Raw genomic sequence first — 56,716 nt, 5'->3', positions numbered from 1 at the left:
CGCCAATCTCAGCATGAGCGCATCCCGCCTGCCGGGGCCGTTCCAGCGCATGGTCAGCGCCGCGGTCAGCGACCTTGAAGGCGATGCCGCCGGCTCGAGCCTCGCCCAGCTCAATGACAAGCTGGCCGGCACGGTCACCCGCCTTTGCGAGCAACTGACCTCCAATCTCTACCCCTTTGCCAGCGGCAGCGAACGCGATCTGCCCATGGCCGATTTTGCCCGCCTGTTTGCCCCCAACGGGGTCATGGACCGGTTCTTCGCCGAAAATCTGCTGCCGCTGGCCGATATGAGCGGCGAGGTCTGGACGTGGAAGGAGGATACCGCGCTGGGCCGCGAACTCTCTAATTCTGCCTTGCGCGAATTCCAGCGCGCCGCGCAGATCCGCGATGCCTTCTTCCCACCCGGAGCCTCGGCGCCGCAGGTGACGCTGACCATCAGCCATGCCTCGCTGCATGCGGCCGCGCAGATGGCGCTGCTCGATATCAATGGCCAGGTTATTCAGACCCAGCAGACCGGCAATGTTCCCGTCACCGTCCAATGGCCCGGAAGCACTGGCGGCGGCAGCGTAACGCTGAGCATCCAGCCGGAATTGCAGGGGCGGAGTTCCACCTATTCGGACAGCCGGCCCTGGGCACTGATGCGGTTGATTTCGCAGGGCGCGGTGACACGGAGCGGCGATAGCCTGCAGGTGCGGTTCCTGCTCGGCGGGCGGGATGTGTCCTACAACATCCAGGTCGGCACGATCTTCAACCCGTTCTTCCTGCCGGCGCTTTCGGAATTCTCCTGCCCCACGGGTCTCTAGAGCAAGGTGCGAAAAAGTGGGAACCGGTTTTTCGCAAGCAGCCTTGCGACAAGATAGGCCCTAGCAGATGGGCTTCGGCTTTTTTGGCAAGGTGCCGCAAAAGGGCGACTACCTCGCCCTCAACCTGCCGCCGGCCGTGCTTGGCCCGGTGGAAACCTGGCTGGCCGCGGCGTTGGCGGCATCGAGGGCCGAGCTTGGTCCTGCCTGGCAGGATCATTATCTGGTGGCGCCGATCTGGCGTTTCTGGCTGCCGCCATCCGCCCTCGGCCTCGGCTGCGCTGGCAGCATCATGTCGTCGGTCGATATCGGCGGCCGCTACTTTCCCGCGACCATTATCTATGTCGCCAGCAAGGCGCGGGCGCTGGCCCCGCCCCAGGAATGGGACAGTGCTGGCTGGTACCACGCCATCGACCAGCGCCTGCTGACCATCCTGGCGGCGCAGGACGACACCTATCTGCCCAACCTGCTGCAAGGCCTGCCACCCCCGGCCGCCTTCGACTCCAGCGAGACCCGCAGTCACTGGTGGCGCGGCACGCCGGACACGGAAGGCTTCGCCACGTTCCAGGCCGATGGCCTGCCCCCTCCCGCCCGCTATGCGCGTATGCTGGCCGGACCCTAGGCCTCCAGCATGCGGTGGCGGGCGAAATAGGTCAGGGCCTCGTCGATTTTGGCGCGGTCGATCGGCATGTCGAACAGTTCCGCCATGGCCATGGCCAGCTCATCACGGCTGCGCGTGCCGTCGCAGAGCGCCATCAGGGTGCGGCTGACGATGTTTTCCTCCACGAGCCGTCTGTGCCGGAGCGAGATGGCGACCTCGCCATTCATCAGCATGGAACGGATCAACGCGCCGGCCCGCGGATAGTCGCCCGCCGCGGTGACGAAACGCTGCGGCGTGGCATGCACGTCGATCAGGGCCATCGTGCCCAGCTTCAGCAGGATTGCGCCCAGCATATCGGGGGGCAGCCCGGTCGCGTCGGCGAGCTGGTCGAACATGCGTTCGTCGGGCGCGGCGTCGAGCAGTTCATCGATCACGCCGATCGTGGCCGCATCGCGCACGATGACGAAATTGGACGGGCCGAACGTGTAGCGGAAGCCGGCACCGGCCTCGTCCTCGACCGGCTCGCGTGTGCCCGAATAGCCGAAGGACAAGCTGCGGACGGCTTCGCTCCATTCCAGCCGTGGCGGTGGCGCATCCGCCCGCACCAGCATTTCGCGACGGAAGACATGGGCGCCCCGCAAGGCAAAGACCAGCTCGCTGCGCCGGACGATATCGTCGCCGCAGGCTTCGACGGTGGCGCGGGCCTCGTCGTCCAGGTCGCCGACGAACATGTCGTACATCGCCGCATCGCCCGCCCGCACCAGGCCGTGTTCGGCTGCCGCGGCGCCGAAGGCATCGAGTGAAACCGGCGCATAGAATTCCGCCAGCCAGTCGTGGAAGAAATAGCCCGGCTCGAAATCGGGCAGGTCATTGATCAACTGGTCCAACTGCCCGGCCAGCCGCGATTCGGGCCGCTGGTTGCGCTTGAGCATGGCGAGCAGCCGCACCGCCTTCTCGCTCCTGGCTTCGAGCCCCTCCACGCCGGCCAGTTCGCGCATCAGGAAGTCGTGGATATAGGCCTTGGGCGCCGCCGCGGGCAGGGCGTCGAAACTGACATAGGCGACCCCACCGGGCGCCAGCCGCCTGCCGATGAGTTCGAGCAGGGCAGGACGGACATGCTGCGGTATCCAGGTATAGACGCCGTGGGACACGATGTAGTCGAACTTTTCGCCCTCGCGCGGATAGTCGAGAATGTCGCCGGCCTGGATGTCGACATTGGCAAGGCCGGCGGCGGCGGCGATGGTCGCGCCGCGCGCCGCGGCCGCGCTCGACAGGTCGAACCCGACATGCCGGCCCTCCGGCGTCACGGCGCCGATGCCGATCAGGTTGTAGCCATCGCCACAGCCGATTTCGAGATAAGAAGCGGTTTGGGGTCGCGGGGCGCGCCAGCCATGCATCGCCCCGGCCGCTCCCAGCCGATCAGGCGTCAGCATCGACAGGATCGGCGCGGGATAGGCCACTTCGTCATAGGCAAATGCCGCCGGCTTTCCATCGCCCATTCCGCACCCCCAATCCAATGATCCCGATCATGCCCGGCTCCGTCCGCCGCGGCAATCGGGCTTTATTGCGGCGTTGAATCGGTGAGAAACAGCGTCCATCGCGCCACCTGCTGGGTGTCGACTTCGAGAAAATCGGCCTCGATATGCCCGCGCTGCCAGCAGGTTCGGCTGCCATCGATGACGAAGCGCTTGGGATCGATGCACATCGGCGTCGATCCTTCCAGGATGGGCTGGCCGAACACGTCGTTGGCATAGACGTAGACGTAGCGATATTGCAGGTCGCCGCGGATCGTGGTGGCGCATTGGTTCGATCCGATGGTCCACCAGCCCTCGGTGCGAAACTGGGTGTCCCCCTGCTGCCCGATGGCCACGTTGACCACGTCGAGCGTCTGGTTGCAGACCATGAACTCGGCGCGCGCCGGCCCGGCCCACAGCAGCGACAATATCGCTGCGGCGAGCAGCAGTCCGGGCGATAATCTGGTCCGGTTGGCAGGCAAGGCAGGAGGCCTTTCATTGGGCGAACAGTGGCGCGCCGCCAAGTGTTACCGCGAAACTGTCGCCTTGCGCCATGCAACGGCACTTTTCTTCGAGCGGGAAGACTGTAGAGTATCGGGCGAGCGTGGATGTCGGAGGAACAACATGCACAGACTTGCCTATGCCGCGACAATCGCCCTGGCCAGCCTCATGCCGGCAGCCGCGCAGGACACGGCGGCCGGCAAGCTGCATATCGAGCTCAACAATGCCCAGACCATTGACGGCGCCTGCCAGCTGACCTTCGTCATGCTCAACAAGACCGGTACGACCATCGAAAAGAGCGCCTACAACATGGCGGTGGTCAATACGGACCAGCAGGTCGCGACCCTGATAACCTTCGAGTTTCGTCCGTTGGTGCCCGGCCAGACCAAGGTGCAGCAATTCGCCCTGCCGGGTCTTGCCTGCGAGGCGATCGCGGGCCTGCTGATCAACGATTTCACCACCTGCGACACGGCCGAAGGCCCCAGCCCGCTGTGTGAGACGGCCATCGAGCAATCGACCGCCACCCCCATCGCTTTCCCGTGGAATCTGGCGATCGATTAAATCGATCGCATACGCGCATAGGACGGGCGAACCGAAGTGTTGGACATCATTCTCTCCCAGTTGGGCACTATCGGCGGTCCGGTCCTGATCGCGCTCCTGGCGGTGTCGGTCGCCGCGATGGCAACCACGATCTTCAAGCTCGTCGAATTCGCCATGCTCGGCCTCGGTCGGCACGGGCCGGCGCAGTCGGCCATGGCCCTTTGGCTGGCTGGCGACGCCGCGGGCGCCATCGAGCGGCTGGCACAGGACAATGCTGCCCTGTCCCGCGTGGTGCGCGTCGCCATGACCGCCTATGCCCAGCAACCGGGCGCGCCCGAGCGAGCGCAGCAGATGGCGGTTATCGAGGCGCAGACGACGCTGGCGCAGGCCGGGCGCTTCCTGCGCCTCGTCGAGGCGGTGGTCCAGGCCGCGCCCATGCTTGGGCTGCTGGGCACGGTGCTCGGCATGATCGAGGCCTTTGGCAAGGTGGCCCAGGGCAGCGGCGCGGCCGATCCATCGGCGCTGGCCAACGGCATCTGGATTGCGCTGACCACGACCGCGCTGGGGCTGGCGATTGCCATTCCATTCTACTTCATCTCGGTGTGGCTCGAAGGCTGGGTGGATGCCGAGCGTGCCGCCATGGATTTGGCCATTGCCCGGGTGACATTGGCCGGCTGACAGCGAGGAGGAGCGACGTGACCATCCTGCTGCCCGCGCCGCGCCGCCGCCGCTCCTACTTCATGCTGACGCCGCTGGTTGACGTCATGTTTCTACTGCTGATCTTCTTCATGCTGTCGTCCGAAACCGCGCTCTATACGTTGCTCCGCCTGACGGCGCAGACCGTGGTTGCTGATGAGAGTGCCGCCCCCGCTGCGGCGCCGGGCCCCGAACTGCTCGTCTCGATCGGCCGCAGCAGCACGCGCGTCAACGGCGTTGCCACGCCGATCTCCGACCTTGCCGAAACGCTGGCCCGCTACAAGGCGAGCGGCATCGCCACGGCGGCCCTGGTTGCCGGCAACGGCGCGGAAGCCCAGGACATTGTCGCCGTGATCGAGCTGTTCGAGGCCGCCGAATTTGGCCAGGTCCGCCTGATCGCCAACGCGGCCGCGGCGCCATGAGCGGCGCGCGGCCCGCCATGTTCCTGCTCAATGGCCGTCGCCCGCGCCAGCGCATGGAATTTGCGCTGCCCACCATCAACGTCATCTTCCTGCTCATCCTGTATTTCCTCTCGGCCGGAACCCTCGCCGAACAGGCCGAACTGAGCGTGCCCCCGCCCCAGACCGTGCAGGTGCCCGATGAACGCCTGCCACGCCCCCTTCTGGTGGTCGACGCGGATCAGGTGATGGCCCTGGACGGGGTAGTTGTCGCAGACGCCGATATTGCTGACGCGAGCCTGGCGGCGATCGAGGCCACAGGGGCGGGCGAACTCAACCTGCTGGTTCCGCGCAATATGGCCGCAGCGCCGTTCCTTGCGCTTCTCGCCAGGCTCGACGCGGCCGGTGTGCCGGTCCGGCTGGTGACCGTGGAGCGTCCGGCGGAGGTGGCGCCGTGACCCGCGCCGCGCTTTGGCTCTGGCCCGTCTCCATCGTTTCCGCTTTGGCTTTTCACGCCGGTCTCGCAGTGCTCCTCTCGGGCGGCCACGCCGAGGCTGCAGTGGCGGCGCCCGAACTCCGCATCACTATCTCCGCCGCGCCCCAGGCGGGCGTGGCCGCCGTCCCCACGACCAGTGCAGTCGCCGTGGCCGTTCCGGCCGCCAGCGCCGTTGCCGGCACGGAAAACACCGCCCGGCCGGTCGAGGCGGCGCGTGCCGAGCCCGTCGCGCCGCTGGCCGCTCCGGTGGCGCCTGCAACGGCTCAGTCGGTAGCGGCTCCCGTGGCGGCCGCTTCGGGCCAGCAGGCGGTGCTGGCAGCGGAAATTGCTGCGCCGGTCGCAAGCGCTCCGGCCCCCGGCAATGCTGCGTCCGTTTTGGCGCCGCTGGCTGCCGTTTCCGTGGCGACGCCGTTCACGCCTGCCGCGCCGATTGCGGCGTCGGCCGTGTCCTTGCCGGTGACGCCGGTGGGTGTTGCTGCACCGGACATCGTCGCGACCACAGGGCCGGCAGTGGCCGTGGCGGTTCCTACCGCACCAGCCGTCACCGCCATGACGGCCGGCACCGTCCCGACAATTGCAGCCAGCATTGCCCCGGCCGGCGCGCCGGCCCCTGCTTCAGCGCCCAGCGTGGCATCCTCCGGCACCGGCATCGCCCCGACCGTGGCGCCGACGGCTGCGGCGCCCGTCGCCCCGGCTCAATTGGTAGCCGCGACGGATAGCGTGGCCGAGCCCGTAACCGTCGTCGCCAGCCTGCCCGATGACGTCGTGGTCCTGCCACCTGAGCCGGATGGCATCCCGACAGCGAATGCGCTGGACCGGTTCGTGGCCGGATATGATGGCGGCACCTGCTTTGCCGCCAGCGTGGTGCGCGGCGAAACCCCCATGCTCGCTGCCTTCGCTCGTGACATGGTCGACAGCGTCGCCCTGCAACTCGCCCTCGGCGAGGCCTTCACCGAGACCGTCGATATCGATGGCTATCGTGTCGACAGCCGGCAATGCGGCGCGCTGGCCTTTGTCAGCAGGCTGCAGCAGGCGGCGGCTACCCCGATGGCGCTGGCGCTGGCCTCGCAGTCGATGGCCGATGGCGCTCATGTAACCGGCACGCTCGCCGCTCCCCCCGGCCAGCGGGTCTATCTCTTCGTCGTCGACGACGAAGGCCTGGTCTCCGATTCCGGCGCCTATCTGGCGGGGCAGGGCCCCGGCACGACTTTCTCTGTACCGGTCCATCTGACCGGCGACAGCCAGGCTCGCATCCAGTTGCTCATTGCGGTTTCGACCGATGCGGTGCTCGAGTCCGCGCCCGGCACGGCCAGCGTCGATGCCGGCACGTTTTTCGCCGACCTTGCCCCCCGGCTGGCGGGCCGCCCGGCCAGCGTGGCGATCGACGCCTTCATCGTGCGCTGATCTCTTCAGGGGCTCAGTTGCAGATACTGCGCATTGACCGAGACCTGGTTGGGTATTTTCGCCACGTCGAGCGCCAGTTGCGGCAGATAGGTCAGGGCATCGCTGCCCTCCAGTGGCGTCACCGCGCGGCCGGCGGGGAAGGCCACGGCCAGCAGGATGCCCGGAACAACCTGCTGCGTGCCGCTCAGGTTCAGTTCGAGCGTGAATTCGCCGGCGCCGCTCGCCGGCAGGGTACGGCTGATGTCATAGATGCCGCCCTCCTCATCGACCAGGAAAAGCCGGGTGTCCCGGCCCTGGCTGTTGGTCAGCGTTACGGGGAGCGCCACACCGTCACGCGCCATGCGGCTCGATAGGTCCAGCGACGGCCCCGGAATGGTGATCGGGTCGATGGCGCGCAAAAAGTCCGCCACCGCGCATTGGGCGGGCGTAATCGGTTGCAGCACGATATTGGGGGCTTTGCCGTTGAGCGCCGCAAATTCGGCGTCGAGCGGCTCGAAGACCGCGGCATTGGTCGCATAGCCTTCGACGGCCACCGTGTCTCCGGCCGGCGATACCGTTGCCATATGCTGGCAGGCCTGCATCGGGTAGTTGCCGACCCAGGCCATGCGTTGCGTCATCAGTTCTAGCGGCGAGAGGGTTGGGGGATCGAAAGTCGGTTCCTTCGGCCCCTCCGGTTGCGTTGGTTCCTCTGGCTGCGTCGGCTGCGTCACCTGCTCCGGCTGCGTTGGCTCCTCCGGTTGTGCCGGTTCCTCCGTCTGGTCAGGTTCGTCCGGTTGTGCCGGTGCCTCTGGCGGCGTCGGCTCAGCCGGCGGCGGCCCGAACCAGCCTTGCGTATAGGCCCAGCCCGCGGCGCCACCGGCCAGCAGCACCAGAATCAGCGCGGTGACCAGCGCTGGTGATTGCTGTCGCTCGGCCTGGGGCGGTGGCGGCGGTGGCGCAGTCTTGGGCGCGTCACCCGAGGGGGTGTAGCTGCCGAAGGGGCTTTCGCCCGCGCCGGCGGTTGGCCTGGTCGGGTCGAACAATGGCGGCTTGGCCGATGGCGGCGGCACGGCCGTTCGCGCCGTCACCGTCCGCGCCGTGGCGGCGCCGATCGCCGGTCCGGCCCAGGCATGGGTGTCGTCCTTGCGGCGGATCACGGTTTTCGTTTCGGCGGCGGGAGGGCGCTGCAACAGGTCGATCAAGGCGCCCATCCCGTTGGGCCGGGCCGTCGGCTCCGGTTGCAACATGGCCTCCAGCACGGCCTTGACCCCCGGATCGATAGCGCCGAGCTCGGGCACCGAGCGGCGCTTTTCCAGCACCTGGGCGTGCGAGCCGCTCATTTCGAGGGGGTGGCCGAGCACGGCCGCTGCCCCCACCAGGCCCAGGCTGTAAATGTCGGACTGCTGGGTGACCTCCCCGCCATAAAGGCCGAGCTGCTCGGGCGACACATAATTGTATTTGCCGGCAAAATTGCCCCCGAGCACCGTGCCCTCGCCGATTGTCGCCGCCTTGGCGATGCCGAAATCGATGATCCTGGCCAGCCGCACCTCGCCATTGGGCAGGATGATGTTGTCCGGCGACAGATCCCGATGCACCACGCCGAAGCTATGCGCCAGTTCCAGCCCGCCTGCCACGCGCAGCAGCATCTGCCGCACCGCTTGCGGCTCGATCGGCCCTTGCGCCAGCTTGTCGCTGAGCGGCATGCCATCGACGAAATCCATCACCAGATAGGGGCGGTCCATTTCCCGTTCGACGGTGAACAGGTGATAATGGACGATCGCGTCGTGCCGGAGGCGGCTGAGCACCGTCGCCTCCTTCTTGAACAGGGCCAGGATGGTTTCATCCCGCGCGAATTCGGGCAGCACCAGCTTGATGGCCACGGGTTCGCCCGTATGCACGTTGCGCGCCCGATAAACCTCGGCCATGCCGCCGAGCCCGATGTCGCCCTCGATCTCGTAGGTGTCGCTGAGCCGCGTTCCAGCCGGCAGGGACAGCGCGGGGTGGGCGGTATTTTCATCGGACATCAGGCAAACCCGTCACGCTAGCAATGCACCCATCGGCACGGTCAGTCCGCCGGCGCGGCAATTGATCACGATGACCGAAACATTATCGGTGGCGCCACGCTCGAGCGTGTGCTCGATGAGCAGGTCGCAGGCCGATTGCGACATGCGACCGGTAACGGCATTGAGGATATCCGCATCGGTGCAATGCGCCGTCAGGCCATCGCTGCACAATATGTAGCAATCGCCGAGTTCCACAACGCCATAGACAATGTCGATGTCGAGGTCCGGCTGCACGCCGACCGCGCGCGTGATCACGTTGCGGCCGGCAAAGTTCAGCGCTTCTTCGGCCGTCAGGACCCCGCTGTCGATCAGTTCCTGAACCTGCGAATGGTCCCGCGAGAGCTGTTCCATTCTGTGCTGCCGCACCCGATAGATGCGGCTGTCGCCGAGCCAGAGGCAGCGATACTGCTCCCCGTGGATCAATATGGCGGCAACCGTGGAGCCAACTGTCCCGCCCTGGTGGTCCTGCGCATAGGTCAGCAGGGCCTGGTTCGCCCGGTTCAGCCGGTCGACGAAGCGGGCATGCAGATCGGAGGCGGAGCTCGAAACCCCGATCGTCTCCATCTGCGACACGATCTCCCCGCTGGCCACCTCGCCGCCATTGTGGCCGCCCATCCCGTCGGCGACAAGCCACAGGCCGGCAGCGGGTTCCGCCAGGATCCGGTCTTCATTCAGCGCCCGGACGCGGCCCTGATGTGTCGCCGATCCGGAATCGAACACAAACGTCGAGCCAATCATGCTGCCTCGCAATGGACGCCGACAAACCCAGCAAGCCAGCCTAGCACACCTGCTGGCGGAGGCTACAGCATGTCTCCCGAAAGTGGGTGCCGGTTTCGGGACAAGGATAATCTGAAAGATCGCGAGGCGCTTTAGTCCGCGCCCACGGCCTATTGTGTGGCGTCTGCACGATAGCTGGGCTACTCGTTGCGGATCGCGTGGCTTACTTGAATAGACGGCGTCCGGGCAAGACGAGCGGCATCGATGCACGAACTCGACGGCAGCTTCAAACAGGCAAAACTTCTGCGCGCGGCCCGCCGCCGGCGGCGCATCCTGAGGCGGGTTCTGCTGGCGGCCGGCCTTGTCGTGATCGCCGCCGGCATCGGCTTGGGCATCGCGCTGTGGCCATGGCTCTCGACCCGGTTCGGCGAGCCGCCCGGCGAGGAGCCGGTCGATGTGGCCGCCGGGGAACCGGTCTACATCCCCGCCATCGTCGATCTGGCCGGCGATCCGATGACGATCAGCCTGGGGCTCGACACTGGGCAGGAACCGCCATTGCGGCTGCTGCCGCGCCCGCCCGACCTGCCGGCCGACCGCGTTGCCAACCAGGTCGCCGTGCTGACCGATGTCATGATCACCTCCAGCCAGCGCTTCATGACCACCTTGCCCTCCAGCCCCAGCGACTTCGCCTTCTACCAGGCGCAGCGGCAGGTTGCCGCCATCCCCGTCGAGGCGCCGCCGCCCGAGGCCACCGACATGTCCGAGCCGGTCGACCTGCAATCCGAGATCGTGGCCGGTGGCGCCGGCTGGGGCGACGAGCTGGGCGCGGAAGCCGGTGCCGTCGACAGCGTGCAGCGGACCAGCGTGGAAAACACCACCAGCATCGCCACGACCCGCAGCGAGGACCGCCGCTACAAGCCCGACAATGACATCATCGTCCGCATTCTGTCGCCCAAGACCATCGCGGCCTTCTTTGCGGAAAATCAGCTTCCCGCCGATGCTGCTGCCGTCTATGGCGCGGCGCTGACCAGCCTGCTCGATCGCGGCGACCTGCTGGCCGGCGATATCGTCGCCGTCCGCAGCATGCGCGCGAACGCGGCCAGCCAGCCCAAGGTCGTGCAGATGTCCCTCTACACCAGTCAGGGCTATGTCGGCACGCTGGCGCTCGATGATGCGGGCATTGTCGGGCTGGGCGCCGACCCCTGGGTGCCCGAGGAATTGTTCAACTATCGCGGCGAGGACAGTGTCGCCGATCCCGGCCGCCAATACCGCCTGCTGGATGCGATCTACAGCACGGCCGCTCGCAACCGGGTCCCCACCGGCATCCTGGGTGAGGCGATCATGCTGCTGTCGCGCCGCTATGACCTCAACGCCTTCACCTCCCCGGACGACCGCCTGGTTCTCGCCTACGCCCAGGGCACGGCCGATGAGGGGGGCGTCGGGCGGGTGCTCTACGCCGCCATTTCCGGCCCCGATCGCGATCTGCGCTGTTACGTGTTCCGGCCCGGCCCGGGCGATGAGTTCTCCTGTTTCTCCAATGACGCCACGGCGTCCGCCGGCGCGGGCTTCACGGCGCCGGTTCAGGGTGTGCTGACCTCCAAGTTCGGGCCGCGCATGCACCCCATTTTCCATGAGGTACGCGTGCATACCGGTGTCGATTGGGCCGCGCCGAGCGGCTCGCCGGTCAGCGCCGCCTTTGCCGGCACCATCGCCTATGCGGGCGATGGCGGCGGCTATGGCAACCTGCTCAAGATTGCCCATGGCGACGGCCGCGAGACCTGGTATGCCCATCTGATGCGCTTTGCCGATGGCGTGGTCGCCGGCAAGCCGGTCGCTGCGGGCGAACTGGTCGGCTATGTCGGCACCACCGGCAATTCCACCGGCCCGCACCTGCATTTCGAACTGCGCATTGCCGGCGCGCCATCGGACCCGCTGCAGGCCGGGACGGTGATCGTCGCCAGCGCCACCGGTGACGCGGCCGTCGACGCCCTGACCGAGCAGATCGTGCAGGTCGAGAGCGGCGGCAACGCCACGGCGCAAAACCCGCTTTCCACCGCGACCGGAGCGGGGCAGTTCATCCAGTCCACCTGGCTGCGGATGATGCGGACCTACCGGCCCGACCTGGCGCGCTCGATGTCGGAAACCGAATTGCTGGCGCTGCGGAACGACCCCACCATTTCCCGCGAAATGGTGCAGAACCTGGCGCGCGAAGGCGAGGCCTATCTCAAGGCGCGTGGTCACGGCATCACCGCGGGGCGGCTTTACCTGGCCCATTTCCTGGGCATGGAGGATGCCCATCGCGTACTCTCGACCCAGACGACCTTGCCCCTCGATCAACTGCTGTCCGCTTCAGTCATGGACGCCAATCCCTTTCTCAAGGGACATGACGTGGCCTATGTCATCGCCTGGGCGGAGCGGAAGATGTCGGCTACCCCATCGGCGACCGGCGCGCCCGTGCAGGTCGCCCGGCCACCCAACCCGCAGTTCGAGCTTTACCGCACCGCGATCAACCAGATGCTGGCCGGCGCAGTGGCCGATTCGCTCCCGGTTGCCGTGACCGCGGGGTCTTGATACGGCGAATTGTGGCCGCCGCTGCCGGATGTAGTGCGCGGCCGCGCAATCTGCACACTGATATACAAGGAAAATTCGATTTGTTCCCCATAAGGTGATGCAAACCAGTCGCACTCGTCTGTTGTTTTGAAGTCAAGGTGGATGGCCGAACCCGGATGTGTTAGCAATGTGATGGGTGCTTTGTCTTGGGAGGCATGATGCGGGGTCGGCAACTTGCGGTATCCCTGGTTGCGGTTGTCCTGACGGCGACTGCAACGACGTTGGCGCTTGCGCAAAGCGCAAGCCAGGTCACACCCGATGTGACGCCCGCCGTTTCGGAAGGGACCAGTCAGGTTCTGGTATTCTCCGGCGAACCGGGATTGGGGGCGCCGGCTGGCGCGGAAGGCCTCTCCGTCGCCCTGTCGGGAGTGTCCATCGAAGGTGGCAAGCCCGAGCTTGCAGCGGCGACGGCCGAACTCCAGGCGGCGCTCACCGGGCGCGTCTCCGTGGCCGACATTTTTGCCCGTGCTCGTGATCTCGAAGCGGCCTATGCCGATGCCGGCTATTTCCTGGTGCGTGTCGTCGTGCCGGCGCAGCAACTGGTCGACGGCGGGCGGTTGCACCTGAGCGTCGTCGACGGTTTCCTCGAACGCGTGGATGCCGACGACCTGCCCGACCCGATCCGGAGCCGGGTACTGGCGCTGGTCGAACCGCTGCTCGACCGCCCCGGCGTGACCATGCGCGAGATCGAGCGCCGCCTGTTGCTGGCTGGCGATATTCCGGGCACAGGCCTTAAAACCGCGCTGGCGACCGGTGTGCAGCCGGGCGGCACCGTGCTGGTCGTCGATGCCGAATTCGATGCCATCGTTCCCTTTCTGGGCGTGGACAACACGCTGCCCCCCTCGCTCGGCACCTGGGTCGTCTCTGGCGGAGTGGACTTCAACGGCCTGCTCGGGGCGGGCGAGAGCATCTATTTCCGCGCCGCCGGCCATCCCAGCGGCAATGGTCCGGGTGACAAGTTCGGCCTGTTCGACGATGATCCGCGCTATCGGTCGCTGACCGCCGGCGCCATCATGCCGATCGGCCTGGATGGCCTGACCCTCAATATCGAGGGCACCGTTACCCAGACCACGCCGACCCCGGTGGGCGGGTTGCAATTGTCGAGCCTGTTCCAGCGCCTGTCGAGCGAGTTGCGCTACCCGTTCATCCGGTCGCGCGAATTCTCACTCAACGGCGCCCTGTCCTTCGATATCCAGAACGAATACCAGAACATCATCACTGGCGTCGGTGACATCGCCCTGTCGGAAGACCGGGTGCGGGTGTTCCGCGCCAGCACCGACGGTATCTGGAATGCGCCCGCCGGCACGGTGACCGGCTCGGCCACCTTTTCGCTCGGGATCGATGGTCTGGGCGCCCGCAATGCAGCCGGCGCCGGCCCGGTGCCGCTCTCGCGCCAGGGGGCCGATGCGAGCTTTGCCAAGCTCGAAGCCAGCCTGGGCTATGCACAGACGCTGTCGCAGCACCTCGCCTTCAGCCTCGACGCGCGCGCCCAGACCTCGTTCGGCGTGCCGCTGGTGCGCAGCGAGCAGATCGGCATTGCCGGTTTCGCCGATCTTTCCGGCTTTGACGCCGGCGCCCTGACCGGGGACAGCGGCTGGGTAGTGCGAGCGGAAATGTCGGCGCCCTTCGAAATGCCGGTGGGCGACATCGGCCTCGCAGCGGCGCCCTATGTCTTCGGCGCGGTCGGCGCCGTCTATCTGGCCCAGCCCACTATTCTCGAATCGGCGACGATAACCGCGCAATCCATCGGCGTGGGCCTGCGGCTGGGCGGTTCGATCGGCGATACGTCGCCGACCTTGACTCTGGAATATGCGCGCGCCTTCCGCAGCGATGCCCCGGCCAGCGACCGGCTGACCGTGGTGAGTTCGGTGCGCTTCTAGAAAGCTCGGGCTTTCAAGGCCGCGCATGGTTTGTAGGTGTTTTGCCCGGTCTCCACGGGGCGACCGGCTGCCTTGATAGGACAGTTAAATGCGCTTGCCACGGACCAGCCTCAAGCTCTTCTTCCTCGCCGGCACGGCGCTGTCGTCGGCGGCAATGGCCCAGGAATTGCCCAGCGGCGCCTCCGTTGCTGCCGGCTCGGTGAGTGTCGCCACGCCGGCCGCCGGCAGCATGACGATCAATCAGTCCACGCCGACCGCCATCGTCAACTGGCAGAGCTTTTCGATCGGCGCGGGTGGCTCGGTCACCTTCGCCCAGCCCGATGGCCGGTCGGCCATCCTCAACCGCGTGACCGGTTCGGCCGGTACCAGCATTGCCGGCCACCTGGGGGCCAACGGCCAGGTATTCATCGTCAATCCCAACGGCATCGGCATTACCCAGTCGGGCACGGTCAGCGTCGGCGGCTTCGTTGGCTCCACCCTCGGTATCACCGACCAGGACTTCCTGGCCGGTCGCAATGTCTTTGCCGGCGACGGCAGCTCGGCCGGTGTCTCCAATGCGGGGCGCATCGACATCTTGCCCGGTGGCTATGCCGCGCTGATCGGCGGGCGCGTCGACAATAGCGGCACCATTGCCGCGCCGCTCGGCAAGATCGGGCTCGGTGCGGCCGAGCGGGTCACGCTGGATTTCAGCAGCGATGGCTTCCTGCAGGTGGCCTTGCCCTCCGACGATGGCGGCAGCGACGCGCTGATCAGCAATAGCGGCACCATCAGCGCCAATGGCGGTGCGGTGGCGATCAGCGCCGCGGCTGCGCAGGATGCGGCGCGGCGCGTGGTCAATCTCGGCGGCCTGGTCGAAGCGCGCACCGTCAGTGGTGTCTCCGGCAATATCACCCTGGGTGGCGGCGGGGGCAGGGTTACCGTCACCGGCCGCCTGGATGTCAGTGCTGCCGATCCGGTCCCACCGCCAGTTCCGCAGCCGCGTCCGGCCGCGCTCGGCGGCAATGTCACCGTCACCGGTGGTACCATCGAATTGCTCGGGGCCAGCATCGATGCCAGCGGCGCCGATGGCGGCGGCTCGATCCGCATTGGCGGCGATTTCCAGGGCGGCGGCGTGCTTCCCCATGCCGGCCTGCTCTTCGTGGATGACGCCAGTGCCATCACCGCCGACGCGATAGGCGATGGCGATGGCGGAACCGTGGTGTTGTGGTCCGATGTCTTCACCGGCTTTGAGGGATCCATCAGCGCCCGCGGCGCCGGTCAGGGCGGCGGCGGCATGGCCGAAGTGTCGAGCAGTGGGGTGCTGAGCTATCGCGGACTGGCCGATCTTGGGGCCGAGAGCGGCCGATATGGCGAATTGCTGCTCGATCCCTCCGACATCACCATAGCGGACGTCGATACCACCACGACCACGACCTATGACCCGCTCACGGGCACCTATACGGCGCCAACCGGCACGTCCGATATCTATGTCGGCGATCTGCTCGATCAACTGGCGCTGAGCAACGTCACCATAACCACCCTGGGCAGCACCGGGTCCGACAATGGCGACATCTTCGTACAGACCCCGATCGAGTGGTTGCAGGCAACGACCCTCACGCTCGACGCCGTGCGCGACATTGTCCTCGATGGGGACGCCGGCCCCGGCATTGCCAGCGTCGACATTGCTGGTGGTGGGCTTGTGCTGCAGGCCGGCCGCGATCTCAGAATCGCCATCGGTAATCCCACCGTCATCTCCGGCGGTGCCGGCGGCCTGACCGTGACGGTTGGCAACCAGATCATCGGCGACAGCGTCGGGCCCACGGCGCGCCTGCGTGTCGTCTCGGGAAGCGAACTTGAGGTGACCGCGCCCGGCGGGATTTCCGATGGCGCCCTTGTCCCGGCCCCGCTCGATTTTGCCGTCGAGGCGTCATCGGCCGGCAATATGCGGCTCACCGTCGGGGGCGCGCTTGTGCTGGGTCCGGGTACGAGCATCCAGAGCGGCGGCGATCTCTATCTGGCGACCCCGGCATTCGTCAACGCGTCCGGGTCGACCACGGCCCTCGACGCAGCCGGCCGGCTGCTGATCTACACCGACAACTGGACCGACACGATAAAGGGCGGCATCGGCGGTACCAACCTTTACGGCCGCACCTTTGCCGACGATCCCCCGCCGACCATTCCCGGCACGGGCGATGTATGGATTTACGCCCAACGCCCGACCCTGACCATTACCAGCCCCAACGGGACCAACATCTACGGCGATCCCCTTTATCTGGAGGGCTTGCTGACGACGACCTATACCGGCGCGGTCAACGGCGACACGCTGGAGCAGATCGTGGGCAATCTCAGCGGACCTTATGCCCTCTATACCGTATTCCCCGATGTCGGGGTCTATGTGGATGCGCTTCGCCCCCATGCGGCGACCTCGCTGATCGGCTACGACTTCGTCTACAACGATGGCGACTTCACCGTGCTGCCCGCCCCGCTGACCATTGCGGCGAGCAACCTCAACAAGCCCTTCGGAACCACCTACACCTTCAACGGAACCGAATATGTCGCGACGGGCCTGGTCGGCAGCGACACGATCGACTCGCTGCTTCTCGCCAGTGCGGGCGCCCCGTCCGGGGCCGATTTGGGCACCTATGCCATCACGCCAAGCGGCGCCGCGGGCCCGCGCCTGGGCAATTACACCGTTACCTATGTGAACGGCGTTTTCACCGTGGCGCCCGCGACCCAGGCCGTCATTCCGCCCCCGCCGCCACCCCCCGTCGTGGACTCTTCGGATGACGACATCGGCGGCCTTGCCAATGCCGAAGTCACCCAGGATAGCGCCCAGCTTTCGCTGCAGGTCTTGCAGCAGCGCGCCGATGCCTTCGAGAACGAGCTCGAGCAGTGCCAGCTTCAACTCAGCCAGGGCGGCGATTCGGGCGCCTATATCAGTTGCGCCAGCAATGCGCTGGAAAGCTTCGGCAATGCGATCGATGACCCGCTGATCCAGTTGCCACCCGAGTTGCAGGCGACTGTTTCGGTCATTCGCCAGACGGTGCAGCGCATGCGCAGCGCCAACACGGTTGCCGAGGCCCGCGCCGCTGTTGGCGATCTGGTCGACTTCGTCCGCGCCCAGACCGAACTGGTCCGCGCCGTCGAGCCGGAGACCGAGGCGCTGCTGGTTCAGCACGGAACTGTGATGGCCAATGCGCTCGAAACGCTCGACCTCGCGCTGGTCGGGGCGGTGGAGATATGATCGACTGACCCGCATGATGAGGCGGCTTGTTGTCCTGTTGGTCATGGCGCTGGCCTGCGTCCAGCTCGCCTGGGCACAAGACCCGGTCGAGAAGCGTATTGCGCTGGTCATCGGCAATTCGCAGTACCAGAGCGACCGCATTCCCGATCTCGCCAATCCGGTGAACGATGCCGAGGATGTCGCGCGCGCCCTGCGCGGCTTCGGTTTCGAGGTGACGCTGCATCTCGACATGGACCGGGCGGGAATGGCTGCGGCGATGGAGACCTTCGGCGAGGATGCCCACGCTGCCGATGTGGCGCTGTTCTACTATGCCGGCCACGGCATGCAGGTGGAATTGCGCAACTACCTGTCGCCGGTGGACGCCGTCTACACCTCCCATGAGGATGTGATCAACAACAGCGTCCCGCTCGATGCCCTGACGACGTCGACCTCGGACATCGAGGGAGCCCTGCTGATCTTCATCGATGCCTGTCAGGAGAACCCCACCGGCGGCGCCGATGGCCTGGCCCGCATTCCCGTCTCCCGCAATCAGTTCGTCGCCCTGGCGGCACTGCCCGACAACCTCGCCGCCGATGGGGCAGGGCGCAACAGTCCGTTCAGTGGAGCCTTTCTGGCCAATGCGGGTGTTCCCGGGCGCAATATTTCCGACGTCATGCTGGCCGTGCGCCAGGACGTAATCGCTGCGACCGGCAGCCAGGTGCCGTGGGACAATTCATCGCTGACGCGCGAGATCGTGCTTGTGCCGGGCGAACAATCGGCGCTCACCCCCGAAACCCAGATGTGGCGCCTGGCCTCCAGCCTCAACGACCCGAGCCTGGTCCGCACCTATCTGGACCGCTTCCCCGATGGTGTGCATGTCGCCGAGGCCGACCAGCTTCTCGCCGCCCTCTCGGTGGGCCTGCCGGTGCGTGACGCGGTCGATGTGCGATCGCTCGAGGTAGAGGACAATCTCTGGCAATTGGCCAGTACCAGCCGCTGGCGGCCCTTGCTCGAAAGCTACCTGGAACGCTATCCGAACGGCAATCACGCCGAGGAGGCCCGTGAACTCGTCGATATCCTGGCCGACCCCACCGATGCCAGCCAGTCCGCCGCATTCGACTGCGAGCGGCTGACCACGCATCCCAATGACGCGACCCCGGCCTTCGGCGGAGTGCCATCCGGTCGCCTGCAAGCCAATGCGGCAGAGGCCATCGCCTCCTGCCGCGAGGCGCATGAAGACTTTCCCGATCTGCACAAATATACCGCCATGCTCGGCCGGGCGCTGGTGCTTGGCAATCGGCCCGAGGAAGGTCTGGAGCTGTTCCGGCAGGCGGCGGATGCCGGCAATGTCCGTGCGCTCACCACCCTTGGCGCTCTGTATGAAACCGGTGGCGCCGGCCTGCAGCAGGACAGCGCCCGGGCGATTGGCTATTACGAACAGGCCGCGGCGGCGGGGGCGGCCGACGCCGCCGTCAATCTGGCCCGAATGCTGATGTCGCAGGCGTCGCCCGACGTGGACAGGGCAATCCAATTGCTGACGACGGCGTCGGAGGCCGGCTCGCGGCAGGCGGCCTTCAACCTCGGCGTATTGGCGGTCAATGGCATCGGCCTGCCGGTGGAAGATGCCCAGCTCTATTTCGCCCTGGCCAGCGATCGCGGCTACGCCGAGGGCCACTTCAATGCCGCGCTCTTCTTCGAGACGGATCGGTTTGGTCAGCGCGACCCGGCGCGCGCCGCCGAATACCTGCTTCGCGCCATCGCGGCGGATTCCGGCAAGGCGCTGACGGCGCTTGAGGGTGGCGACGTTCTGTTTGGCTCCGACACGATCGGCCTTGTGCAGGAACGGCTGCAAAACCTGCGGCTGTTTGCCGGACGGATCGACGGTCAGCTTGGCCCGCAGACGTTCCGCGCCCTGCAAGCCTACCGTTCGGGCGGTCTGGGGGCGGTTGCCTCGCTGGATTGACCGGCCGTGCCTCAACCGCTGCCCTCAATCGGCGCGGTCGAGCACCTGCAGCAGTTCCACCAGGCTGGGTGCCAACTGCTGCAATTCGCGCAGATGGACCAGGGTCATGGAATTGAGCAGGGCCTCGGCCTTTGCCGAAAGCGCCAGGGCGTGGCGCCGGCGGTCGTGGGGATCGGCTACGCGCTCGGCGAGGCCAGCCTCGGCCAGCCGGTTGACCAGTTCGGTTGCGGTTTGCGGAGCGATAAGCAGCCGTTCGGCCAGCACGCCGATGGTCATCGCTTCCGCTTCGGCATGGCCCTTGATCGCCAAGAGCGCCTGATGTTGCTGGGGCGGCAGGCCGGCCGCCTGCGCGGCGCGGGTGCTGAAGGCGGTAAACTGCCGCAGCGCAAATCTGAAATTGGCCAGAACCTCATAATCGGCCTGGCTCAGTCGCTCGGGCTGGTTCTCACTCAAACTGGGCTGCTCCTCCTGAGCGGGATTGTATTATATCGTAATACGATATAATCGGCACGCATCATTTCCGCCCCTTTGGGCCGCCGCAGCAAGGACGTTACATGCAGGACCGCGCCACAGCCACCCGAACCGGCGCATCCGGGCATGGTGCAGCCGCACCTCGCGGGCTGGCCGATTTCACGACCGACAAGCGGGTTCTGCTGTTGATCGGCATGGCGGTGGTCATCGGCACCGCGGCGGCCGTGGCGGCGTGGCTGCTGGTGGATCTGATCGCTCTGGTGTCCAACCTGATCTGGTTGGGCAGGTTCAGCCTGGTGCCGCTCGATATGGGAACTGTGGCGCGCTCGCCCTGGATGGTGCTTGCGCCGGTCTGCGGCGGGCTGGTGATCGGGCTGATGGCGCGGTTCGGCTCCGAGAAAATCCGGGGCCACGGCATTCCCGAAGCTATCGAGGCGATCCTGATCGGGGGCAGCCTGATGTCGCCCAAGGTGGCGGTGCTCAAGCCGCTGTCTTCCGCCATTTCGATCGGCAGCGGCGGTCCGTTCGGCGCCGAAGGCCCCATCATCATGACCGGCGGCGCCATAGGGTCGCTATTTGCGCAACTGTTCCATCTGAGCGCGGCCGAACGCAAGACGCTGCTGGTCGCCGGCGCCGCAGCCGGCATGACCGCGATTTTCGGCACGCCCATGGCGGCGGTGCTGCTGGCGGTGGAGCTGCTGCTGTTCGAATGGAAGCCCCGCAGCTTCATTCCGGTGGCCGTGGCCGCCATGGTCTCGATGAGCTGGCGTCCCCTGATGTTCGATGCGGCTCCGCTGTTTCCCAGCCAGATCGGCTTTGATCTGCCCTGGTGGGGGCTGCTGCTCTGTGCCGGCATGGGAATTCTGTCGGGCCTGCAATCGGGGCTGCTGACCAATCTGCTCTACAAGCTCGAGGACGCCTTCGAGCGGCTGCCGATCCACTGGATGTGGTGGCCGGCCATCGGCGGGCTTGCAGTGGGGCTTGGCGGGCTGATCGAGCCGCGGGCGCTGGGTGTCGGTTACGATGTCATTGCCGGCCTCGTCTCGGGCCAGATGATGGTCCAGGCCGTCGTTGCGATCCTCCTGGTCAAGGGCGTGATCTGGCTGGTGGCCCTGGCCTCGGGCACCTCGGGCGGCGTGCTGGCGCCGCTGCTGATCCTCGGCGGCACGCTGGGCTATCTCGTGGGGCTGGTGCTGCCGGGCGATCCGGCGCTATGGGCGCTGTTGGGCATGGGCGGCATGATGGGCGGCACCATGCGCGCGCCGCTGACCAGCACCCTGTTCATCATCGAACTAACCGGCAATGTGCATCTGCTGATCCCGCTATTCACCACCACGGTCGCCGCCTACGCCTTCACCGTGCTGGCCTTGCGCCGCTCGATCCTGACCGAAAAGATCGCCCGGCGGGGTCGGCACATCACCCGCGAATACGGCACCGATCCCTTCGAACTGACGCGGGCCTTCGAGATCATGGTCAAGGCCGTCGACACCTTGCCGGCCGAGATGCCGATCAACGAGGCCACCGCCTTTTTCGGCCAGCCCGAACACGCCCACCGCTCCTATCCGGTGGTGCTGCCCGGCGGGGTGCCGGTCGGCATGGTGTCGCGCGCCGATGCCCTGCGTTGGCGCACGGAAGCCGATCATGCCGGTCAGACGCTCTACGATCTGGTCTCGGATGCCTCGGTCACCGTCGCCCATCCCGACGATCTGGTGGGACGGGTCACCGACCTGATGATAGCCGCCGATCTTGGCCGCATCCCTGTGGTCGATCCGGTGACCCATGTGCTGGTCGGGCTGATCGCCCGCAAGGATATCCTGCGCCTGCGCAGCGCCAACCTGACCGAGGAAAGCGAGCGGCAGGCATTTCTGGGGCGCTCCATGCGCAACATGTCAAAGGCGATCCGCAAGCGGAAACCGCCTGCGGGCGCTTAGCGCCAATCGTCATTCGATTCCCCTGCCGCAGTCAGGTCATTCCCGCCTGCGCGGGAATGACGCGGTGGAAATTGAAGCGGCTCTGGCGGGAATGATCCGGTGCGGCACGCATGCGCGAAGCGAATGCCCGATGCGCAAAAGAAAACGCTATATATTGTAAGCCTGCTTATTATATGTAGACGGTCTTTTGGAGCTGCGTGCCCATGAATCTGTCGAATTCTCCTGAAACTTCGGTAGGTTACCTGATCTATGAGGTGGCCCGAACCTTTCGCCGCCGCTTCGAGGAAGAGGCGCGCCGCCACGATCTCACCTTGCCGCAATGGCGGGCGCTGGCCGAGCTTGCCCGCAGGGGCGGCATATCGCAGGTCGCGCTGGCAGCCGCCATCGACGCCGACCCCATGACCGTCAGCGGCATTCTCGACCGTCTCGAAAAACGCGGTCTGGTCCGGCGGGAACAGGATCCCGCCGATAGCCGCGCCAAGGTCGTCCAATTGAGCGGCGATGGCCGCGCCCTGTTCGACACGGCCAAGGCCGTCGGGGTCGAACTCTACGCCTCCGCCGTCCAGGGCATGAGCGCCACCGAGCTGGCGGCGCTGGTCCATGGTCTCACAGCCATTCGCAACAATCTCAACGGCCTGCCTGCCGAGCAGAAGGATCCCGCCTGATGAATACCCATGTTTCCGAACCCAAGCCCGGCTCGACTGTCCCCGCTCCGGCAGAGGTTGCGATCGACGTGGTTGCGCCCGCCGAACCGGCGGCGCCGCCCCGCAAGCGTCGCAGCCGCCGGGTCCTGCTGATGGTGGCGATTCCGCTGCTGCTGGCTGCGGGCGGGGGCTATTTCTACCTGACGGGCGGTCGCTACGAGGAAACCGACAACGCCTATCTGCAGCAGGTCAAGGTCTCGATTTCATCCGATATTGCCGGCCGCATCGCCACCGTCAATGCTGCCGAGAACCAGATGGTGCATGCCGGCGACGTGCTGTTCGCCATCGATGCCGAGCCCTATCGCATCGCCCTCGACCAGGCCAATGCGGCGCTCGGATCGGCCCGCGTCAATGTCGAGCAGCTCAAGGTGAGCTACGCCACCGCCCAGACCGCGCTGTCCTCCGCCAGCAGCACCCTCGAAATCCAACAGGCCACCTTTGATCGCCAGAATAGCCTGGTGACCCAGGGCATTGCCTCCACCGCCACGCTCGACCAGCCCAAGCTGTCCTTGCAGACGGCGCAGAACGCCGTTGCCACCGCCGGCCAGCAGGTCGCGGCCGCCGCCGCGGCGCTGGGTGGCGATCCCCTCATTGCCACCGACGACCACCCGGCGGTGCAGGCTGCGTTGGCGCAGGTGGCTTTGGCTGAACGCAATCTCGGCAAGACCGAAGTCGCCGCTCCCGCCGATGGCGTGCTCAGCCAGGTCGCCAGCCTCAATGTCGGTCAGTTCGTCGCCACCGGCACCACCATTGCCAGCCTGGTCGAAACCAGCGACACCTGGGTCGAGGCCAATTTCAAGGAAACCCAGCTCGGCGCCATCCGCATCGGCATGCCGGCCGAGGTCACCATCGACGCCATGCCGGGCATCGCCATCGCGGGCACCGTGTCGAGCATCGGCGCCGCCACCGGCTCGGAATTCTCGTTGATCCCGGCGCAGAATGCCACCGGCAACTGGGTCAAGGTCGTGCAGCGCATTCCCGTGCGCATCGATTTTGCGGCCTCCGAGGCCCCGTTGCGGTCGGGCATGAGCGCGCTGGTCAGCGTCGATACCGGCCGGTCCACGCTCGACAAGCTCCAGGGCAAGTAACCATCATGGCCGAAGCCGTTTCCCAGCCAGCCCTCATCGTCAGGAACAAGGGCCTGCTCACCCTGGCGCTGATGCTGGGCACCATCATGCAGGTGCTCGACACCACGATTGCCAATGTGGCCCTGCCGCATATGGCCTCGTCGCTGGGTGCGGCGCAGGACGAGATCAACTGGGTCCTGACCTTCTATATCGTCGCCGCCGCCATTGCGACGCCGCTGACCGGCTGGATGAGCGACCGGCTCGGCCAGCGGCGGCTGTTCATCTTTGCGGTCATCGGCTTCACCATCGCCTCGGCCCTGTGCGGCATTGCCACCAGCCTGCCCGAAATGGTGCTGTTTCGCGTGCTGCAGGGCCTGTGCGGCGCCATGATCGCGCCGCTGGCGCAGACGGTTCTGCTGTCGATCAATCCCAAGGAGAAGATCGGCCAGGCCATGGCGATCTACGGCATGGGCATCATGGTGGCGCCGATCATCGGGCCGACCCTGGGCGGCTGGCTGACCGAGAGCTTCGACTGGCGCTGGGTGTTCCTGGTCAATGTCCCCGTCGGCATCCTGGCCGTGACCATGCTGGTGCTCTATATGCCGGCCACCCCGATCAAGCGCCGGCGCTTCGATTTCTTCGGCTTCGGCATGCTGGCGCTGGGCATTGGCGCGCTGCAGATGATGCTCGACCGCGGCGCCGGCAATGGCTGGTTCGATTCCCCCGAGACCTGGATCGAGCTTGGCCTGGTCATCGCCGGCATCTGGGTGTTCCTGGTCCACAGCCTGACCGGCGATGCGCCATTCATCGACCTGCGCATATTCAAGGATTTCAACTTCAACCTGGCATCCCTGTTCATGCTGGTCGTCGGCATCACCCTGTTCTCCGGCCTGGCGCTGCTGCCGCCGCTGCTGCAGAACCTCATGGGCTATTCGGTGATCTTCACCGGCCTGCTGATGGCGCCGCGCGGCGTGGCCACCATGCTCTCGATGATGGTGGTCGGTCGGCTCAGCGGCAAGGTGGATGCGCGCATCATGATGCTGTTCGGCGCAGTGCTGATGACCTGGTCGCTGTGGATGATGACAGGGTTCAATCTGCAGATGGACTATATGCCCATCATCGTCACCGGTGCCTTGCAGGGCTTCGGCATGGGCTTCATCTTCGTGCCGCTGTCCAGCATGGCCTTTGCCACCATCGCGCCGCATCTGCGGGCCGATGCCACATCGGTTTTCAGCCTGGTCCGCAATCTCGGCCAGGGCATCGGCATCTCGCTGGTCGTGGCCGTGCTGTCGAGCATGATGCAGGTCAATCACGCCGAACTGGCCGAGCGGCTGACCGCGACGTCGGCCAGTGTAGCCACGCAGATGCCCGGCCTGCTCACCGGCAGCCCCCAGGTTATCTCGATGGTCAACGGGCTGGTGACGCAGCAATCGGCCATCCTGGCCTATCTCGATGACTTCCGGCTGATGATGCTGCTCAGCCTCGGCTCCATTCCGCTGATCCTGCTGCTGCGCGGCCCCAGGAAGGAAAAGAACGCGCCCGCCAAGACCAGGGAACAACTGGCCATCGAACGCGCCCACGCCATGGCGGAATAGCCGTCAGGCGCGGAACGTGTTCTCGCGGATCGACTCCGGCTTCATCTGGATGGAGAAGCCCGGCAGCTTGGGCGGCATATAGGCGGCATTGCGAATGTCGCAGGGCTCCACGAAATGCTCGTGCAGGTGATCGACATATTCGATCACCCGGCCTTCCTTGGTCCCCGACACCACCAGGTAGTCGATCATCGAGAGATGCTGCACATATTCGCAGAGGCCTACGCCCCCGGCATGCGGCCACACCGGCAGGCCATACTTGGCCGCCATCAGCAGCACGCTCAACACCTCGTTCAGGCCCCCGATCCGGCAGGCGTCGATCTGCACGATGTCGATCGCCCCATCCTTGATGAACTGCTTGAACAGGATGCGGTTCTGGCACATCTCGCCGGTCGCCACTTTGATCGGCGCGATGGCCGCGCGGATCGCCCTGTGCCCCGAAACATCGTCCGGGCTGGTCGGCTCCTCGATGAAATAGGGGTTGAACCGCGACAGCGCCTTGACCCAGTCGATCGCCTGATCGACCTCCCACACCTGGTTGGCGTCGATCATCAGCAGGCGATCCGATCCCATGATCTCGCGCACGATTTCGAGCCGGCGGATATCGTCGTCGAGATCGCGCCCCACCTTCATCTTGATATGCCGGAAGCCCTGTTCCACCGCCTCCTGGGCCAGCCGCGTCAGCTTCTCGTTGGAATAGCCCAACCACCCCGCTGAGGTGGTGTAGCATTGATAGCCCTCGGCCTTGAGCGTCGCGATACGATCCGCCTTGCCGGCCTCGGCCTTGCGGAAAATAGCCAGCGCTTCCTCCGGCGTGATGGCATCGGTGAGATAGCGGAAATCGACGATGGAAACGAGCTGCTCGGGTGTCATATCCGCCACCAGCTGCCACACCGGCTTGCCCGCCTCCTTGCCCAGCAGGTCCCACACCGCATTGACCACCGCCCCGGTCGCCAGGTGCATCGCCCCTTTGTCCGGCCCGATCCAGCGCAACTGGCTATCGCCCGTTACATGCCGCCAGAACCGGCCGGGGTCGGCCGCGATCCAGTCCAGCTCCAGCCCCACCACGCGGCTTTCCAGTGCCTTGATCGCCGCCACGACCACTTCATTGCCGCGGCCGATGGTGAAGGTCAGCCCATGCCCTTCATGCGCCCCGTCAGTGCCGAGGATCACATAGGCCGCCGAGTAGTCGGGATCGGGATTCATCGCGTCCGAACCATCCAGCGAAGCCGAGGTCGGGAAGCGGAGATCGTGGGTCTTGAGGGAGGTGATCCTGGTCATGGCAAACTCGGCTGAACTGAAAAATGCGAGGGGGGATGCGTTAAGCATTCCGGTTAACGGTACAGAGCCCTGGCTATGGCAATATGGGCCGAACCGGAGTGGACGACGGGGACGGAACGTGACGGACAAGATTATCGACCAGACCTATCGGCGCTATTATTCTTGGTTGCTGAGGATGGGCCTCGTGCGCTCGCTGACCCTGAGCACCATGATCGCGACCACGGTCTCGGTGCTCTGTACCGCCGCGGTTATGCTGTTGATGCCCGATTCCCGGGCCTATTTCTGGTACAACATGATTGTTGCCGTGGCCTCGCCGCTGGTCAGCGCGCCGGGCCTGTCGCTGGTGGCGATTTCGATGGTCTACAAGCTCAACGCGGCCCAGACCGCGCTGACGCTGGCCGCCGAAACTGATGCGCTGACGGGCGTCTCCAATCGTCGCTCCTTCATGGCCCAGGCCGAATTGGCCTTTGCCAGCACCAGGGCGGGCGATGCGCCCTTTGCCGTGGTCATGATCGATATCGATCACTTCAAGACCATCAACGACAACCACGGCCATATCGTCGGCGACGATGTGCTCTGCGATGTGGCGCAGGCTTGCAAGGCCGCCCTGAGAAGCAGCGATTGCTTCGCGCGGTTCGGCGGCGAGGAATTCGTGGCCCTGCTGCGCGGCACTGAAGGCGCCGACGCTGTAGCAACCGCCGAAGTCCTGCGCAGGACCGTCGCGGCCCTGGCATTCGAACACCGCACGCCGCCGGCCGTCACCGTCAGCCTTGGGGTCGCCAGCTATCTCGCGAGCAGCGAAAGCCTGCATGATATCCTCAATGAAGCCGATCGGCAGCTCTATGCCGCCAAGGCCGCCGGCCGGAATCGGGTGATGGCGGCAGCCAATGCCATGCGCCTTGCGTCCTGAAATCAGGCCGTCCAGCCCCCGTCGATGATGTGCACCTGCCCCGTCGTATAGGTCGCGCCGGCGAGATAGACCGCCAGGTCCGCCACCTCCTCCGGCCGCGCGATGCGCCCGATGGGCTGGCGCGCGATAAAGGCCTTTTTCGCCCCCTCGAAATCCCCCGTGGCATGCCAGCGCTCATGCAGGCTCGGCGAATCCACCGTGCCCGGCGCAATGGCATTCACGCGAATGCCCTGCGTCGTAAAGTCGGCCGCTATGGACTTGGTCAGCCCGATCACCGCTGCCTTGGAAATCGTATAGGCCGCCCGGTTGGGCACACCCTTCACCGACGACGCCACCGTCGCCATGTTGATGATGCAGCCATCCTTGCGCTCGAGCATCTGCGGCAGCACCGCCTGGATAGTGCGGATTTGCGCCCGCACATTGAGGTCGAGCGCGAAGTCCATGTCCGTGTCGCTCATCTCCAGTACCGTGCCCGAATGCACCACCCCGGCGCAGTTGAACAACACGTCGATATGACCGATCTCGGCCACGGCCGCGTTCACCGCCTCGGCCGACAGCACGTCGAGAATGCGCGTCGTGACGCCTGCCACGCCATCGAGTTCAGCCAGCTTGGCCGCATTGATATCGGTGGCGATCACCGTCGCGCCCGCCGTGACAAAGGCCTCCACCGAAGCCCGGCCTATGCCCTGCGCGGCGGCGGTGATAAGGACGATTTTGCTGGTGAGGTCGGCCATACTGAATAATCCTGAAGTTCGCAGTCGTCTCCCTCCCCCTTGCGGGGAGGGATCAAGGGTGGGGGGTGTTGGCCCGGATATCGGGGCTCTCAACACCCCCTCCCAACCTCCCCCGTCAAGGGGGAGGAGCCGTTCGGTGGGCGTGGCAATCTCCTGCCACGCCCATATTGGTCTCAATCGTACAGCACGGCCGCGATTTCCGGGTCGTTCATGTTGCTGGCATCGTAGTAATAGAACCCGGTATCGATGATCGGGGGCAGGCTCTCGCCCTTGAGCGCGCTCACGGCGGCCTGCACGGTCTGGTAGCCGATGCCGACCGGGTTCTGGGTGATGGCGCCGGCCATCACGCCGCTCTCGACCATGCCCTTCTGCGCCGCGCCCGAATCGAAGCCGATGACCACGACATCGCTGCCCAATTCGGTCTTGCCATTGGCAACACCGATGGCCGAGCCTTCATTGGCGCCGAAAATGCCCTTGAGGTCTGGATTGGCCAGCAGGATCGACTTGGTGATTTCGGTCGACTGCAACTGGTCGCCGCCGCCATACTGCACGGTCACCACTTCGATGTTGGGATAGGCTTCCTTGATGCGGTTGACGAAGCCGTCGACCCGGTCGATGCCGGTGCGGCTGGTCTGGTCATGGGCCACCACGGCGACCTTGCCTTCGCCGCCGATCAGCTCGGCCATCACGTCGGCCGCCAGCGCGGCAGCAGCCACGTTGTCGGTGGTCGCCGTGGTCAGCGGAATGTCGCTGTCGACGCCGGAGTCGAAGGCGATGACCGGAATGCCGGCATCCTTGGCCTGCTGCAGCAGCGGGGTTGCAGCCTGGCTGTCGAGCGCCGCGAAGCCGATGGCGTCGGGGCCGCGCGACAGGGCGGCAGCCAGCATGTCCATCTGGCGGTCGACCTGGGTCTCGCTTTCCGGACCTTCGAAGGTCACGGTCACGCCGAGATCGGCGGCAGCCTGGTCGGCACCGGCCTTCACGGCCTGCCAGAACTGGTGCTGGAAGCCCTTGGAGATCAGGGCAATGTCATAGGCCTCCTGGGCCGAGGCAGCGCCGCCGGCGGTCAGGAGAGCGATGGCGCTGATGGCGCCGAGCAGGGTACGTCTGGTGAGCATGGAAATCCTCCCGTTGAGTTGAATTCGTGTCGCATGGGCCTTGCCGGCCTCTTGTTGGTGCCGTGAGGGCACAGGGATCGTCGGCGCCTAAAGTGTGCGGCGCCGCAGGATATCGGCATAGACGGCCAGGATGATGATCGAGCCGGTCACGACCGTCTGCCATTCCTGGGCCACCGAAAGGATGCGCAGGCCATTGGCCAGCACGGAAATGATGAGCGCGCCAATCAGCGTGCCGAGCACGGTGCCGCGCCCGCCCGAAAGCGACGTGCCGCCGATGACCACCGCCGCGATGGCGTCGAGCTCGTAGCCCTGTCCGAGCGCCGGCTGCGCCGAATTGAGGCGGCTGGCGATGAGCAGGCCGGCGACGCCGCAGATGGAGCCGGCCAGCGCATAGACCGCGATCTTCCAGCGATCGACATTGACGCCAGACAGGCGCACCGCTTCCTCATTGCTGCCCAGCGCGAAGGTGTAGCGGCCCAAAGCCGTCTTGCTCAGCACGAAGGCGGCGAAGATGGCGACGGCAAACAGGATCAGCACGCCATTGGGCAGCGGCACGGCGGGTAGGATCGCCTCCACCAGCGAACCGCGGGCGATCTGGTCGAAGCCGGGCGTGTCGTTGAAATAGATCGGCTTGGTGCCCGAAATGACCAGCGACAGACCCTTGAGGATCAGCATCATGCCCAGCGTGGCGATGAAGGGCGGCACCTTGAGCTTGGCAATGATGACGCCCGAGATCAGCCCGCAAAAGGAGCCAGCCAGGATCGAGGCCAGGATGCCCAGCGGCAGCGGCATGCACAGATTGGTCAGCACCACGCCGGTTATCACCGCGCAGAAGGTCATCAGCGTACCCACGCTGAGATCGATGCCGCCGGTAATGATAACCAGCGTCGCGGCAATGGCCAGCACGCCGTTGACCGAGGTCGCCTGCAGGATGGCCAGCACATTCTGCGTCTGCATGAAGTTCGGCGAGGCGAGGGAAAACACCACCACCAGCGCAATCAGCCCGGAAAAGGCGAGCAGCCGATGGAAAGCGCCGGAAATACGAATGCCGGACTTGGCAGGAGTTGCTGTTGTGTCAGTCATGAGTGTCCTCCGGCGCATCAGTCGGCCTCCCCTCCCCCTTGAGGGGAGGGGTCGGGGGTGGGGGTCCATCGGTGACCCACCGAACCACCCCCTCCCCAGCCCTCCCCTCAAGGGGGAGGGTGCGCAAGAGCGCAAAATCATGTGAGCAACGGCTACCCAGCATGCCGCACCGCCATCGCCGCCTCGCGCAACGTCGCCAGCCGCATGATCTCTTCCTGGCTCGTTCCGCCCGGCAGCGTCCCGGTCAGCCTGCCTTCGCACATCACCGCGATGCGATGGCTGAGCCGCAAGATCTCCGGCAGTTCCGACGAAATCACGATGATCGCCCGCCCTTGCTCGGCCAGTGCATTGAGCAGCTTGTAGATTTCCGCCTTGGCCCCGACATCGATGCCGCGTGTCGGCTCGTCGAAAATCAGGATATCGCAGTCGCGCAGCAGCCATTTGGCGATGACCACCTTCTGCTGGTTGCCACCGGAGAGCAGCCTCGCTTCCTGCGTATCGCTGGGGGTCTTGATGGTTAGCTGGCGGATATATTTCTCCGCCGTCTCATGCATGGCCCCGTCATTGATGACGCCGCCAGGCCCGACAAAACGTTCGAGGCTGGCCAGCGCGATATTGTTGCGCACGTCGAGCCCGGTCGCGAGCCCGAAATGCTTTCGGTCTTCGCTGAGATAGCCGATCCCCGCCCGCACCGCGTCCGTGGGCGAGGATATGCCGACCCTGCTGCCATTGACCCAGATGTCGCCGCTGTCGCGCGGATCGGCGCCGAAAATGGCGCGGGCCACTTCCGTCCGTCCGGCGCCCATCAGCCCGGCCAGACCGAGGATTTCGCCCTTGCGCACAGAAAAGCTCACATCGCGGATCTCGCGGCCGCGATTAAGCCCGCGCACGTCGAGCGCCACCGGATTGGCGGCCGTATTGGGAATATCGAGCGCTTCATTGGTCAGCGTGCGCCCCACCATCATCGAGATGATGGTTTCGATCGGCGTATCGGCGGCCGGCACGGTGCCGACATATTCGCCGTCCCGCATCACCGTGACTCGGTCCGAGATACGCTTGATCTCGTCCATCTTGTGGGAGATGTAGACAATGCCAACGCCCTCGGCCTTCAGCCGGTTAATGATGGTGAACAACTCGGCGATCTCGGCATCGTTCAGCGCCGCCGTCGGCTCGTCCATGATCAGCACGCGCGAGCGATAGGAGAGCGCCTTGGCGATCTCGACCATCTGCTGCTTGGCAATGGTCAGGCTCTCCACCAGCACGGTGGGGCTCAGCCGCAAATTCATCGAGTCGAAAATGGCCTGCGCCGCGCGGTTCAGCGCACCTTCATCGAGCAGGCCGAAACGGCGCGGCTCGCGGCCGATGAAGATGTTCTGCGCCGCCGTCAGGTCGCGCATCAGCGCTAGTTCCTGATGGATGATGCCGATGCCCATATCCTGCGCCTGGCGCGGCGATACGATATCCACGGGCTGGCCGTTGAGCCTTATACTGCCGGCATCGCGGGAATAGACCCCCGACAGGATTTTCATCAGCGTCGACTTGCCGGCGCCGTTTTCGCCCATCAGGGCGTGGACTTCACCGGCCTTGAGTTCGAACCGGGCCTGCGACAGCGCGCGGACGCCGGGAAAGGACTTGTCGATACCCACCATGTCGACAAGCGGAATCGAGGCCGCATCGGCGCTCGACGACACTGCTGTCGGGGCTGGGGTCAGCATGCTGGATTGTCCTCCTGCGCATTCTTGCGATGCGCCTGCAAACAATCTATTCATAAATGAAGCGACGTGGCAAGGGCTAACATGTCAGTTGCGGCGGAGACAAAACCCGCGATTGGTGACACTCGATGCTAACAGTCTGTTAGCAATAGGGCACTTGAGGAGGCGCATGACAGAGGACCCCAACGACCGCTATCGCGCCCCGGCGCTGGACAAGGGTCTCGACATTCTCGAGCTGCTGGCCCGCACCGCCGATGGCCTGAGTCAGGCCGAAATCGCCAAGGCGCTGGAGCGGTCCCCCAACGAGATTTACCGCATGCTCGACCGGCTGGTGCGCCGCGACTATGTCCGCCGCACCCCCGAAGACCGCTATGAAATCACGCTAAAGCTGTTCGAACTGGGCCATGCCAGGCCGCCTCTGCACCGCATGGTCAGCCAGGCCATGCCGGTGCTGCGCCACTTCGCCTTGCGCGCCGAACAGGCCGTGCACATGGTGGTGCAGGATCGCAATATCCTGGTCGTCATCGCCCAGGTCGATGGCCCCGGCTACTGGAATGTCTCGATCCGCGTCGGCAGCCGCATTGGCCTGGTCAATACCGGCTCAGGCCATGTTTTCCTGGCCTTTTCCACCCCCGAGGAACGCGTGCTGATGCTTGAAGAGCAGGATATGGGCAGCCCTGAAAAAATGCCCAAGGGTCTGGAGGCAAGGCTCGAAAGCGTGCGCGAACAGGGCTATGAAATGATGCCCAGCGCCCAGGTTGCCGGGGTTTCCAACCTCACCGTGCCGATCTTCGGCCCGCTCGGCACCGTCATCGCCGTCCTCACCTGCCCCTATACCCAGCGCCTCGACAAGCTCGACGCCCCCGACATGCCCACCGTGCTGAAACTGCTGCAACAGGCGGGCAAAGAGGTCACGCAAAGGTCGACAGACTAGGTGCCACGCCCTCGTGGTTCGAGGGTCGCTACGCCCCCGCCTCACCATGAGGGCTACTGAAGGAATTGAGTTTACAGTAGCCCTCATGGTGAGGTGCGAGTTCTTCACGAGCCTCGAACCACGAGGGCGTGGCACGGAGCCCAGAGAACCTATGCGCATCCTCGATACCCACCTGCACCTGATCTACCCCGACCGCTTCCGCTATCCCTGGCTGGGCAACGCTCCGAAAATCAACAGACCCTGGAGCCTCGAATCCTACTTCGCCGAGGCCGTGCCGCTGGGCATCGAATCCGCGCTCCACATGGAAGTCGATGTCGCCGAACCCGACATTTTGGGCGAGACCGAATTCGTGCTCGGCCTGCCGCGCATTGCCGGCGCCATCGCCGCCTGCCGGCCCGAGCACATGAATTTCGTCGACCAGATCGAACAGTTGAGCGAACACCCCCACGTCAAGGGCGTCCGCCGCATCCTCCACGAATCCCCCGACGACCTCAGCCAGTCCGACCTGTTCATCGAGAACATCCGCCACCTGCCGGACTATGACCTGAGCTTCGATCTCTGCCTGCGCGCCGACCAGCTCCACCTCGGCGTGGCGTTGGCGCAGCGGGCGCCTGATGTCACCTTCATCCTCGACCATTGCGGCAATCCCGATATCAACGGGCAGGGGGTCGATCCCTGGCGTGCCTCGATCACCGAAATCGCCCGCAATCCCAATGTGGTCGGCAAGGTTTCGGGCCTGGTCAACCACTGCGACCCCGGCTGGACGGCCGCAACGCTGCGCCCCTATGTCGAGCATATGATCGAAAGTTTCGGCTGGGATCGCGTCGTCTGGGGTAGCGATCACCCGGTCGCCACCACCACAGGCGGCACCCTCACCGATTGGGTTGCCGCAACGCGCGAGATCATCGGGGGCGCCAGCCCGGACGAGCAGGCCAGCCTGCTGCACCGCAATGCCGAGCGCATCTACAAGGTCTAGAACAAGCGGCCGCGACGACGATGCGCCGCGACCGCCGGGATTTCGGCCCTTAGTGGACGCGGTCGACCAGGTCGGCCGGCAGCTCGCGTCCGTGGAAGCTCTCGAACAGCTTGGGCAGCGTGCCGTCGGCGAAGTTTTTCTTCACCCAGTCATTGAGCCAGGCCAGCAGTTCCGGCTGGCCCTTGGGCAGGGCAATGCCCAGGTCGAGCGACTGCTGCACGAAGCTGACCTCCAGCGGATCGTCGGCCCGCCGCTCGTTGATAGCGGCAAGCACCGCGCCCTGGGTGGAGACGATGTCGAGCTGCTTGGAAGCGAGCGCCGTGATCAGCGTGGCATCGTCCTCGAAGCGAACCTGCTCGGCATTCGGGGAATGTTCGGTGATGAGCGTATCGTTGACCGTGGCGCGGGTCACCCCGACGCGCTGGCCTTCCAGCGATTCATAGCCGGTAATGCCATAGCGTTCCGGCGCGCCGACGATGATGTCGAGCGTCGAATAGGGCACCGTGAAGTCGATCACTTCCTGGCGTTGCGGCGTGATGGCAAGGTTCCCCACCAGGATATCGGCCGTTCCGGCCTGGATGGTCGGCACGCGTGCCGCATTGGCGATTTCGACGAATTCGATCTCGACGCCCAGATCCTTGGCGATCAGGCGCGAAATCTCGACATCCGAGCCGGTGAGATTGAGATTGGCGTCGACAAAGGCGAAGAGCGGCACGCCCGGCACCACGGCGATGCGGATTTTTCCAGCCGCCTGGATTTCGGCGAGTGACGCGGCCGAAGCCGGCGCCGCCGCCACGATGATTGCCGCGGCCGCCAAGCCGAGCAGGGTTCTGCGTTTCATTTGAGTCCTCCTCCGTAAATGCCGCCCTTCGGGGCGGTTCTCTGCTTTCAGAGCTCGTTCGCCAGAAAGTCCTGCAGTTCCGGCGTTTGTGGGTTGGTGAGGATGTCGGCCGAGCCGCTTTCCCAGACCGTCCCCATATGCATGTAGATGACGCGGTCGGCGGCGCGGCGGGCGAAGCCCATCTCGTGGGTAACCACGATCATGGTCATGCCGCCCTTGGCCAAGGTCTCCATCACCCGCAGCACTTCGCCGGTGAGATGGGGGTCGAGCGCCGAGGTGACCTCGTCGAACAGCATGACCCGCGGCGACATGGCCAGCGAGCGGGCGATGGCGACACGCTGCTGCTGTCCACCTGAAAGCTGCTCGGGATAGGCGTCGATCTTTTCTTCCAGCCCCACCTGAGCCAGCTTTTCGAGCGCCAGCGCCCGACCGGCGGCGCGGGTGATATGCTTCACCCGGCGCGGTGCCAGCATGATGTTTTCCGCGATGGTGAGGTGGGGGAACAGGTTGTAGCTCTGGAACACGATGCCCACGTCCTGGCGCAGGGCACGCAGGTCGAGCTTGGCATCGTTGACCTGCCGCTCACAGACCTCGATCACACCGGACTGGACCTTTTCCAGCCGGTTGATGCAGCGCAGCGCGGTGCTCTTGCCCGAGCCGGAGCGGCCGATAATGGCCACCACTTCCCCCGGCGCGACCTCGAAGGAAACGCCCTTCAGCACCTCGACGGCACCAAAGCTTTTGTGGACGTCTTCGAGCTTAACGGCGACCGACATTCAACTTCCTCTCGAGGATGCGGCTCCACAGCGACAGCGGGTAGCAGAGCGCGAAATACATGACCCCGGCGATGCCGAAGATCGCGAAGGGCTGAAAGATGGTGTTGTTGATGACCTGGGCGGCCCGCGTCAGCTCGACAAAGCCGATCACCGAAACCAGCGACGTGCTCTTGAGCACCTGCACCAGGAACCCGACCGTAGGCGGCGTGGCGATGCGGATGGCTTGCGGCAGCACCACGTCGCGCAGCACCTGCCAGCGGGTGAGCGCCAGGCATTCGGCCGCTTCGGTCTGCGTGCGCGGCACCGCCTCGACCGAGCCGCGCCAGATTTCGCCGAGGAAGGCGCTGCAATAGATCATCAGCGCCAGGCCGGCAGCCACTAGCGGGGGCATGCTGACCCCGAGAATGCCAAGGCCGAAATAGACGATGAACAGGATGATGAGCAGGGGAACGCCCTGCACCACCTGGATATAGACATTGGCGATGCGGCGGACCGCTTCGATGCGCGAGATGCGCGCCAGCATGACGAGGAACCCGCCCAGGCCGCCGAACACGAAGGCCAGCAGCGACAGCAGTACCGTCCAGCCCATGCCCTGGAACAGGTAGATCAGGTAGTTGAGGTTGAATCCGGTTGGCATGCTCGTTCCTCACAAAACCGTGCCGAGGCGCCGGCGGCGCGGGAACAGGACCTGGCCCAGCCCCCAGAATCCGGCTTTGAGCAGCAGAGTCAGCAGCAGGTAGAGCAGCCCGACGATCAGGTAGGTCTCCATCGAGCGGAAGGTGACCGACTGGATGTTATTGGCCGCGCCGGTCAGCTCCTCGGCCGAGACCTGCGAGGTCACCGAACTCATCAGCATCATCAGCGTGAACTGGCTGGTGAGCGATGGATAGACGCGCTCCAGCGCCGGTTTGAGGATGATGTCGCGGTAGATTTGGAAGCGCGACAGCCCCAGCGACTCGGCCGCCTCGATCTGGCTCGGATGCACCGACTCGATGCCCGCGCGCACGATTTCGGTGGAATAGGCGCCCACATTGATCACCATGGCCAGCACCGCCGCCACGAAGATCGGCATGCGCAGGCCCAGCGAGGCGAGCCCGAAGAACAGGAAGAAGATCTGGATGAGGAAGGGCGTGTTGCGCACCACTTCGACATAGATCCCGGCGACGAGACGGAGCCAGCCGACGTGGCTGCCGCGAGCAATGGCGCCGACAATGCCGATCACCAGCCCCAGCGCGGTGGCGTAGAGGGTGAATTGGAGTGTCGTCAGCGCTCCAGCCAGGAATTGCGGCCAATAGGCGCCGAGGCTCGTGAAATCGAGCTGGTACGTCATGGCCGCATCCCCATCCCCATGAGGAGTTGTGCGGGCCGCCGGTCAGTCGCCATGGCCGCCTCCCGCGAAATAGTCGGGATTGACGTGGCGGATATCCTCGACGCTGGCGATCAGCGCGCCCAGATGCCCGTTCATATGCAGCGCGGCGCGATCGGGATCATGTGCCGCCACGGCATCGAGGATCGCCTGATGCTCTTCGATGACGCGCTGCATGCGGCCTTCCTGCGGCAGCGTCAGCCGGCGATAGCGGTCGACCTGGATTTTGACCTGCTGCACCAGCGCCCAGATGCCGGGATATCCGGCCATTTCGGCCAGCGTGGCGTGGAAATGTTCGTCGGCGGCGTGAAAGGCGGCCTGGTCGCCGGCGGCCTGGCTTTCGCGGAGCTGTTCGACAATGGCCTGCACCACCATGACCTGGCTGCGCGTCGCCCGCTCGGCCGCCAGCCGCGCCGACTTTTCCTCCAGCGCCATGCGGATCACCACGGCCTCGGACAGGCCGTGCTGGGGGATGCGGGCGACGAAGGTGCCCGAGCGCGGGAAGATATCCACCAGTCCCTCGTCGGCCAGCCGCAGGATGGCTTCGCGGACCGGCGTGCGGCTGACGCCATAGGCCTCGGTGATGGCCTTTTCGGCGAGCGGTTCGCCCGGCTTGCGCGCCAGCGAAACGATCTCGCTGCGCAGCCTTGCATGGATGGTCGAAGCCACGCTGGGTGCCCGGTTCGGCGCTGCGGGATTGCCCGAATTCGGCGCCAGCCGCCGGTTCAACGGGCGGCGTTCCGCACTGTCCTCTTCCGCGCTGCCCATCGTTCCGCCTTAACTGATATATCAAATATATGAGGCGGTGATATATCAAATATATGAGGGAGTCGAGTCCGGTGGGCGGCCGGTTTTTAAGCGCAGAAAAGCCTGTCGCTCCGGTGGCCAGAGGCCCCGGATTTCGGTGGGAGGGCGAAAAGCCCATTTATTTGAAATGCTTAGGTTGGCAGGCCGGTATAGTTTTCGGCGAGGCTTTGCTGCGCGGCGACCGAGCCGGCCAGATAGTCGAACTCGGCCCGCTGGATACGGCGGCCGAAGGCGCCGGTCTCGGGGAAAGTGTGGAGCAGGCTGGTCATCCACCAACTGAACCGCTCGGCTTTCCATATGCGCGACAAGACTTTAGCTGAATAGGCATCGATGCCGGCGACCGAATGCTCGCCAAAAAAATCGATGAGCGCATCGGCCAGGGCGGCGACGTCGCTCATGGCGAGGTTGAGGCCCTTGGCCCCGGTCGGCGGCACGATATGGGCCGCGTCGCCGGCCAAAAACAGGCGGCCGAAGCGCAGCGGTTCGGCGACAAAGCTGCGCAGGGGGGCGATGGATTTTTCGATGGAAGCCCCGGTTTGCAAGGCTTCTGCGGTGGCGGGGTTGAGCCGGATGCGGAGTTCGTCCCAGAAACGGCTGTCGGACCAGGCCTCCACCTTTTCGTCCGCCGGCACCTGCACGTAGTAGCGGCTGCGGGTGGGCGAGCGCTGCGAGCAGAGGGCAAAACCGCGCGCGTGATGGGCATAGATCAGCTCGTGGGCGACCGGTGGCCGATCGACCAGAACGCCAAGCCAGCCAAAGGGATAAACCCGCTCGAACGTGGTCAGCGCCGCGGCGGGAACGCTGCGCCGAGCCACCCCGTGATAGCCGTCGCAACCGGCAATAAAGGTACAGTCGATGCGATGCGTTAACCCGCCTTGACGATAGGTGACGAAGGGGTTGCCGTCGAAATCGTGCAATTCGACATCCTCGGCCTCGTAGATGGTGGTGGCCTGCCGCGCCACCATCAGGTCGCGCGTCACTTCGGTCTGGCCATAGACCATGACATGGCGGCCGATCAGCGCCGCGAAATCGATGCGCTGGCCGTCGCCATCGAAGCTGAGCTCAACCCCTTGATGAATAAGGCCTTCCTGGTGCATGCGCTGGCCCGCCTGCGCCCGGTCCATCAGGTCCATACTGCCCTGTTCGAGCACGCCGGCCCGGATGCGGCCCAGCACATAATCGGCACTTTTGCGCTCGAGAATGACGGCGTCGACACCCGCCAGTTCGAGCAGGCGGCCCAGCATCAGCCCGGCCGGACCGGCTCCCACAATGACAACCTGACTGCGCAATTGGTTCCCCTAACGTTAGCAGTAGCATGCGCAATAACGGCTTCGCGTGAATGGACAGGGGGTGCAATCTCTTGCACTATCCGAACATGAATGGCGTTCCGACATATGCGCTTTACGGGGAGGCGGACAGTACCCGCCCCTATGATTGGCTGCACTGGGAAACCATCCAGTCGCGCAGTCGCCTGCATGGCTATCGCATCGTTCCGCATCGGCATGAGCACTTCTTCCAAATCCTGAGCCTGACTGGCGGCTGGGCCTTCGTGACGCTGGATGGCGAACAGTTCGATCTCAAGCCTCCGGCCATCGTCGTGGTGCCGGCGCTGGCCGTGCATGGTTATGTGTTCAGCGACGATGTCGAGGGCGTGGTGGTGACGCTGATGGAGCGCGACGTGGCCGAGGGGCTCGAAGCGCCGCCGGCCGGCGTCATCACCAGCGGCACGGCCGAGGTCAACAGCGTGCTGGATGTGCTGCTGGCCGAAGCCGACCGGCCGGGCGGCTGGCATGATCTGGCGATGCGCGCCCATATCACCCTGCTGCAGGTGGCGCTGCATCGCGGCCGCAACCAGCCGGCGCCGCGCAACCCCAGCGCCGCCCGCGCCCGCTTCCATGCCACGGCCTTCCGCTGGCTGGTGGACCAGCGGTTCCGCGAGACGCGGCGCATTGCCGATTATGCCAAGGGTCTGGGGATCAGCCCGACCCACCTCAACCGCGTCTGCCGGCAGGAGCTGGGCATTTCGGCGCTGACCGTGATCGAGCGCCGCATCGCGCTGGAGGCGCGGCGGCAATTGCTGTTCTCCACGCTCACCATCAAGCAGATCGGCGCCGGGCTGGGCTACGAGGACCCGGCCTACTTTACCCGAGTGCTGAAGCGGGTGCTGGGGGTGACGCCGGCGGCGTTTCGGCGGCGGGAGTAGGGTGGTGCCCCTAAACTGGATCGTCACCCTCGGGCTTGACCCGAGGGCTCTGTACTTGCGGAGCGCTGGGTAAGTGAAGTGTCCTCGGGTCAAGCCCGAGGATGACGTTCAGTGGTGCGTGGCAAGATCACCCCACCCCGGCCGCCACGTCGCGGACCGACTGGATCAGGCTGCTGGCGGCCAGGCTTGGCGCGGTGTCGGTGCGGGTGGTGAAGCCGACCGGGCCGGTGGTTTCGCTGGTATCGACGGGCAGCAGGGCCAACTGGCCCTCGGCGACATCATTGGCCACCACGCCTTCCGAGATGATCCACACCGCGTCGGTCTGACTTATATAGGCGCGGCCGAAAGCGTCGGAAACGGTTTCCACCTCGTCGCGCAGATCGGTGATGCCATGGGTCAGCAGCATGCGATCGACCAGCCGGCGGATCAGCGAACTGGGCGTCGGCATCAGCGTCTGGTGGCGCTCGATCATGGTGAGGTTGAAATGGCGCTCGCCCAGCAGCGGGTGCCCTGGCCGGACGGCCATCACCACACGCTCGGAATAGAGATGTTCGAAGGAAAGGCCCGCCATGGCGTCGGGCTCGGCCATGCGGCCGATGACGAAATCGACGTCCCCGGTGCGCAGCAGGGTCAGGAGGTAATCGTTGGGGCCGGTGGTGATGCGGGTATGGATGCCGGGGCTGCGGGCGGTGAAACCCGCGACCGCGCCGGGCAGGATGCGCGCCGAAACGGTGGGCAGGGCGCCGACCCGGATGGTGACCGCCTCATGGGCGCCCCGCGCCACGTCGAGCCCCTGCCGCAGGGCGGCCAGGCTGGTCGAGGCATAGCGATGGAAGGTTTCGCCAAAGGGGGTGAGAAAGAGGTTGCGCTTGCTGCGATCGAACAGGCTGCCGCCAAGCAGATGTTCGAGTTCCTGAATGGTCTTGGACACCGCGGGCTGGCTGACATGCAGCGCCTCGGCGGCATTGACCACACTGTTGAGCCGCGCCACTTCGAGAAAGCAGGTGAGGTGCCGCAGCTTGATGCGGGGATCGATGCGCTGGGGCAATTTGGGGGCTCCGGTTATGTTTCGTTGTCGTCGGCACCGACCCGGACGCATGAGGCCGGGCTGACCCTCTCCCCTCGTGGGAGAGGGTGGAAATCCGCGTTCAGCGGATTTCCGGGTGAGGGGACAGCGCTATCCCATGCGTCAATGCTTATGGAAAACGCAGTGCCCCCTCATCCGCCCTTCGGGCACCTTCTCCCACAAGGGGAGAAGGGGAAACGCGAAAATCCAAGGTTAACAGGCCTTTCGCAAGGAAGTGAGATATCGAAGCCGATCAGTTTCCATATGCTATCGTTCACTTGTATCATAATCTACAGGTTATAATTCTCCCCGCACTCGTCATTTTACTTGCCCGCCGCCGGCGTCTTATATCGGCCGGGGAGGCGAAATGGATTTCACTCGCATCAATGGCGTGCTGCTGCATTACCGGCTGGCGGGGCCTGATGGGGCGCCGGTATTGGCGCTGGCCAATTCGCTCGGCACCGATGCCCGCATCTGGGGTGGTGTCATCGCGCGCCTGTCCACCCATTACCGCGTCCTGTCCTACGACAAGCGCGGCCACGGCTTGAGCGACACGCCGCCGGGCGACTATACGTTGGACGATCATGTCGACGACCTCACGGGCCTGCTCGATCATCTCGGTATCGACCGGCTGGCGCTGGCCGGGGTTTCGGTGGGCGGGCTCATCGCCCAGGGCTTTGCCCTGCGCGCGCCTGAGCGGCTGGCGGCTCTGGTGCTGTGCGACACGGCCCCGAAAGTGGGCGACGCCGCCGGCTGGAATGCCCGTATCGACACGGTGCGCAAGGACGGGCTGGGCGCCATTGCCGACATGGTGATGGAGCGCTGGTTCAGCCCCGGCTTCCAGCAGCGCGCCGATGAACTGGCCGGCTGGCGCAACCTGTTCCTGCGCAGCGATGCCCAAGGCTATGCCGCCACCTGCGCCACCTTGCGCGACGCCGATCTCACCGGGCAGATTGCCGCGATCACCACGCCGACGCTGGTCGTGGCGGGCGAAGCCGATCGCTCGACTCCGGTGGATCTGGTGCGGACCTGTGCCGATGCCATTGCCGGCGCGCGCTTCGAAATCCTGGCGGGCGTCGGCCATATTCCATCCATCGAGCGGCCGGCCGAGCTGGCGGCGCTGATCCACGGCTTCCTCAAGGAGAATGCCCATGGCTGAACCTACGCGCTTCGAAGCGGGCATGGCGACGCGCCGGTCGGTGCTCGGCAATGCGCATGTCGATGCCGCCACCGCGCGCAAGACGCCGTTCGACGACGATTTCCAGACCTTCATCACCGAAGGGGCCTGGGGCTCGGTCTGGTCGCGGCCGGGGCTCACGCAGCGCGAGCGCTCGATGATCACCATCGCGCTGCTGGCGGCGCTGGGGCATGATGAGGAAGTGGCCATGCATGTGCGGGCCACGATCAATACCGGCTGTTCGCCGGACGATATCAAGGAAGCCCTGCTGCATGTGGCGGTCTATGCCGGGGTGCCGGCAGCCAACAGGGCCTTCAGAATTGCCAGGGAAGAACTGGCCAAGCGGGAGACGGGACAATGAGCGGCATAATTCTACCGGGGGCCGATGGGGCGCTCTATCCGCGCAATCGCGACTGGCACCCGCCGGCCAATACGCCGGGCTACAAAAGCACGACATTTCGTGCGCCCAAGCACGCCTTGCTGTCGCTGGGCGGCACCGCCTCGGAGCTGACCGGGCCGACCTTCGGCCATTCCAGCCTCAACCCGCTCGATAATGACCTGATCCGCAATTACAGCCAGGATGGCAGCGAAGCCATCGGCCAGCGGCTGATCGTCTACGGCCAGGTGCTCGACGAGAATGCGCGGCCGGTGCCCGAGACGCTGGTCGAATTCTGGCAGGCCAATGCCGGCGGCCGCTATCGCCACCGCAAGGAGGCCTATCTCGCCCCGCTCGACCCCAATTTCGGCGGTTGCGGCCGGGCGGTCACCGACGAGAACGGGTTCTATTCGTTCCGCACCGTCAAGCCGGGCGCCTATCCCTGGCCCAATGGCGGCAATGACTGGCGGCCGGCCCATATCCACTTCTCGGTCTTCGGCCATGCCTTCGCGCAACGGCTGATCACGCAGATGTATTTCGAAGGCGACCCAATGATCTGGCAATGCCCCATCGTCGGCTCCATCGCCGACAAGTCGGCCATCGACCAGCTCATCGCCCGGCTCGACCGCCACAATACCACGCCCATGGATGCGCTGGCCTATCGCTTCGATATCGTGCTGCGCGGCCGCCGTTCGACCATGTTCGAGAACAAGCTGGAGGGGAACTGATGCTGCATCCGGTTCCGACACTGAAAGAGACGCCGTCGCAGACGGCTGGCCCCTATGTCCATATCGGGCTGACGCCCAATTTCGCCGAAATCAGGGGCGTCTATGACGCCGATCCGGGCAGCACCATGCTGACCGAGGACACCAAAGGCGAGCGCATCATCATCTCGGGCCGCATCATCGATGGTTCGGGCGCGGTGGTGAATGACGCGCTGCTCGAACTCTGGCAGGCCGATGCCGACGGCTCCTATGTGGCGCCGATGGGGCCGAACTCCAATTCGGCGCCGGCCTTTACCGGCTGGGGCCGCCAGCCGACCAATGGCGAGGGCGTGTTCAGCTTCGAGACCATCAAGCCCGGCCCGGTGCCCGGCCCCGACGGCAGGCCGATGGCGCCGCATGTGAACCTGTGGATCGTGGCGCGCGGCATCAATATCGGGCTGCAGACACGGCTCTATTTCGACGACGAGGCCGAGGCCAATGGCAAGGATTTCGTGCTCAACAAGATCATGGACCCGCGCCGGAGGCTGACGCTGATTGCGCGGAAGGAAGATGGGGCCGTGCCGCGCTATGTGCTCGATATTCACCTGCAGGGCGACAAGGAGACGGTGTTTTTCGATATGTGAGGGGGCGGCGCTGGATCGTGCTGGTTTCCACCAACGCGCGGTGGGTGTGAGTGAACCAGGCACAAAGCCAGCCTTTTGCCCCATCTCAAACCTCTGTAGCATATCCCCATGAACCCGCTGCTCTCCGCCCTTGCCGGCGATGCCGAAATCGACGCGCTGCTGTCCGACGATGCGCAACTGACCGCCATGCTGGCCGTCGAGCGAGCGCTGGCCTCGGCAAGCGCCGATGTGGGTTGGATCACCAATGATGCTGCCGACTCCATCGGCAATGCCATTGCCGGCTTCGTGCCCGACCGGGCCGACCTCGCCGCCGGCATGGCGCAGGATGGCGTCGTGGTGCCGGCGCTGGTGCGGCAATTGCGGGCCGCGGTGGCCGAGCCGCATCGCGCCGCCCTGCACAAGGGCGCCACCAGCCAGGATGTGATCGATACGGCTCTCATGCTGCAACTGGCCCGCGTCTTCGACGTCTACGAGACCCGGCTCGCCGCCTTGCTGGAGCGATTGGATGCGCTGGGCGTGGATGCCGGCCCCCGCCCGCTGCTGGCCCATACCCGCATGCAGGCGGCCCTGCCAACGACATGGGCGGCCAAGATCGAGAGCTGGCGCGCGCCGCTGCGGCGGCACCTGGGCGCGCTGGCGGCGATGCGCCGCATGCTGCTGGTGGTGCAACTGGGCGGGCCGGTGGGCGATCGCGGAAGTTTCGCGGGACATGGCGACTCCATCGCCTCGGCCATGGCCCGCCGGCTCGACCTGGGCCTGGCCGAGCCCTGGCAGGCGACGCGCGACCCCATCGTGGGTTTGGGTAACCTGCTGGCGCTGATCAGCGGCGCGCTGGGCAAGCTGGGCGCCGATGTGGCGCTGCTGGCGCAAAGCGAGGTCGGCGCGCTGCGGCTCGAGGGGGCAGGGGGATCCTCGGCCATGGCGCACAAGGCCAACCCGGTCAATGCCGAGATACTGGTGGCTTTGGCGCGGTCGAATGCCGGGCTGTCGGGCATTCTGGGGCAGGCCATGGTGCATGAATATGAGCGCTCCGGCGCCGCCTGGACCCTGGAATGGCTCACCCTGCCGCCGATGCTGGTAACCACCGGCGCCAGTCTGCGGCTGGGCGTGCGGCTGGTGGAGCAGATTCACCTGGTTTAGCGGAAGGATCGCCGCCAGCGGCGTCGTTCCGGGCGATATGCGAACAAATGCAACATATCGCACAAATTGGCTTGCGAGCCGGCCGCGCCAATGCGTAGGTCGCTGCAGTATTCACCGGGGAACGTGCGCCCATGGACAAGACGGTCGCCGATCTTGCTGCCGCGGTAGCGGGCATCGAGGATGGCATGGTGCTGATGATCGGCGGCTTCGGCGGCGCGGGCGCCCCGATCGAGCTGATCCATGCGCTGATCGACCGTTTCAAGGCCACCGGCAGTCCGAAGAACCTGACCGTGGTCAACAACAATGCCGGCAATGGCCGCATCGGCATTGCCGCCATGATCGATGCCGGCATGGTGGCGAAAATGATCTGCTCGTTCCCGCGCTCGGCCGATCCGCGCGCCTTTACCGAGAAATACCTGGCCGGCGAGATTGCGCTGGAAGTCGTGCCGCAGGGCACGTTGGCCGAGCGTATCCGCGCTGGCGGGGCTGGCATCCCGGCTTTCTATACGCCCACCAGCTTCGGCACCGACCTCGCCAAGGGCAAGCCGGTGGCCGAGTTCGAGGGGCGGCCCTATGTGCAGGAGCGCTGGCTCAAGGCCGATGTGGCGCTGCTCAAGGCGGAGCTGGCCGACACGCAGGGGAACCTCACCTATCGCAAGGCGGCGCGCAATTTCTCGCCGCTGATGGCGGCCGCCGCCGCGGTGACGGTGGTGCAGGCGACAAAAGTGGTCGAGCCCGGCGGCATCGACCCCGAAGCGGTGATTACCCCCGGCATCTTCGTCACCCGCGTCGTGGAAGTAGCAGATGCGCGCCAGGAAGAAGCGCTGATGCGCGAAGGGGCGGCCTACGCATGACCGAAAAACTGTCCAATGCCCAGATCGCCTGGCGCGCCGCGCAGGACATCGAGGACGAGGCCTATGTAAACTTGGGCATCGGCTTCCCCGAAATGGTGGCAAAATTCCAGCCGCCGGGGCGCCAGGCCATTTTCCACACCGAGAACGGTATCCTCAATTTCGGTGAATCCCCGGCCGCGGGCGAGGAGGACTGGGACCTGATCAATGCCGGCAAGAAGGCGGTGACGCTGAAGCCCGGCGCGGCTTTTTTCAACCATGCCGACAGCTTCGCCATGGTGCGCGGCGGTCATCTGGATGTGGCGATCCTGGGGGCCTATGAAGTCGCCGAGAATGGCGACCTGGCCAATTGGTCGACCGGTCCCAAGGGCATACCCGCGGTCGGTGGGGCGATGGACCTGGTGCATGGCGCCAAGCGCGTCGCCGTCATCACCGACCATGTGACCAAGGACGGGCGACCAAAGCTGGTCAAGCATTGCACCCTGCCGCTGACCGGATTGGCCTGCGTGACCCGCGTCTATACCAGCCTCGCCGTCATCGACATCGAAGGCGGCCGTTTCGTGCTGCGCGAAAAGCTGCCCGGCCTGAGTCTCGAGCAATTGCAGGCGGTGACCGGGGCGGAACTGGTGATTGCCGGCACTGTCGCCGATCTCGTGGCGCCGGAGGTGTCATGATGGCCGATGCCTATATCTGCGACTATATCCGCACCCCCATCGGCCGCTTCGGCGGCGCGCTGTCTGCCGTGCGTCCGGACGATCTGGGCGCCATCCCGCTGATGGCGCTGGCGGCCCGCAATGGCCGGCTCGACTGGGACGCGGTCGACGACGTGATCTTCGGCAATGCCAACCAGGCCGGCGAGGACAATCGCAATGTGGCGCGTATGAGCCTGCTGCTGGCGGGCCTGCCGGTCACTGTCACCGGCACCACCATAAACCGGCTCTGCGGCTCCGGCATGGATGCGGTGCTGACTGCCGCGCGAGCCATCAAGGCCGGCGAGGCCGACCTGGTGATCGCTGGCGGCACGGAATCAATGAGCCGCGCGCCCTTCGTCTTGCCCAAGGCCGGCACGGCTTTTTCGCGCAATGCCGAGATTTACGACACCACCATCGGCTGGCGCTTCGTCAATCCGCTGATGCAGCAGCTGCACGGCACCGATTCCATGCCCGAGACCGGCGAGAACGTGGCGCAGGAATTCGGCGTGAGCCGCGAAGCGCAGGACGCTTTCGCGGTGCGCAGCCAGGAAAAGGCCGTGGCCGCGCAGCAGAATGGGCGGCTGGGCAAGGAAATCACCCCGGTCACCATTCCGCAGAAGAAGGGCGATCCGGTCGTGGTGACCGTGGACGAGCATCCGCGCGCCGGTACCACCATCGAAACGCTCGGCAAGCTGCGGGCGCTGTTCCCCAATGGCACGGTGACGGCGGGCAATGCCTCGGGCGTCAATGATGGCGCTGCGGCGCTCATCATTGCCTCCGAAGCGGCGGTGAAACGTCATGGCCTGACGCCCATTGCCCGCATCCTGGGCGGCGCCACTGCCGGCGTGCCGCCGCGCATCATGGGCATGGGCCCGGCACCGGCAACCAAAAAGCTCTGCGCCCGGCTGGGTCTCACCCCGGCTGATTTCGACGTGATCGAACTCAACGAGGCCTTTGCCAGCCAGGGCATCGCCGTCTTGCGCGACCTGGGCATCCCCGAGGATGCCGCGCATGTGAACATCAATGGCGGCGCCATTGCGCTCGGGCATCCGCTCGGCATGAGCGGCGCCCGCATCGCCGGTTCGGCGGCGCTGGAACTGTCGCTGGGCGGTGGGAAGCGGGCGCTGGCCACCATGTGCATCGGCGTCGGCCAGGGCATCGCCGTGGCTCTCGAACGCGTGTAGCAGGGAGGGGATGAGCATCAGCCTACGCGATGTCAGCCCCGGCGCGGGCCGGAATGACACCGCGAAAGAGGAGGAACCGAGCGGTGGACGACCGCCCAGGCAGCGGGTCGTGGCCCGCCTCAAGCGTCCAGTCGTTTCAAAGGCTTGGCGCGCCAAGCAGACCCCAGCTTTTTCTTGGCGAAGCTGGGCATCGTGTATACAGTTCATCGTTGCGATGGCGCCACAGAGGTCAAAACCCCGGCGCCATTTCGTCAAAAAAATCTATCGGGAGGAATTCATGTTGAAAAGAACAGCAGTGGCTGCAGTGCTCGGGCTTGGCTTGACCCTGTCGGCCGGCGCCATGGCGCAGGAAACCATCAAGATCGGCGTCATCCTGCCCTATTCGGGGCCCTTCGCCGATGCCGCCAACCAGCTCCAGGCCGGTATCGATCTCTATATCGCCGAGCATGGCGACGAGGTTGCCGGCCGCAAGATCGAACTCATCAAGCGCGATACCGGTGGTCCGGCTCCCGACGTTGCCCGGCGCCTGGCGCAGGAACTGGTGGTACGTGACAATGTCGATATTCTCGCCGGTTTCGCGCTGACGCCCGAGGCTCTCGGCGCTGCCGAAATCGCCACCGAAGCGCAGAAGCTGATGGTGGTGATGAACGCCGCCACCTCCGTCGTCACCGAACAGTCGCCCTATATCGTGCGGACCTCGGTCACCATCCCGCAGCTCAACTACTCGTTCGGCAAGTGGGCCTATGAGCAGGGCATCCGCGAAGCCTATACGCTGGTCGCCGACTATGGCCCCGGCATCGACGCCGAGGCGTCCTTCGCCAAGGGCTTCACCGAAATGGGCGGCACCATTGTCGGCGCCGACCGCACGCCGGTCGCCAACCCCGACTTCTCGGCCTATGTGCAGCGTGTCGCCGATGCTTCGCCCGAAGCTGTATACATTTTCGTGCCCGGCGGCGCCCAGCCTGCGGCTATCGGCAAGGCCTTGGTCGATCGTGGCCTGGCTCCGCCCGATATCAAGGTGCTCGGCCAGGGTGAACTGACCCACCCCGAGGCGCTCGAAAGCATGGGCGAGACCGCCCGCGGCATCATCACCACCTTCCACTACACGCTGGAACGCGACGATCCGCTGAACAAGGCCTATGTCGAGGGCTATACCGCCGCCAATAACGGCCGCGAGCCCGACCTGTTCTCCATCGGCGGCTATGATGGCATGCACCTCATCTATGAGGCGCTCAAGGCCACCAATGGCGATACCAATGGCGACGCCCTGGTCGAAGCCGCCAAGGGCATGGCCTGGGACAGCCCGCGCGGCCCGATGTCGATCGATCCGGAAACCCGTGACGTGATCCAGACCGTCTATATCCGCGAAATCCAGGAAGTGGATGGCGAGCTGCAGAACGTGATCGTGCAGGAGATTCCCGATGTGAAGGACCCGCTGCACGGCGCTGCGAAGTAAAGGACGCTGATGCCCCAGTCGTCTCCCTCCCCCTTGCGGGGAGGGATCAAGGGTGGGGGGTGTTTGGCCCGGATATCGGGGCCAGCCGCACCCCCACCCCAACCCTCCCCGCAAGGGGGAGGGAGTCCTGCGGCGTTTGTGGCGGCATGGTGCGACCCAGGCAATCAATTTGACCAAGATGCAGCGTGATCCACTAGGACCAATTCCATGATCAGCCAGATCGTCATCGTGCTGTTCGACGGCTTCGCCTTCGGCATGCTGTTGTTCCTGCTGTCGGTGGGCCTGTCGGTCACGCTGGGCATGATGAACTTCATCAACCTGGCCCACGGCGCTTTCGGCATGTTCGGCGGCTATGTCGCCGTCACCGTGATGCGCCAGCTCGGCCTGCCATTCCTCGCTGCATTGCCATTGGCCTTCATCGCCATGGCCCTGCTCAGCGTGCTCATCGAGCGCAGCCTGTTTCGCCGGCTCTACAAGGCGGGCGAGCTGAACCAGGTGCTGTTCACCATCGGCGTGGTCTTCGTCGCCGCCGCAGCCGCCACCTTCATTTTCGGCACCGTGCAGCAGGTCATCATCCTGCCCGACTGGCTGCGCGGCTCGGTTGAATTCGGCGGCGTACGCTTCGGCATCTATCGCGCCTTCATCATCCTGGTGGCGCTCATCATCACCGCCTTGCTGGTCTTCGGGCTGGAGCGCACAAGGCTGGGCGCGCAAATCCGCGCTGCCGTGGACAACCAGCGCATGGCCCAGGGCCTCGGCCTTGATGTCGAGCGCGTCTTTGCCATCACCTTTGCCTTGGGCTGCGGCCTGGCGGGCCTGGGCGGTGCGCTGGCGGTGGAAATCATCGGGCTCTCGCCCTCCTTCGGCTTCCAGATGCTGGTCTATGTGCTGATCGTGGTGTCGGTGGGCGGGCTGGGCTCGATCACCGGCTCCTTCGTCGGCGCCGCCCTGCTCGGCATCGGCGACGTGGCCGGCAAGTATTTCTGGCCCGAAATCGGCAGCTTCCTCATCTACCTGCTGCTGGTGGCCATCCTGCTGGTGCGGCCGCTCGGCCTGTTCGGCAAGCGCTAGGGAGAGGGCCATGACCGATAGTATCGCTCCCATCGAATCGCGTGACTGGCTGCGCCGCCGCAGCCGCTGGTCGCCTTTCGAAATCCTGTTCTGGCTGGCGGCTTTGCTGCCCTTCATCCTGTTTCCCACCTATCTGCCGCTGGCCAGCCAGATCGCCATTGCCGCGCTGTTCGCCATCTCGGTCGACCTGATCCTGGGCTACGCCGGCATCGTGACGCTCGGCCATGCCATGTTCTTCGGGCTGGGCGCCTATTTCGCCGGCATCATCAGCGTGCGTGGCTGGGGCGAGCCGGTTTCCGGCCTGCTGATGGCGGGCCTGTTTGCCGGCATCATCGGCTATATCGTCAGCTTCCTCATCACCCGCGTCCAGCACCTGGCGCTGCTCATGGTGACGCTCGGCCTCGGCCTGCTGACCTATGAACTGGCCAATGCCCTGCATGACCTGACCGGCGGCACCGACGGGTTGCGCGGCATCCGCACCTGGCCGATCTTCGGCCAGTTCAAGTTCGACCTGTGGGGTTATACCGGCTATGCCTACACCCTTGCCCTGCTCTTCCTGTGTTTCCTCCTGAGCCGCCGCCTGGTCAATTCCAGCTTCGGGCTGGCCTTGCGCGGCATCCGCGAAAACGTCAAGCGCATGCCGGCCATCGGCGCGGACCACAAGGGACACCTGCGGCTGGTCTATGCCATCTCGGCCGCCATTGCGGGCCTCGCCGGCGGGCTTATGGCGCAGACCACCAATACGGTGGCGCTGGATTCCCTCAGCTTCGAGCGCTCCGCCGACGTGGTGGTCATGCTCATCCTGGGCGGCACCGGTCGGCTCTATGGCGCGATCCTGGGCACTATCATCTTCCTCGTGGCGCGCGACCAGTTGGCCGGCATCAATCCGCAATACTGGTATTTCGGCATTGGCCTGCTGCTCATGGTCGTCGTGCTGTTCATGCCCACGGGCATTCTGGGCTTCCTCGCCCGTATCGTCGACAGGCGCAAATGATGGCGGACGAAGACATCGTATTGCGCGCCGAGGCGCTCCGGAAGAATTTCGGCAAGCTCGAAGTGACGCGCGACGTGGCCATCAGCCTGCCGCGCGGCGCCCGCCACGCGCTGATCGGCCCCAATGGCGCCGGCAAGACCACGCTGATCAACCTGCTGACCGGGCAGCTCAAGCCCGATGCCGGGCGTATCGAACTCGAAGGCGGCGATATCACCGGGCTGGCGCCTGCCCATCGCGTGCGGCGTGGCCTCAGCCGCACCTTCCAGATCAATACGCTGTTTCCCGATCTCACCCCCATCGAGGCGGTGGCGCTGGCGGTGATGGAGCGCGAGCGGACGGCCGGCCAGTTCTGGAAGCGGCTCGCGGCCCATGGCGACGCCATCGAGGAGAGCTTCACCATTCTCGGCCAGCTCGGCCTCGCCGACGTGGCCACCCGCACCACGCGGACACTGCCTTATGGCCAGCAGCGGCTGCTCGAAATCGCGCTGGCTTTGGCGACGCGGCCGCGGGTGCTGCTGCTGGACGAGCCGGCGGCGGGCGTGCCCAAGGATGAAAGCGCGGCATTGTTCTCGGTGATCGCCGGGCTGCCATCGGATATCTCCGTGCTGTTCATCGAACACGACATGGATATCGTCTTCAAATTCGCTTCGCGCATCATCGTGCTGGTGGGTGGCGGCGTGCTGCTCGAAGCCGATCCCGAAACGGTGCGCAGCGATCCGCGCGTGCGCGAAGTCTATCTGGGGCATGGGCATGGCTGAAAAGCTGCTGGAATTCCGCGACGTCCGCTCCGGCTATGGCGAGGCCGTGGTGCTCGATGGCGTCTCCTTTGCGCTGCCGGCCAATGGGAGCCTGGCGCTGCTCGGCCGCAACGGCGTCGGCAAGAGCACATTGCTGCTCACCGCCATGGGCTTCGTCACCCTGGCCCGCGGCGCGATCCACTGGCGCGGCACCGATATTTCCCGGCTCGCCCCGCATAAAAGGGCCCGGCTCGGCCTCGGCTGGGTGGCGCAGGAGCGCGATATCTTCCCCTCTTTGTCGGTGGAGGAAAACCTCACCGTCATCGCCCGGCCCGGCCGCTGGACCCTCACCGCCATCTATGCGCTGTTCCCGCGCCTGGCCGAGCGGCGCGGCAATATGGGCAACCAGCTTTCCGGCGGCGAACAGCAGATGCTGGCCATCGCCCGCACCCTGATGACCAATCCTTCCGTATTGCTGCTCGATGAACCCTTCGAGGGCCTGGCCCCCATCATCGTCGAGGAGCTCACCGCCGCCGTGCGCCAGATGGCTGCCGACGAGGGCATTGCGCTGGTGCTGGTGGAGCAGCATGCCGAGGTGGCATTAGGCCTGACGCAGGAGGCCATCATCATCGAACGCGGCATGATCGCGCACCGCGCCAAGTCGGCGGATTTGCTGCGGGACGATGCGACGCTGGAGCGCTATCTGGGGCTGAAGCTGGGGGCTTAGGTTGCGCTGAACTCTCGGCTCCTGCCCACCCTCCCCCTTGAGGGGAGGGTAGCGCCGCTAGGCCCGCAGGGCCGTAGCAGAGCTGGGGAGGGGGTAGACTTATGGCCCGCTGACGGACCCCCGCCCTCGATCCCTCCCCTCAAGGGGGAGGGAGGCGCAGGAACCGGGTTCTCCCGGTCCGAGCCGCCCGCCATGAGGTCTCTGGTGTCCTTCTCGACTAAACCGAACCCCAGATCGCCTCGGCGGTTTTCACCACCAGTTCCAGCTTCCGCTTCTGGTCGTCGACGGTGATGGCATTGCCTTCCTCGGTGGACGAGAATCCGCATTGCGGCGCAATCCCCATCTGTTCGAGATCGGCATATTTGCCCGCTTCGTCGAACTTGCGGCGCAGGCTGTCGAGGCTTTCCGGTTCGCCGGTCTTGGTGGTGATGAAGCCGGGCATGACGCGCTTGCTGCCCTTGGGCAGCAGCCGCAGCGGATCGAGCCCGCCGGCGCGCTCGGTGTCGTATTCCATGAAATAGATATCGACGCCGGTCTTGTTGAACACGGCATCGGCCGCCGGGTCATAGGCGCCTTCGGCGATCCAGGTGGATTTGAAATTGCCCCGGCACATATGCATGCCGATGACCATGTCGTCCGGCCGGCCATCGATCGCGTCATGCATCATCTTGGCATATTGCTCGATCAGCCAGTCCGGATCGAGGCCCTGTGCCTGCTTCTCGGCGCGGATCTTGGGATCGCACAGATAGGCGAAGAAAATGTCGTCCATCTGCAGATAGCGGCAGCCGGCATCGTAGAAGCCCTGCACGGCCTTTTTGTAAGCCTTGGCCAGGTCGGCAAACAGCAGCTCGACATCGTCGTGATAGGGCTTGTGAGTGATATCGTCCTTGGCGACGCGGAAGTGGCAGCAGCTCGGGCCCGGAATCGAGATCTTGGGCATGACGCTGGTATTGGCGGCGACGAACTTGAAATGCTCGAGCATCGGGTGATCGGCGGGGAAATCCACCGGACCGGTAATGGTCGGGAAGATCGGCCGCGTATTGGCGCCCTTGAAATTGTGGCCGGTGGCGACGTCGCGCTCGACGAACTTGAAGCCGTCGAGCTCGGCCATGAAATCGTAATGCCAGAACGAGCGGCGGATTTCGCCGTCGGTCACCACCGGCAGGCCGACATCCTGCTGCAGCTTGATCGCCTCACGGATGGCGTCGTCCTCGACCGAAGCCAGCTCCTCGCGGGAAATGGCCTTTTCGTCGTGGAACTGGTGCCGCGCCTGCTTCACCGCCGAATTGCGCAGCAGGGAGCCGACATGGTCGGCGCGGAAAGGCGGGCGGGCAGCGGTCATCATAGTCTCCTGGAAAACGGCGCGATCTGTCTTCGTGTACACAGGCAAGACCCCGCTCGGCAAGTCTCGATGCCGTGCGGCCGTCCATCCGGTGCAAATGTATACGTCGCGCTCAGTTTGCGGCTAAAGCCGCCTCTTCCGCCGCGTGGCTTTTCATCCATGCGGCGGCGGTCTTGATGCCGCCCAGCGGGAACACATGAAGCTGGCTGATGAGGCTCTGCTTGTGGCGCGCCTTGTAGTCGGCGAAACCGGCGACCACCTCGGTCGGCTCATAGGGCACCAGCAGCTTGGTCAGGTCGCGCGCCCGCTTGTGCAGCACGCCGATCGACGGCCCGACCCCGCAGGACAGGGCGAACTGGATCAGCGTCTGCAGCTTGGCCGGCCCGGCAATGCCGGCATGGATGGGCAGGGTAACGCCCATATCGGCGATGCGCTCGGCCCAGTCGGTGACCGAGCGCGTATCGAAGGCGAACTGGGTGACGATGGCCATCTCCGCATCGGTGCGCGCGGCAAAATCCTGTTTGTAGAGCAGGGCGCTGTCGACATTGGCGGTGCCGCCGCCATGGTCGATATCGCGATTGCCTTCGGGATGGCCGGCCACATGCAGATGGGTGAAACCGTGATGGTCGAACAGCCCCGTCTCGATCATCTGCACCGAACTGTCGAAGGCGCCGACCGGCTCCGCATAGCCGCCGCCCAGCAGCAGCGCCTGGGTCACCCCGGCCTCGTCGCGATAGCGCTTGATCCACTCTTCCAGCATGGCGGCATCGGCGATGCCGCGCGCCGGGAAATGCGGCATCACCGGAAAGCCGTCCTCATGCAGCCGCCGCGCCGTCGTCACCATGTCCTCGATGGGGGTGCCGGCGATGTGGGCGATATAGACGCGCGTGCCCGGCGGCAGCAGGGCGCGGAAGTCCTCCACCTTGGCCGCGGTGCGGGGCATGACCTCGATGGACCAGCCGTCGGAGAGGTCGCCGACGCGCGACGGGGATGCTTGCACATTCGGATGCAGGTCGAAATTCAGCAGGCCCATACCGATCCTCCTCAGCTGCGATATGTATACATAACTAAGGCGAGTCGAATCAAGCGGAGTCGTAAAAAGGCCGATAATCAACAAATTGGCCTGCGAACAGCCGTTGCATCACCCTGACTGATATCGCATAGTGCATACACAACCGGCGCGACGATCCATGCCCTGAGACAGCGGAACACGCCGAAAAGGCGGGTCGCTGCATGGCGCGCGCGGGATGCAGAGGGAGGAGCTTGTCATGGCCGAACCGTGTTTCGATATCGCCCATCTTGGCCATATCGAGCTCTATACCGACCGGTTCGAGGAGAGCCTGGATTTCTTCACCCGCGTCTATGGGCTCACCGCCAGCCTGGTCGAGGATGGCGTGGCCTGGCTGCGCGCTTTCGACGATTACGAATTTCACACGCTCAAGCTGACCCGCCACCACACCACCGGCATCGGCCATGTCGGCTATCGCACGTCATCGCCCGAAGCGCTGGACCGGCGGGTCAAGGTGATCGAGGCCATGGGCTGCGCCATCGGCTGGGTCGATGGCGACGAGGGGCATGGCCGCGCCTTCCGCTTTACCGACCCCGACGGACACATTTTCGAGCTCTACTACGAGACCCGCGTCTACGAGGCGCCGCCCGCGGAACGCCCGGCGCTCAAGAATATCGCCCAGCGCTATCACGGCCGCGGCTGCTCGCCCCGCCGGCTCGATCACTTCAACCTGCTGGCCAAGGATGTGCGCGCCATCAAGGCCTTCATGACCGAGGCCCTGGGCAGCCGGGTCACCGAGGAAATCCAGCTCGACAATGGAAGGCTGGGCGGCTGCTGGTTCACCGTCAACAACAAGAGCTATGACGTCGCCTATTCGGAAGACCATACTGGCCAGACCGGCCGCTTCCACCACGTCACCTATGCGGTAGATCAGCGCGAGGACATATTGCGCGCCGCCGACATCTTCCTCGAAAACGGCGTCCATATCGAAACCGGCCCGCACAAGCACGCCATCCAGGGCACGTTCTTTCTTTACGTCTGGGAGCCGGCGGGCAATCGTGTCGAACTGGCCAATGCCGGGGCGCGGCTGATCCTGCGGCCCGACTGGCCGACCGTGACCTGGACCGAAACCGAGCGGAAGCGTGGCCAGGCCTGGGGCCTCAAGACCATCGAGACCTTCCATACGCATGGCACGCCGCCGGTTCCGCCCAAGAGCCACGTATAATATCCGCAGGGGACCAACGACCATGACCAGCAAGACCGCCCTTATCGTCAGCGCCCATTCGGCCGATTTCGTGTGGCGCTGTGGTGGCGCCATCGCCCTGCATGCTGCCAAGGGGTACGACGTCACCGTCGTCTGCCTGTCCTATGGCGAGCGTGGGGAAAGCGCAAAACTCTGGAAGAAGCCGGGCATGACACTCGACACGGTCAAGACCGAGCGCCGGCGCGAAGCCGAGAATGCCGCCAAGGCGCTCGATGTGCATGACATCCAGTTCTTCGATCTGGGCGATTATCCGCTGGAAATGACGCGCGAGGCCAAGGACCGGCTGGTGGACGTCATGCGGGCCACCCAGCCCAGCTTCATGATGACCCATTCCAAATACGACCCCTACAATACCGACCACATGTATGTGTCGCAGTGGACGCTCGAATGCCGGGCCATCGCCCAGGCCTGGG

53 protein-coding genes (1 of these 53 cut by a window edge) are annotated in these 56,716 nt (G+C 65.3%); 34 read left to right on the top strand and 19 right to left on the bottom strand.

Annotated elements, in window-relative coordinates; all coding sequences use genetic code 11:
- Positions 1-802, top strand: the 3' end of a protein-coding gene (gene tssM / locus ASD80_RS02935; RefSeq protein WP_056228720.1) for a type VI secretion system membrane subunit TssM. It extends 2,765 nt beyond the left edge of the window; only the last 802 of its 3,567 coding nucleotides appear in the window; its start codon lies off the left edge, out of view; the stop codon is at positions 800-802.
- Positions 803-869: 67 nt separating this feature from the next.
- On the top strand, positions 870-1,421 hold the full coding sequence (gene tagF / locus ASD80_RS02930) for a type VI secretion system-associated protein TagF (RefSeq protein WP_056228718.1): 552 nt from the start codon (positions 870-872) through the stop codon (positions 1,419-1,421).
- On the opposite strand, the gene ASD80_RS02925 is transcribed toward tagF, so the two are convergent.
- Both ASD80_RS02925 and ASD80_RS02920 read right to left on the bottom strand, forming a co-directional pair.
- The gene (locus tag ASD80_RS02925; protein ID WP_056228715.1) at positions 1,418-2,899 is read right to left on the bottom strand and encodes a class I SAM-dependent methyltransferase; all 1,482 of its coding nucleotides are present in this window, start codon (positions 2,897-2,899) and stop codon (positions 1,418-1,420) included. The genes tagF and ASD80_RS02925 overlap by 4 nt on opposite strands.
- Positions 2,900-2,961: 62 nt before the next feature.
- Positions 2,962-3,396 (bottom strand): DUF1036 domain-containing protein, encoded by a 435-nt coding sequence (locus tag ASD80_RS02920; RefSeq protein WP_244488924.1) that lies wholly within the window; start codon positions 3,394-3,396, stop codon positions 2,962-2,964.
- A 142-nt stretch (positions 3,397-3,538) separates the two neighbouring features.
- Here ASD80_RS02920 and ASD80_RS02915 point away from each other — a divergent pair, with 142 nt between their 5' ends.
- From ASD80_RS02915 to ASD80_RS02895, 5 genes are read left to right on the top strand one after another with little or no spacing between them, the layout of a single operon-like run.
- Positions 3,539-3,976: a hypothetical protein gene (locus ASD80_RS02915; RefSeq protein WP_056228712.1), complete on the top strand. Its 438-nt coding sequence runs from the start codon at positions 3,539-3,541 to the stop codon at positions 3,974-3,976.
- A gap of 36 nt (positions 3,977-4,012) precedes the next feature.
- Entirely contained in the window at positions 4,013-4,633 is a 621-nt protein-coding gene (locus ASD80_RS02910; RefSeq protein ID WP_082555013.1) for a MotA/TolQ/ExbB proton channel family protein, read from the top strand.
- A 17-nt stretch (positions 4,634-4,650) separates the two neighbouring features.
- The gene (locus ASD80_RS02905) at positions 4,651-5,073 is read left to right on the top strand and encodes an ExbD/TolR family protein (RefSeq protein ID WP_056228708.1); all 423 of its coding nucleotides are present in this window, start codon (positions 4,651-4,653) and stop codon (positions 5,071-5,073) included.
- Positions 5,070-5,507, top strand: coding sequence for an ExbD/TolR family protein (locus ASD80_RS02900; protein WP_156460300.1), 438 nt, complete (start codon positions 5,070-5,072; stop codon positions 5,505-5,507). Before ASD80_RS02905 ends, ASD80_RS02900 begins: the two co-directional genes overlap by 4 nt.
- Positions 5,504-6,949 carry a hypothetical protein gene (locus tag ASD80_RS02895; RefSeq protein WP_156460299.1) on the top strand — a complete coding sequence of 482 codons (1,446 nt, stop codon included), beginning with the start codon at positions 5,504-5,506 and terminating at the stop codon, positions 6,947-6,949. The genes ASD80_RS02900 and ASD80_RS02895 overlap by 4 nt, the downstream gene beginning before the upstream one ends.
- Before the next feature lie 5 nt (positions 6,950-6,954).
- On the opposite strand, the gene ASD80_RS02890 is transcribed toward ASD80_RS02895, so the two are convergent.
- Positions 6,955-8,952, bottom strand: coding sequence for a serine/threonine-protein kinase (locus tag ASD80_RS02890; RefSeq protein ID WP_056228701.1), 1,998 nt, complete (start codon positions 8,950-8,952; stop codon positions 6,955-6,957).
- 12 nt (positions 8,953-8,964) lie between these two features.
- On the bottom strand, positions 8,965-9,729 hold the full coding sequence (locus ASD80_RS02885) for a PP2C family protein-serine/threonine phosphatase (RefSeq protein ID WP_056228698.1): 765 nt from the start codon (positions 9,727-9,729) through the stop codon (positions 8,965-8,967).
- 243 nt (positions 9,730-9,972) lie between these two features.
- Here ASD80_RS02885 and ASD80_RS02880 point away from each other — a divergent pair, with 243 nt between their 5' ends.
- From ASD80_RS02880 to ASD80_RS02865, 4 genes are all read left to right on the top strand, one after another.
- A complete protein-coding gene (locus tag ASD80_RS02880) occupies positions 9,973-12,279 on the top strand; it encodes a peptidoglycan DD-metalloendopeptidase family protein (protein WP_056228697.1) in 2,307 nt (768 codons plus the stop codon).
- A gap of 197 nt (positions 12,280-12,476) precedes the next feature.
- Positions 12,477-14,198 (top strand): ShlB/FhaC/HecB family hemolysin secretion/activation protein, encoded by a 1,722-nt coding sequence (locus ASD80_RS02875; protein WP_210168425.1) that lies wholly within the window; start codon positions 12,477-12,479, stop codon positions 14,196-14,198.
- Between the two features lie 88 nt (positions 14,199-14,286).
- Complete coding sequence (locus tag ASD80_RS02870; protein ID WP_056228690.1) at positions 14,287-17,421, top strand: filamentous hemagglutinin N-terminal domain-containing protein; 3,135 nt, start codon at positions 14,287-14,289, stop codon at positions 17,419-17,421.
- Between the two features lie 16 nt (positions 17,422-17,437).
- On the top strand, positions 17,438-19,363 hold the full coding sequence (locus tag ASD80_RS02865; RefSeq protein ID WP_162247304.1) for a caspase family protein: 1,926 nt from the start codon (positions 17,438-17,440) through the stop codon (positions 19,361-19,363).
- Positions 19,364-19,387: 24 nt separating this feature from the next.
- Here the strand turns inward: ASD80_RS02865 and ASD80_RS02860 are convergent, their stop codons facing one another.
- Positions 19,388-19,816, bottom strand: a complete 429-nt coding sequence (locus tag ASD80_RS02860) for a MarR family winged helix-turn-helix transcriptional regulator (RefSeq protein WP_056228684.1) — start codon at positions 19,814-19,816, stop codon at positions 19,388-19,390.
- A 101-nt stretch (positions 19,817-19,917) separates the two neighbouring features.
- Here ASD80_RS02860 and ASD80_RS02855 point away from each other — a divergent pair, with 101 nt between their 5' ends.
- From ASD80_RS02855 to ASD80_RS02840, 4 genes are all read left to right on the top strand, one after another.
- Entirely contained in the window at positions 19,918-21,765 is a 1,848-nt protein-coding gene (locus ASD80_RS02855; protein ID WP_056228683.1) for a chloride channel protein, read from the top strand.
- Between the two features lie 203 nt (positions 21,766-21,968).
- Complete coding sequence (locus ASD80_RS02850; protein WP_056228680.1) at positions 21,969-22,430, top strand: MarR family winged helix-turn-helix transcriptional regulator; 462 nt, start codon at positions 21,969-21,971, stop codon at positions 22,428-22,430.
- On the top strand, positions 22,430-23,557 hold the full coding sequence (locus ASD80_RS02845; RefSeq protein ID WP_056228677.1) for an HlyD family secretion protein: 1,128 nt from the start codon (positions 22,430-22,432) through the stop codon (positions 23,555-23,557). Before ASD80_RS02850 ends, ASD80_RS02845 begins: the two co-directional genes overlap by 1 nt.
- A 5-nt stretch (positions 23,558-23,562) precedes the next feature.
- On the top strand, positions 23,563-25,131 hold the full coding sequence (locus tag ASD80_RS02840) for a DHA2 family efflux MFS transporter permease subunit (protein WP_056228675.1): 1,569 nt from the start codon (positions 23,563-23,565) through the stop codon (positions 25,129-25,131).
- Positions 25,132-25,134: 3 nt separating this feature from the next.
- Here ASD80_RS02840 and ASD80_RS02835 read toward each other — a convergent pair whose 3' ends face one another.
- Complete coding sequence (locus tag ASD80_RS02835; protein WP_056228672.1) at positions 25,135-26,409, bottom strand: L-fuconate dehydratase; 1,275 nt, start codon at positions 26,407-26,409, stop codon at positions 25,135-25,137.
- 118 nt (positions 26,410-26,527) lie between these two features.
- Here ASD80_RS02835 and ASD80_RS02830 point away from each other — a divergent pair, with 118 nt between their 5' ends.
- Positions 26,528-27,319 carry a GGDEF domain-containing protein gene (locus tag ASD80_RS02830; RefSeq protein ID WP_056228669.1) on the top strand — a complete coding sequence of 264 codons (792 nt, stop codon included), beginning with the start codon at positions 26,528-26,530 and terminating at the stop codon, positions 27,317-27,319.
- 2 nt (positions 27,320-27,321) lie between these two features.
- On the opposite strand, the gene ASD80_RS02825 is transcribed toward ASD80_RS02830, so the two are convergent.
- From ASD80_RS02825 to ASD80_RS02810, 4 genes are all read right to left on the bottom strand, one after another.
- A complete protein-coding gene (locus ASD80_RS02825) occupies positions 27,322-28,053 on the bottom strand; it encodes an SDR family oxidoreductase (protein ID WP_056228665.1) in 732 nt (243 codons plus the stop codon).
- A gap of 173 nt (positions 28,054-28,226) precedes the next feature.
- Complete coding sequence (locus ASD80_RS02820; protein WP_056228663.1) at positions 28,227-29,171, bottom strand: ABC transporter substrate-binding protein; 945 nt, start codon at positions 29,169-29,171, stop codon at positions 28,227-28,229.
- Between the two features lie 87 nt (positions 29,172-29,258).
- The gene (locus ASD80_RS02815; protein WP_056228660.1) at positions 29,259-30,254 is read right to left on the bottom strand and encodes an ABC transporter permease; all 996 of its coding nucleotides are present in this window, start codon (positions 30,252-30,254) and stop codon (positions 29,259-29,261) included.
- A 152-nt stretch (positions 30,255-30,406) separates the two neighbouring features.
- Complete coding sequence (locus ASD80_RS02810) at positions 30,407-31,969, bottom strand: sugar ABC transporter ATP-binding protein (protein ID WP_210168424.1); 1,563 nt, start codon at positions 31,967-31,969, stop codon at positions 30,407-30,409.
- Positions 31,970-32,135: 166 nt separating this feature from the next.
- Between ASD80_RS02810 and ASD80_RS02805 the strand changes: the two genes are divergently transcribed.
- Entirely contained in the window at positions 32,136-32,900 is a 765-nt protein-coding gene (locus ASD80_RS02805; protein WP_056228657.1) for an IclR family transcriptional regulator, read from the top strand.
- A 151-nt stretch (positions 32,901-33,051) separates the two neighbouring features.
- Positions 33,052-33,876 carry an amidohydrolase family protein gene (locus ASD80_RS02800; protein WP_056228654.1) on the top strand — a complete coding sequence of 275 codons (825 nt, stop codon included), beginning with the start codon at positions 33,052-33,054 and terminating at the stop codon, positions 33,874-33,876.
- 49 nt (positions 33,877-33,925) lie between these two features.
- Here the strand turns inward: ASD80_RS02800 and ASD80_RS02795 are convergent, their stop codons facing one another.
- The 6 genes from ASD80_RS02795 to pobA all read right to left on the bottom strand — a co-directional run bounded on the left by ASD80_RS02795 (position 33,926) and on the right by pobA (position 38,955).
- Entirely contained in the window at positions 33,926-34,717 is a 792-nt protein-coding gene (locus ASD80_RS02795; RefSeq protein ID WP_056228653.1) for a transporter substrate-binding domain-containing protein, read from the bottom strand.
- 47 nt (positions 34,718-34,764) lie between these two features.
- Complete coding sequence (locus tag ASD80_RS02790; RefSeq protein ID WP_056228649.1) at positions 34,765-35,493, bottom strand: amino acid ABC transporter ATP-binding protein; 729 nt, start codon at positions 35,491-35,493, stop codon at positions 34,765-34,767.
- The gene (locus ASD80_RS02785) at positions 35,477-36,130 is read right to left on the bottom strand and encodes an amino acid ABC transporter permease (protein ID WP_056228646.1); all 654 of its coding nucleotides are present in this window, start codon (positions 36,128-36,130) and stop codon (positions 35,477-35,479) included. Before ASD80_RS02785 ends, ASD80_RS02790 begins: the two co-directional genes overlap by 17 nt.
- A gap of 9 nt (positions 36,131-36,139) precedes the next feature.
- Entirely contained in the window at positions 36,140-36,823 is a 684-nt protein-coding gene (locus ASD80_RS02780; RefSeq protein WP_056228644.1) for an amino acid ABC transporter permease, read from the bottom strand.
- 42 nt (positions 36,824-36,865) lie between these two features.
- Complete coding sequence (locus ASD80_RS02775; RefSeq protein ID WP_082555009.1) at positions 36,866-37,627, bottom strand: GntR family transcriptional regulator; 762 nt, start codon at positions 37,625-37,627, stop codon at positions 36,866-36,868.
- 170 nt (positions 37,628-37,797) lie between these two features.
- Complete coding sequence (pobA, locus tag ASD80_RS02770; RefSeq protein WP_056228641.1) at positions 37,798-38,955, bottom strand: 4-hydroxybenzoate 3-monooxygenase; 1,158 nt, start codon at positions 38,953-38,955, stop codon at positions 37,798-37,800.
- A gap of 71 nt (positions 38,956-39,026) precedes the next feature.
- Between pobA and ASD80_RS02765 the strand changes: the two genes are divergently transcribed.
- Positions 39,027-39,869, top strand: coding sequence for a helix-turn-helix domain-containing protein (locus ASD80_RS02765; protein WP_244488923.1), 843 nt, complete (start codon positions 39,027-39,029; stop codon positions 39,867-39,869).
- A gap of 127 nt (positions 39,870-39,996) precedes the next feature.
- On the opposite strand, the gene pcaQ is transcribed toward ASD80_RS02765, so the two are convergent.
- Positions 39,997-40,917 (bottom strand): pca operon transcription factor PcaQ, encoded by a 921-nt coding sequence (gene pcaQ, locus ASD80_RS02760; protein WP_244488922.1) that lies wholly within the window; start codon positions 40,915-40,917, stop codon positions 39,997-39,999.
- A gap of 385 nt (positions 40,918-41,302) precedes the next feature.
- Between pcaQ and pcaD the strand changes: the two genes are divergently transcribed.
- The 13 genes from pcaD to ASD80_RS02695 all read left to right on the top strand — a co-directional run bounded on the left by pcaD (position 41,303) and on the right by ASD80_RS02695 (position 52,688).
- Positions 41,303-42,094, top strand: coding sequence for a 3-oxoadipate enol-lactonase (pcaD, locus tag ASD80_RS02755; RefSeq protein ID WP_056228635.1), 792 nt, complete (start codon positions 41,303-41,305; stop codon positions 42,092-42,094).
- Complete coding sequence (pcaC, locus tag ASD80_RS02750) at positions 42,087-42,473, top strand: 4-carboxymuconolactone decarboxylase (protein WP_056228633.1); 387 nt, start codon at positions 42,087-42,089, stop codon at positions 42,471-42,473. The genes pcaD and pcaC overlap by 8 nt, the downstream gene beginning before the upstream one ends.
- Entirely contained in the window at positions 42,470-43,216 is a 747-nt protein-coding gene (gene pcaH / locus ASD80_RS02745) for a protocatechuate 3,4-dioxygenase subunit beta (protein ID WP_056228631.1), read from the top strand. Before pcaC ends, pcaH begins: the two co-directional genes overlap by 4 nt.
- Positions 43,216-43,836 carry a protocatechuate 3,4-dioxygenase subunit alpha gene (gene pcaG, locus ASD80_RS02740; RefSeq protein WP_056228628.1) on the top strand — a complete coding sequence of 207 codons (621 nt, stop codon included), beginning with the start codon at positions 43,216-43,218 and terminating at the stop codon, positions 43,834-43,836. Before pcaH ends, pcaG begins: the two co-directional genes overlap by 1 nt.
- Positions 43,837-43,944: 108 nt before the next feature.
- Positions 43,945-44,976, top strand: a complete 1,032-nt coding sequence (locus tag ASD80_RS02735; protein ID WP_056228626.1) for a 3-carboxy-cis,cis-muconate cycloisomerase — start codon at positions 43,945-43,947, stop codon at positions 44,974-44,976.
- A 131-nt stretch (positions 44,977-45,107) separates the two neighbouring features.
- Complete coding sequence (locus tag ASD80_RS02730; RefSeq protein WP_056228624.1) at positions 45,108-45,830, top strand: 3-oxoacid CoA-transferase subunit A; 723 nt, start codon at positions 45,108-45,110, stop codon at positions 45,828-45,830.
- Positions 45,827-46,501 carry a 3-oxoacid CoA-transferase subunit B gene (locus ASD80_RS02725; RefSeq protein ID WP_056228621.1) on the top strand — a complete coding sequence of 225 codons (675 nt, stop codon included), beginning with the start codon at positions 45,827-45,829 and terminating at the stop codon, positions 46,499-46,501. The genes ASD80_RS02730 and ASD80_RS02725 overlap by 4 nt, the downstream gene beginning before the upstream one ends.
- On the top strand, positions 46,501-47,703 hold the full coding sequence (gene pcaF, locus ASD80_RS02720; protein WP_056228619.1) for a 3-oxoadipyl-CoA thiolase: 1,203 nt from the start codon (positions 46,501-46,503) through the stop codon (positions 47,701-47,703). The genes ASD80_RS02725 and pcaF overlap by 1 nt, the downstream gene beginning before the upstream one ends.
- Before the next feature lie 277 nt (positions 47,704-47,980).
- A complete protein-coding gene (locus tag ASD80_RS02715; protein ID WP_056228616.1) occupies positions 47,981-49,159 on the top strand; it encodes an ABC transporter substrate-binding protein in 1,179 nt (392 codons plus the stop codon).
- A 207-nt stretch (positions 49,160-49,366) separates the two neighbouring features.
- Entirely contained in the window at positions 49,367-50,230 is an 864-nt protein-coding gene (locus ASD80_RS02710) for a branched-chain amino acid ABC transporter permease (protein WP_056228613.1), read from the top strand.
- Positions 50,231-50,240: 10 nt separating this feature from the next.
- Positions 50,241-51,224, top strand: coding sequence for a branched-chain amino acid ABC transporter permease (locus ASD80_RS02705; RefSeq protein ID WP_156460297.1), 984 nt, complete (start codon positions 50,241-50,243; stop codon positions 51,222-51,224).
- Positions 51,224-51,982: an ABC transporter ATP-binding protein gene (locus tag ASD80_RS02700; RefSeq protein WP_056228872.1), complete on the top strand. Its 759-nt coding sequence runs from the start codon at positions 51,224-51,226 to the stop codon at positions 51,980-51,982. The genes ASD80_RS02705 and ASD80_RS02700 overlap by 1 nt, the downstream gene beginning before the upstream one ends.
- Positions 51,975-52,688, top strand: coding sequence for an ABC transporter ATP-binding protein (locus tag ASD80_RS02695; RefSeq protein WP_056228869.1), 714 nt, complete (start codon positions 51,975-51,977; stop codon positions 52,686-52,688). The genes ASD80_RS02700 and ASD80_RS02695 overlap by 8 nt, the downstream gene beginning before the upstream one ends.
- Positions 52,689-52,905: 217 nt before the next feature.
- Here ASD80_RS02695 and ASD80_RS02690 read toward each other — a convergent pair whose 3' ends face one another.
- Both ASD80_RS02690 and ASD80_RS02685 read right to left on the bottom strand, forming a co-directional pair.
- Positions 52,906-54,030, bottom strand: coding sequence for a 5-methyltetrahydropteroyltriglutamate--homocysteine S-methyltransferase (locus ASD80_RS02690; protein ID WP_056228866.1), 1,125 nt, complete (start codon positions 54,028-54,030; stop codon positions 52,906-52,908).
- Positions 54,031-54,142: 112 nt separating this feature from the next.
- A complete protein-coding gene (locus tag ASD80_RS02685; protein ID WP_056228611.1) occupies positions 54,143-55,063 on the bottom strand; it encodes a hypothetical protein in 921 nt (306 codons plus the stop codon).
- A 235-nt stretch (positions 55,064-55,298) separates the two neighbouring features.
- Here ASD80_RS02685 and ASD80_RS02680 point away from each other — a divergent pair, with 235 nt between their 5' ends.
- Positions 55,299-56,264, top strand: a complete 966-nt coding sequence (locus ASD80_RS02680) for a VOC family protein (RefSeq protein WP_056228608.1) — start codon at positions 55,299-55,301, stop codon at positions 56,262-56,264.
- A 22-nt stretch (positions 56,265-56,286) separates the two neighbouring features.
- On the top strand, positions 56,287-56,716 hold a 430-nt coding region (locus ASD80_RS02675), incomplete at its 3' end, for a PIG-L deacetylase family protein (RefSeq protein ID WP_162247303.1).

The organism is Devosia sp. Root635 (assembly GCF_001427605.1).
GTDB lineage: Bacteria > Pseudomonadota > Alphaproteobacteria > Rhizobiales > Devosiaceae > Devosia.
The sequence above is the reverse complement of the archived record's forward strand: the minus strand, read 5'-3'. Positions and strand labels throughout refer to the sequence as shown.

Excerpts from the sequence above, each read along its gene's own strand:
- ASD80_RS02810 (WP_210168424.1), bottom strand. The coding sequence starts at position 31,969 with ATGCTGACCCCAGCCCCGACAGCAGTGTCGTCGAGCGCCGATGCGGCC.
- ASD80_RS02700 (WP_056228872.1), top strand. The coding sequence starts at position 51,224 with ATGGCGGACGAAGACATCGTATTGCGCGCCGAGGCGCTCCGGAAGAAT.
- ASD80_RS02815 (WP_056228660.1), bottom strand. The coding sequence starts at position 30,254 with ATGACTGACACAACAGCAACTCCTGCCAAGTCCGGCATTCGTATTTCC.
- pcaH (WP_056228631.1), top strand. The coding sequence starts at position 42,470 with ATGAGCGGCATAATTCTACCGGGGGCCGATGGGGCGCTCTATCCGCGC.
- ASD80_RS02855 (WP_056228683.1), top strand. The coding sequence starts at position 19,918 with ATGCAGGACCGCGCCACAGCCACCCGAACCGGCGCATCCGGGCATGGT.
- ASD80_RS02900 (WP_156460300.1), top strand. The coding sequence starts at position 5,070 with ATGAGCGGCGCGCGGCCCGCCATGTTCCTGCTCAATGGCCGTCGCCCG.
- pcaG (WP_056228628.1), top strand. The coding sequence starts at position 43,216 with ATGCTGCATCCGGTTCCGACACTGAAAGAGACGCCGTCGCAGACGGCT.
- pcaF (WP_056228619.1), top strand. The coding sequence starts at position 46,501 with ATGGCCGATGCCTATATCTGCGACTATATCCGCACCCCCATCGGCCGC.
- ASD80_RS02800 (WP_056228654.1), top strand. The coding sequence starts at position 33,052 with ATGCGCATCCTCGATACCCACCTGCACCTGATCTACCCCGACCGCTTC.
- ASD80_RS02850 (WP_056228680.1), top strand. The coding sequence starts at position 21,969 with ATGAATCTGTCGAATTCTCCTGAAACTTCGGTAGGTTACCTGATCTAT.
- ASD80_RS02690 (WP_056228866.1), bottom strand. The coding sequence starts at position 54,030 with ATGACCGCTGCCCGCCCGCCTTTCCGCGCCGACCATGTCGGCTCCCTG.
- ASD80_RS02710 (WP_056228613.1), top strand. The coding sequence starts at position 49,367 with ATGATCAGCCAGATCGTCATCGTGCTGTTCGACGGCTTCGCCTTCGGC.
- ASD80_RS02875 (WP_210168425.1), top strand. The coding sequence starts at position 12,477 with ATGCGGGGTCGGCAACTTGCGGTATCCCTGGTTGCGGTTGTCCTGACG.
- ASD80_RS02725 (WP_056228621.1), top strand. The coding sequence starts at position 45,827 with ATGACCGAAAAACTGTCCAATGCCCAGATCGCCTGGCGCGCCGCGCAG.
- ASD80_RS02780 (WP_056228644.1), bottom strand. The coding sequence starts at position 36,823 with ATGACGTACCAGCTCGATTTCACGAGCCTCGGCGCCTATTGGCCGCAA.
- ASD80_RS02805 (WP_056228657.1), top strand. The coding sequence starts at position 32,136 with ATGACAGAGGACCCCAACGACCGCTATCGCGCCCCGGCGCTGGACAAG.
- ASD80_RS02715 (WP_056228616.1), top strand. The coding sequence starts at position 47,981 with ATGTTGAAAAGAACAGCAGTGGCTGCAGTGCTCGGGCTTGGCTTGACC.
- ASD80_RS02925 (WP_056228715.1), bottom strand. The coding sequence starts at position 2,899 with ATGGGCGATGGAAAGCCGGCGGCATTTGCCTATGACGAAGTGGCCTAT.
- ASD80_RS02880 (WP_056228697.1), top strand. The coding sequence starts at position 9,973 with ATGCACGAACTCGACGGCAGCTTCAAACAGGCAAAACTTCTGCGCGCG.
- ASD80_RS02695 (WP_056228869.1), top strand. The coding sequence starts at position 51,975 with ATGGCTGAAAAGCTGCTGGAATTCCGCGACGTCCGCTCCGGCTATGGC.
- tagF (WP_056228718.1), top strand. The coding sequence starts at position 870 with ATGGGCTTCGGCTTTTTTGGCAAGGTGCCGCAAAAGGGCGACTACCTC.
- ASD80_RS02790 (WP_056228649.1), bottom strand. The coding sequence starts at position 35,493 with ATGTCGGTCGCCGTTAAGCTCGAAGACGTCCACAAAAGCTTTGGTGCC.
- ASD80_RS02885 (WP_056228698.1), bottom strand. The coding sequence starts at position 9,729 with ATGATTGGCTCGACGTTTGTGTTCGATTCCGGATCGGCGACACATCAG.
- ASD80_RS02685 (WP_056228611.1), bottom strand. The coding sequence starts at position 55,063 with ATGGGCCTGCTGAATTTCGACCTGCATCCGAATGTGCAAGCATCCCCG.
- ASD80_RS02680 (WP_056228608.1), top strand. The coding sequence starts at position 55,299 with ATGGCCGAACCGTGTTTCGATATCGCCCATCTTGGCCATATCGAGCTC.
- ASD80_RS02820 (WP_056228663.1), bottom strand. The coding sequence starts at position 29,171 with ATGCTCACCAGACGTACCCTGCTCGGCGCCATCAGCGCCATCGCTCTC.
- ASD80_RS02915 (WP_056228712.1), top strand. The coding sequence starts at position 3,539 with ATGCACAGACTTGCCTATGCCGCGACAATCGCCCTGGCCAGCCTCATG.
- ASD80_RS02890 (WP_056228701.1), bottom strand. The coding sequence starts at position 8,952 with ATGTCCGATGAAAATACCGCCCACCCCGCGCTGTCCCTGCCGGCTGGA.
- ASD80_RS02795 (WP_056228653.1), bottom strand. The coding sequence starts at position 34,717 with ATGAAACGCAGAACCCTGCTCGGCTTGGCGGCCGCGGCAATCATCGTG.
- ASD80_RS02825 (WP_056228665.1), bottom strand. The coding sequence starts at position 28,053 with ATGGCCGACCTCACCAGCAAAATCGTCCTTATCACCGCCGCCGCGCAG.
- ASD80_RS02835 (WP_056228672.1), bottom strand. The coding sequence starts at position 26,409 with ATGACCAGGATCACCTCCCTCAAGACCCACGATCTCCGCTTCCCGACC.
- ASD80_RS02735 (WP_056228626.1), top strand. The coding sequence starts at position 43,945 with ATGAACCCGCTGCTCTCCGCCCTTGCCGGCGATGCCGAAATCGACGCG.
- ASD80_RS02840 (WP_056228675.1), top strand. The coding sequence starts at position 23,563 with ATGGCCGAAGCCGTTTCCCAGCCAGCCCTCATCGTCAGGAACAAGGGC.
- ASD80_RS02865 (WP_162247304.1), top strand. The coding sequence starts at position 17,438 with ATGAGGCGGCTTGTTGTCCTGTTGGTCATGGCGCTGGCCTGCGTCCAG.
- ASD80_RS02845 (WP_056228677.1), top strand. The coding sequence starts at position 22,430 with ATGAATACCCATGTTTCCGAACCCAAGCCCGGCTCGACTGTCCCCGCT.
- ASD80_RS02730 (WP_056228624.1), top strand. The coding sequence starts at position 45,108 with ATGGACAAGACGGTCGCCGATCTTGCTGCCGCGGTAGCGGGCATCGAG.
- pcaD (WP_056228635.1), top strand. The coding sequence starts at position 41,303 with ATGGATTTCACTCGCATCAATGGCGTGCTGCTGCATTACCGGCTGGCG.
- ASD80_RS02775 (WP_082555009.1), bottom strand. The coding sequence starts at position 37,627 with ATGGGCAGCGCGGAAGAGGACAGTGCGGAACGCCGCCCGTTGAACCGG.
- pcaC (WP_056228633.1), top strand. The coding sequence starts at position 42,087 with ATGGCTGAACCTACGCGCTTCGAAGCGGGCATGGCGACGCGCCGGTCG.
- ASD80_RS02870 (WP_056228690.1), top strand. The coding sequence starts at position 14,287 with ATGCGCTTGCCACGGACCAGCCTCAAGCTCTTCTTCCTCGCCGGCACG.
- ASD80_RS02705 (WP_156460297.1), top strand. The coding sequence starts at position 50,241 with ATGACCGATAGTATCGCTCCCATCGAATCGCGTGACTGGCTGCGCCGC.
- ASD80_RS02785 (WP_056228646.1), bottom strand. The coding sequence starts at position 36,130 with ATGCCAACCGGATTCAACCTCAACTACCTGATCTACCTGTTCCAGGGC.